Here is a 55,556-nt window from a genome sequence, read left to right on the forward strand (position 1 = left end):
CGGCGACGAGCGCCCCGGCCGCATGCGCCTCCGCCACGAGGCGGCGGATGTCGCAGACGTCGAGACCGGGGTTGGAGGGGGTCTCGATCCACAGCAGCCGGGCCCCGTCCAGTACGGACAGCTGGGCGTCACCGCCGGTCGGCGCGGTGCGGACCTCGACGCCGTACGCCCGCAGCTGCTCGTGCAGCAGGGGCAGGGCCTGGTAGCCGTCGGACGGCAGCACCACGGCGTCGCCGGCCTTCAGCTGGGAGAGGAGGACGGCGGAGATCGCGGCCATGCCGGACGCGAAGACGAGCGTCTCCACGCCCTCCTCCCCCGGTGCCTCGAGCTCGCCGATGGCCCGCTCCAGATGCGTCCAGGTGGGGTTCTCGTCGCGGCCGTAGGTGTACGGGCCGGTCGGCTCGCCCGGCAGGTGGAAGTGGGCCGCGAAGACCGGCCCGGGCAGGGTCGGTTCGTACTTCACGGGCTCGGGCAGTCCCGCCCGTACCGCCCGGGTGCCGTCGCCGAGTTCCTCGTCCGTCACGGTGTCCGTTCCTCCAGTTCCGTGCGTACGGCCGCGAGCAGTCCCTCGCTCGCGGCCTCCACCATCTCCAGGCACTCCTCGAACTCCTCGTGGCCCCCGTAGTAGGGGTCGGGGACGTCGAGTCCGGCCCCGGCGGCCGGGTCGTAGGAGCGCAGGAGCCGTATCCGCGCCGCCTCCTCGGGGGTGCGGGCGAGCCGTCGGAGCTCCCGCAGATGCCCTTCGTCCAGGGCGATGACCAGATCGAGGGCGGGGAACCACGAGGAACGGAACTGCCGCGCGGTGTGCGCGGAGGTGTATCCGTTCTCGTCGAGCACGGCGACCGTGCGCGGGTCGGCTCCGTCGCCCTCGTGCCAGCCTCCGGTGCCCGCGCTGTCGATCACCACCAGCTCGCCGAGGCCGGCCTCCTCCACCCGACGGCGGAAGACGTGCTCGGCCATCGGCGAGCGGCAGATGTTGCCCGTGCAGACGAAGCAGACGCGGTAGGCCATGGTGTCCACTCAGTCGCCGTCGGGGAGCACGACGTTCAGCGCCCACGAGACGACGGAGATGATCAGGCCGCCCAGGACGGCGGTCCAGAAGCCCTCCACGTGGAAGCTGAGGTCGAGCTGATCGGCCAGCCAGGACGTGAGGAGCAGCATCAGGGCGTTGACCACCAGGGTGATCAGGCCGAGGGTCAGGATGAAGAGGGGAAGCGTCAGCAGCTTGACGATCGGCTTCACCAGGAAGTTCACCAGACCGAAGACCAGGGCGACGAGGATGAGCGTCCAGGCCTTCTTGCCGGTGCTGTCACCGGTCAGGGTGATGTCCTGGAGCAGCCAGATGGCGACTCCGAGGGCGCCCGCGTTCGCGAGCGTCTTGACTACGAAATTCTTCATGTGTCTGATCGTGGCAGACATGATCGGGCCAATGGCAGGGGCGAGCAGGCGATGAAGGCATTCCGGCTGGACGAACTGGAGGCGGAGCGCGCCGCGAACAAGGGCGCGTACCTCCAGTTCCTGCGCGAGCGGAACATGTCGGTGGGTCTGTACGCGCTGGACGCCGGGGAGCTCGACCCGCAGCAGCCGCACGGCCAGGACGAGGTGTACTTCGTGGTCAGCGGCCGGGCGGCGATCACGGTCGGGACGGAGACGACCCAGGTGGCGCGCGGCAGCGTGGTCTATGTGCCGGCCGGGGTGGAGCACAAGTTCCACCACATCAGCGAGGACCTCCGGGTCATGGTGGTCTTCTCCCCGCCGGAGGGCTGAGCCGGACCCGGAGAGCCGTGGGGTGGAGGCCCCCTGAGCCCCTAGGGGTCGGATCAGGGGAGAGCGGGGGCCGCAGGGCCCCCATGGGCTTCCTCCCGCCCCTAGCCTGGAGAGTGTTCGGGCGCGGAGTGCGCCGAGCGTTTCTTCGAGAGCGAGGTAGGGACGATGGCCGTACGAGAGATTCTCGCGGGGATGCCCTGGTGGGTGAAGTGGGTCGCCATACCCCTCCTAGCCCTGTTCGTCTTCGGCGGACTGATCACCAGCGTCCTGACCTTCGTGGTCGCCGTGCTCTTCAAGGTGCTGCTCTTCGCGGCCCTCGTCGCCGGACTGATCTACGTCGTACGCAAGTTCAGCTCCTCCGCCAAGTCGCGCGAGGACTGGTAGCACAAGCTACTCATCAGTATGAAGCCGATGGAGGGCATTAGCCCGGGCGAGGGAACGCGCCGGGCTAATCAGGGTATGGGCCCTGGAGCTGCCACTAGAGTGGAATCTCTCCGCCGCGTTGGGGACTACAGGCGTAGACCTCCATACTGACCAGCGGTTTCCCAGGCCCGGCGGCCGCGCGGGGGCGGCCCCCGCGGGCGGGTGCACTGCATCCGTCGTCACGCCTGGGGGTGACCTTTGGCCACGGCTACGCAGACGGCTGCGCCTACCCTGATCGGCTCGGTGCAGCGGGCGCTGAGACTCCTGGAGGCCGTCGCCTCCCATGCGGAGGGTGCCCCGGCCAAGCAGCTCGCCCGTGAGACGGGCCTTCCGCTGCCCACCACGTACCACCTGCTCCGCACCCTGACACACGAGGGCTATCTGCTCCGGGACAAGGGTGTGTTCGTCCTTGGCGACGCCGCCGTCCGACTGGCCGGCGGCGGAGATGTGCAGAATCGTCGCATCAAGATCGAAGACTCCCTGGCCCACTGGCGGGACGAGATCGGTGTACCCATCTACTTCGCCCTCTACCGCGAGGGGGAGATCGAGCTCGTCGCTGTCGCCGACACCTCCAACGCCCCCGCGGTGGAGGAATGGGCCGATTTCCGCGAGACCGCGCACGCCCACGCGATCGGGCAGTGCCTGCTGAGTCAACTCGATCTGAAATCTCGTCAAGACCACCTTGATCGCCACCCGGTGGAAGCCATCACTCCGTACACGGTGCGTAACCAGCGTGTCTTTTTGGAGCGTTTGGGCAGTTTGGACCGAATGGAACCCGTGGTGGAGCGTCAGGAATATGCGCTCGGCACGGTCTGTGCCGCCATTCCCATCACCGCGGGCTCCACGGCGGCCGCCATGGCCATTTCCCTCCCCCTTCACCAGGAAGAACGGTTGCTCCCAGCAGTCGAGCGGCTACGTAACGAGATCGGAAGGCTCTTCGGTTCACTCGCGTTCTCTATCAGTATCTGAAAAATCACTCCTTGTGATCTGCTAGCGCGTACAGCACGATTGCGTCAAGAGGGCCACGGGGGATCATTCCTGGCCGTTTCGGTCACAGCTTTCAGCAGCTGTGTTTACACAACTGCTTCATCTACTGCGGGGTACATGATGCGAGAGTCGGTTCAGGCCGAGGTCCTGATGAGCTTCCTCGTCTCCGAGGAGCTCTCCTTCAAGATCCCGGTCGAACTCCGATATGAGACCCGGGATCCCTACGCGGTGCGGATGACCTTCCACCTTCCCGGAGACGCGCCCGTGACCTGGGCGTTCGGACGGGAACTGCTGCTCGACGGGATCAACCGGCCGAGTGGGGACGGCGATGTGCACATCGCCCCGACGGAGCCGGAGGGACTCTCGGACGTCTCCATCCGGCTCCAGGTGGGCGGCGACCGCGCGCTCTTCCGGGCCAGCGCGCCGCCGCTCGTCGCCTTCCTCGACCGAACGGACAAGCTGGTTCCGCTCGGTCAGGAACGGACACTGGGCGACTTCGAGGACAACCTGGAGGCCGCACTGGGCCGGATTCTGGCCGAAGAGAACGCCGGGCCCGCCTGAGCGGGCCCGCGCTGAGCCGGCCGGCCCGAGCCGCCTCAGCCGAGCCGCCTCAGCCGAGCCGTCCCGCCTGCGCGAGACCGTTCGAGCCGGACCCTCCCCGAGCCGGGCCGGCCCGAGCCCTCAGCACGCACACCTCACTTGGCGCGGCGGCGCCGCCCTCCCCGTACCGCCGCGGGCTTCACGCCGTCGGAAGCCGGCCGGTCGGCGGAGACGACCAGCGCCGCGAGCACCGTGGTGACCGGAACGGACGCCACCAGACCGATCGACCCGACCAGCGTCCGGACGATCTCCTCGGCGACCAGCTCGCTGTTCGCCACCGTCCCCATGCTGCTCTGGGCGATGGAGAAGAGCAGCAGCAGCGGCAGGGCGGCGCCCGCGTAGGCGAGCACCAGGGTGTTCACGACCGAGGCGATGTGGTCGCGGCCGATCCGGATCCCGGCCCGGTACAGACCGCGCGGACCCATCCCCGGATCCGCCTGGTGCAGCTCCCAGACGGCCGATGTCTGGGTCACCGTCACGTCGTCGAGCACACCGAGCGAACCGATGATGATCCCGGCCAGGAGCAGACCGGACATGTCGATCTCCGGATACAGGCCGTGGATCAGACCGGTGTAGTCGTCGGTGTTGCCGCTGAGCGAGGTCCAGCCGATGAAGAGCGAGCCCAGCAGACCGATCAGGAGCAGTGAGATCAGTGTGCCGAGCACGGCGACCGAGGTGCGGGCCGAGAGGCCGTGGCACATGTAGAGCGCGATCAGCATGATCGCGCTCGACCCGACCACCGCCACGACCAGCGGGTTCGACCCCTCCAGGATCGCCGGAAGGATGAAGTACGTCAGCACGAGGAAGCTCACGGCGAGCGCGATGAGCGCCATGACGCCCCGCATCCGACCGACCAGCACGACCGCGACGGCGAAGATGCCCGCGAGCACCGCCAACGGCAGCTTGCGGTTCACATCGGTCACCGAGTACTGCAGGTCGCGCGGGGCGTCGGGGGCGTACGCCACCACCACGCGCTGGCCCTCGTGCAGTTGACGCGGGGCGTCCGGCTGCACGATCTCGACGAACCTCCGCCCCTTGTCCGGGCCGCTGGTGACCTCGATCGTCGCCTTCTCGCACTGTCCCTGCCGGCCGTTGACCGCCTCGCGGCCCTCCGGAGTCGAGGTGTCGCCGGTCGGCGGGACCTGGGCGGCGTTCACGTCCTTGCAGTCGACGTGCTCGACGGAGACGACCTTGCCCTGCTGAGTCTGCCGGTCGAAGCCGACGCCGGTGCGCTCGTGCGCCGGGGCGCCACCCGGCCAGAGGACCACGAGCCCCACGACGACCGCGGTGGCGAAGGGGATCAGGATCGCGGCGATGACTCTGCGCAGATGCCGAGAGACGGGCGTGGCGGGGCCGTGGCTGTGGGAATGGGAGTGCCCGTGGCCATGAGGTTCGGGGGTCTGCTGGGGGGAAGTCACCGACCGATCATCGCAAGAACGGCGGGGGCCCACTGTTCAGCACGCCAAGGATGACGCTAGCGTGGTGGCACCTTTGCACACGCGGGAGCTCGGAGCACCGGGCTGAGAGGGCGCTGATCACCGTACGCACGTACGGGAGGAGGCTGCGCCGACCGCCGAACCTGTTACCGGGTAATGCCGGCGTAGGGAGATCGGTCTCATGACCATTCAGGATGCACGCACGCCTGCCTCCGACCAGAACCAGACCGACGGGCAGGAGCGCACGCCGGGCTGGCACAAGGGGTACGTCCAGGGCTCGCGCCCCGACCTCCGGGTGCCCGTCCGTCAGGTGCACCTCACCAACGGCAAGGACGTCACGCTGTACGACACGTCCGGCCCGTACACCGACCCCGCCATCGACACCGACGTCCGGCGGGGCCTTCCGCCGCTGCGCGAGAACTGGATCATCGCGCGCGGCGACACCGAGGAGTACGCGGGCCGCCCGGTCCGCCCCGAGGACGACGGCATCAAGCACACCTCGCCGCGCGGCGGTGGGCTGAAGAACCTCGACGCCGTCTTCCCCGGCCGCCCCCGTCTGCCGCGCCGTGGCCGCAGCGGCCAGGCCGTGACCCAGCTCGCGTACGCCCGCCGGGGGGAGATCACCCCGGAGATGGAGTACGTGGCGATCCGCGAGAACGTCTCCCCCGAGGTCGTACGGGAGGAGATCGCCGCGGGTCGCGCCGTGCTGCCGGCGAACGTGAACCACCCGGAGATCGAGCCGATGATCATCGGCAAGCGGTTCCTGGTGAAGGTCAACGCCAACATCGGCAACTCCGCCGTCACCTCCTCCATCGAGGAGGAGGTGGAGAAGATGACCTGGGCGACCAAGTGGGGCGCCGACACGGTCATGGACCTCTCCACCGGCCGCAACATCCACACCACCCGCGAGTGGGTGCTGCGCAACTCCCCCGTGCCGATCGGCACCGTGCCGCTCTACCAGGCCCTGGAGAAGGTCGATGGCAAGGCCGAGGAGCTGACCTGGGAGATCTACAAGGACACGGTCATCGAGCAGGCCGAGCAGGGCGTCGACTACATGACGGTGCACGCCGGCGTGCTCCTGCCGTACGTGCCGCTCACCGCGCGCCGCAAGACCGGCATCGTCTCGCGCGGCGGCTCGATCATGGCCGCCTGGTGCCTGGCGCACCACAAGGAGAACTTCCTCTACACGAACTTCGAGGAGCTCTGCGAGATCCTGGCGGCGTACGACGTCACCTACTCGCTCGGCGACGGTCTGCGCCCCGGCTCGATCGCGGACGCCAACGACGAGGCGCAGTTCGCGGAGCTGCGGACGCTCGGCGAGCTGAACACGATCGCCAAGCGGCACAACGTGCAGACGATGATCGAGGGCCCGGGCCACGTCCCGATGCACAAGATCAAGGAGAACATCGACCTCCAGCAGGAGATCTGCGAGGAGGCGCCGTTCTACACCCTCGGTCCGCTGACCACGGACGTCGCCCCGGCGTACGACCACATCACCTCAGGCATCGGCGCGGCGATGATCGCCTGGTGGGGCACGGCGATGCTCTGCTACGTCACGCCCAAGGAGCACCTGGGCCTGCCGAACCGCGACGACGTGAAGACGGGCGTCATCACGTACAAGATCGCGGCCCACGCGGCGGACCTCGCCAAGGGCCACCCGGGCGCGCAGGAGTGGGACGACGCGCTGTCGGACGCGCGCTTCGAGTTCCGCTGGGAGGACCAGTTCAACCTGGCCCTCGACCCGGACACCGCCCGCGAGTTCCACGACGAGACGCTCCCGGCGGAGCCCGCGAAGACGGCGCACTTCTGCTCGATGTGCGGGCCGAAGTTCTGCTCGATGAAGATCTCCCAGGACATCCGCCGCGAGCACGGCGGCACGCAGCAGGAGATCGAGGCCGGCATGGCGGAGAAGTCGGCCGAGTTCGCAGCGAGCGGCAACCGCGTCTACCTGCCGCTGGCCGAGGCGTAACGAGCAGCGCCCCCCTGGATCCGCCGATCCGCCGATCCGCCGATCCGCCGATCCGCCGATCCGCCGATCCGCCGATCCGCCGGACCCGCCGACCCTCAGGGCGTCGGCGGGTCCGGCGGCGGGTCGGTCGCGGCGAGGGCGGCTCGGAGGAAGGGGAGGATGCCGCGTTCCAGGAGGGCGCGGCGCCAGGCTTCGCGGGCGCGGGTGAGTTCGTCGTCTGCGGGGGCGGTTCCGTCCGCCGCGGCCGGTCTGTTGCGCAGGGCGGTCAGGAGGAGGCCGGTGCCCGCGCTGAGCAGCCCGGCGGCGGCGAGGGCGGCGAAGACCAGGCCGGCCGTCAGCAGGGTCTCGCCGAACACGACCGTGGGGGCGAGGGCGTGCAGGACCGCCCCGACCAGCAGGAGGATCGCGGCGGCGGTGCCCGCGAGGACGGGCACCATCACGGTGACGATGGCGACGACTCCGGCGCCCGTGCCGGGGTCCGCCACGGGTATGCGGGTGTCGATGGCCGCGCGGTTCTGCTCGCGGACCTTCACGAAGTGGTCGTACTCGCTCGCCGCGGCGGTGGTGATGAGCGCTGTCGCGTTCAGTGTCATGGCGCGTAGCTGCGCGACCGTGAGCCGCGTTCCGACTCCGTCGAGATCCGGACGTGCGTGGGCGGTGCTCAGTGCGTCGTCGAGGACCCGCTCGTACTCGGCGCGGTCCTCGGTCAGCAGGTGCGGAGCCACGTTCATGTGCATCCCCCGATGCTCCGTAGGCCCGGATCAGCCGTGGGAAACGGTCGGTTGGGCGGAAACGGAGGAGAGCCTGCTACGGATGACCCGATGGTATTGCGGTGACGCCACGGCCTGACAGGGTGTTTCCGGAAATCGACTTCCCCGGATGCGCAGGGTTATGCGTCAGCCGTTCAGGGGGAGTTGGACGACCAGTAGCTTTCCGGCCATGGTCACGCCGCCGTCCATGGCGATCGCGAGACCGTCGGCGTACACGTGCGGTCCGTCGACGACCGGGCCCCCGCCGTCCTCGCCGTCCTCCGTGCCGACCTGGCCGAGGAGGTACGGGATGGGGCTGTGGCCGTGCACGATGCGGCGGCCGCCGTAGGTGGAGAGCAGCTCCTGGACGGCCTGCGGGCCGCCGTCGTCGCGGAACGCGAAGCGTTTGGTGAACTTCCGGAAGAGGTCCCAGACCTCGTCGGCGTCGTTCCGGTTGAGGACCTCGTGGACCGTGTCGTTGACGTCCTCGATGGTCTGGCCGTATTCGAGGTACGCGGTGGTGTCGGAGTGCACGAGGAGGTGGTCGTCCTCGCGGACCACGGCGTCCAGCCGGGACATCCACTGGAGGTGGACGTCCTGGAGCCGGTCCATGTCGTGCTTCTGGCCGCCGTTGAGCAGCCAGGCGGCCTGGAAGGTGGCAGTGCCCGCACCGGAGTTGACGGGCGTGTCGCCGAAGCGCTTGGCGCCGATGAGCAGCAGCTCGTGGTTGCCCATGAGGGCCTTGCAGTAGCCGCCCGCGGCGGCGGCCTCGGCGGAGAGGCGCATGACGAGGTCGATGACGCCGATGCCGTCGGGCCCGCGGTCGGTGAAGTCGCCGAGGAACCAGAGCCGGGCGTTGCCCGCGGACCAGTTGCCGTTCTCGTCGATGAGGCCCTGGGCGCGCAGCGCGGCGATGAGCTCGTCGAGGTAGCCGTGGACGTCGCCGACGACGTAGAGGGGGCCGGGGCCGTCGCCGTTCCCGGGAGCCGGGGCGGGGGCCGGCTGCTCGGGGGTGACCGGGACCTGGACGGTGTCGCCGCGGTTGATGACCGGGAGGTCGCGCTCGGTCGGGGTGTATCCCTCGGGCTCGCCCTCGGGGAAGGCGTTGCCGGGGTGGCCGGTGGCGACGGAGACGATGGAGGAGCCGGTTGTGGAGGTGGTGTACGCCGGGGCGAGGCGGTGACCCAGGTGGAGGGTCGGAGCGGCGGGCATCGGCGCGGGCGCGGGCGGCGCGGTCACGGGCGCGACCGGCGCGGCGGGCGCGGGTGCCTGCGGCGCGGGGGACATGGGCTGGGCCGCGGACGCCACCGGGGCGGCGGGTGCTGCGGGCGCCACGGGTGCGGGCGGCGCCGTCACGGGCGCGGCCGGGGGCGGCTCGATCGGCGAGGCCGTGGCCTGCGGGGTCGGCACCCGGACGGCCTCGACCGGTGAAGGGGCGACCGGCGGCATGTGCGCCGCGGACGCGGGGTGTTCGACAGGGGTCAGGCGTTCGCTGGGGGCGTGCTCCACCGCCGGAGCCGGTGCCGCTTCCTCCGGGGAGAGGGGCTCGGCGGCATGGCCCTGCACGGGCACGCGGGCGTACGGCGGTACGCGGAAGTCACGCAATGTCGCCGTGCGTACCACGGGCTCCTGACCGGCCCCCTGAGTCATCGACCCCTCCACCACCGTCGCGATGCCCTGCACATCGCGGACCGGCCTGGTCGTGGTGGTCCGCGGTGTCGTCCGCCCATCATAGGAATGAGGGTCCTCCTGTGTGACGCACCAGGGGTGGTGAATCCGGGTCCACTCCGGGTTCACCGGTTGTTTCGCCCGAATTGAGAAGGTCCAGTCCAGGGTCGAGGCCGGTACGGTGACCGGTTTCGCCGTCCCTGCCCACGGGCAGGGGCGGGGACGGCGGGTCGGATGACGGCGGGTTCGGGCGCCGCCGCCCGTGGTGTCAGTCCTTCGCGGGTGAGCGCGGCGGGCTGACCGTGGTGCGCGGCGAGCGCCGCTGCGAGGAGGTGCGGACGATGAGTTCGGTCGGTATCACCTGCTCGACCGGTCCGTCGGTGTCGATCCCCTCGATGGCGTCGATGAGGAGCTGGACGACGGCGGTGCCGATGCGGCGGGGTTTGAGGGAGAGGGTCGTGATGGGTGGTTCGGTGGTGGCGTAGACGGTGGATTCGCTGCAGCAGACGATCAGGAGGTCGTCGGGGACGCGCAGTCCGTAGCGGCGGGCGGCGGCGAGGAGGTCGGTTCCGTTGGGGTCGAAGAGGCCGTAGACGGCGTCGGGGCGGTCGGGGCGGGCGAGCAGCCGGTCGGCCGCGACGGCGCCCGCGCACGGGTCGTGCGCCGGGTAGGCCTCGTAGACGGGGTCCTGTCCGACGCGTTCGCACCAGTTGAGGTACGCGGTGGTGGACAGGCGGGTGTAGGTGTCGGTGGTGGTTCCGGTGAGGAGGCCGATGCGGCGGGCGCCGGCGTCGGCGAGGTGGTCGAGCAGGTCGAGGACGGCGGCTTCGTGGTCGTTGTCGACCCAGGCGGTGACCGGGAGGGTGCCGGCGGGGCGTCCGTCGGAGACGACGGGCAGGCCCTGGCGGACCAGTTCGGTGACGACGGGGTCGTGGTCGGAGGGGTCGATGACGACGGTGCCGTCGAGGGCGACGTTGGACCAGACGTCATGGCGGGAGGTGGCGGGGAGGATGACCAGGGCGTAGCCCCGGGCGAGTGCGGCCGAGGTGGCTGCTCTGGCCATCTCCGCGAAGTATGCGAATTCGGTGAAGGTGAAAGGTTCATCCCCGTACGTGGTCACGGTCAGGCCGATGAGTCCCGATTTGCCGGTACGGAGCGTGCGGGCCGCCGCGGATGGGCGGTAGCCCAGCCGGTCGGCGACCTCGCGGACGTGGCGGCGGGTGGCGTCCGGGAGCCGGCCCTTGCCGTTGAGCGCGTCGGAGACAGTCGTGATGGAGACCCCGGCGGCGGCGGCCACGTCCCGGATTCCCGCCCGGCCCTGCCGGCTTCCCCGGGTCTGTGCCCGGCTCACCTGGTGCTTCCCTGCTGCTGTCATGGCGAGCCGATAGTAGGGCGATGAGGGGCGGTCGGGACGGCCGCATATGCGGGCATTGACAGGCACGTTTCTGCATGATCGAACAGGCTCAAGAGGCAGTGAATCGAAGGTAGTTGCAGCTTCTGTCGTGCGATCCGTGACCATCCGGCGGTGTGGGCCTGGCGAGGGGGCGAGGTCTCGAAGAGGTCTCAACTCACCTCTACGGGGGATGCGCGCCACGGCGCCCGCCACCGGCGCCCGCCACCCGATCGCGCGCTCCCCCCTCTCCGGGGGAGGGTCGCCGCGGGACCGGGGCCGTTTCCACAGCGTGTCCCTCCTGTTGTCCACAGCCCATTCGCAGCGGAGGCGAATCCTCTTAAGGTGAGGAGTATTGGCGGTACGGACGGTCGAGGAGGCCACACTGTGAGCGAGACCAGCGGGACGAGCACCGGCAGCCCCAAGCTGCGCGCCGAGCTGGACGGCGTCCCCACCTACAAGCCGGGCAAGCCGGCCGCCACGGGCGGGCCCGTGGCCTTCAAGCTGTCCTCCAACGAGAACCCCTACCCGCCGCTGCCGGGGGTCATGGAGACCACCCTCGCCGCCGCCGCGAACTTCAACCGCTACCCGGACATGGCCTGCACCGGCCTGACGGAGGAGCTGGCGAACCGCTTCGGCGTGCCCGTCTCCCACCTGGCCACCGGCACCGGCTCGGTCGGCGTCGCGCAGTCGCTGCTCCAGGCCACCTCGGGCCCGGGCGACGAGGTGATCTACGCCTGGCGCTCCTTCGAGGCGTACCCGATCATCACGCAGATCAGCGGGGCCACCTCCGTGCAGGTGCCGCTGACCGAGGGCGAGGTGCACGACCTCGACGCGATGGCCGAGGCGATCACCGACCGGACCCGGCTGATCTTCGTCTGCAACCCCAACAACCCCACGGGCACCGCGGTGCGCCGGGCGGAGCTGGAGCGCTTCCTGGACCGGGTGCCCTCCGACGTCCTGGTCGTGATCGACGAGGCGTACCGGGAGTTCGTCCGTGACGCCGAGATCCCGGACGGCATCGAGCTGTACCGCGACCGGCCGAACGTGGCCGTGCTGCGCACCTTCTCCAAGGCGTACGGCCTGGCGGGGCTGCGGGTCGGCTTCGCGGTCGCCCACGAGCCGGTCGCGGCGGCGCTGCGCAAGACGGCGGTGCCGTTCGGCGTGAGCCAGCTGGCGCAGGACGCGGCGGTGGCCTCGCTGCGGGCCGAGGACGAACTGCTCGGTCGGGTCGGCTCGTTGGTGGCCGAGCGAGAGCGGGTCCATGCGGGGCTCGTGGCCCAGGGCTGGACCGTGCCGGACACCCAGGCGAACTTCGTCTGGCTGCGGCTCGGCGAGCGGACCATGGACTTCGCGGCGGAGTGCGAGCGGCACGGCGTGATGGTGCGGCCGTTCGCGGGCGAGGGCGTGCGCGTCACGATCGGTGAGTGCGAGGCGAACGACCTGTTCCTGAAGGCGGCGGAGGGCTTCCGCAAGTAACGCAGGTAGGGCTGATCAGCGAGGTCTGATCGGCCGAGTCCTAGACGAGCTCCACGCGGATCGGGTCGCCGTCCCTGACGGTGGCCAGGATCCGCGGGTCGCCGTCCAGCGCGCCCAGCAGATTGCAGGGGCTCGCGAGCCGGCACTCGTCGCCCCGTGAGATCGGGGTGGGGCCGTAGGGGAGGGCCAGCGCGTCGCCCTCCGTCCAGAAGGCCACGGTGCCGGGCTCGACGACCTGGCGCGCGTCGCCCTCGACCGAGGCCGAGACCGGCGTGTCGAAGTAGACCTCCTCGCCCCAGGTCCGGGCGGTGGAGGAGATCGGGAGGGCTCCCGCGAGCGCCTTGCTCGTGGGGGTCTCCTCAAGTGTGGCCGTGGTGTGTCCGGCCGGCCAGCTGATGCGTATCCGAAGGGTCATGCCCCGGATTCAACAATATGTTGAAGGTCCTGGGAAGAGGTGACCTTCGAGTAGGGGACCCCCACTCTTACGTACGGATTTCGTATGAGCCATAATGCTTGTGAATGTGAACGCGTTCACAAGCGTGTCCTGCTTCCTCCCTGTTTGGGTGGAACCCGCCAGGCAGACTGCCCGCTGTGACCACGTCGAGTAAGGAGAAGACGACGTGAACCTAGCTTTGGCGCCGGAGACACTGGCGCGCTGGCAGTTCGGCATCACCACGGTCTACCACTTCCTGTTCGTACCCCTGACGATCTCGCTTGCCGCGCTCACCGCCGGCATCCAGACCGCCTGGGTCCGTACGGGCAAGGAGAAGTACCTCAGGGCGACCAAGTTCTGGGGCAAGCTCTTCCTGATCAACATCGCCATGGGTGTGGTCACCGGAATCGTGCAGGAGTTCCAGTTCGGCATGAACTGGTCCGACTACTCCCGGTTCGTCGGCGACATCTTCGGTGCCCCGCTCGCCTTCGAGGCGCTCATCGCCTTCTTCTTCGAGTCGACCTTCATCGGTCTGTGGATCTTCGGCTGGGACAAGCTGCCGAAGAAGATCCACCTCGCCTGCATCTGGATGGTGTCGATCGGCACCATCCTCTCCGCGTACTTCATCCTGGCGGCCAACTCCTGGATGCAGCACCCCGTGGGCTACCGGATCAACGAGGAGCGCGGCCGGGCGGAGCTCACCGACTTCTGGCACGTGCTCACCCAGAACACCGCGCTCACCCAGTTCTTCCACACGATCACGGCGGCGTTCCTGGTCGGTGGCGCGTTCATGGTGGGTATCTCCGCGTTCCACCTGGCGCGCAAGAAGCACATCCCGATCATGCGGACCTCGCTGCGGCTCGGCCTGATCACCCTGATCATCGCCGGACTCGGCACCGCCATCAGCGGCGACCTGCTCGGCAAGGTCATGTTCAAGCAGCAGCCGATGAAGATGGCCGCCGCCGAGGCGCTCTGGGACGGTGAGGCGCCCGCACCCTTCTCGGTCTTCGCCTACGGCGACGTCGAGAAGGGCCACAACACGGTCGCCATAGAGATCCCGGGCCTGCTGTCCTTCCTCGCGAACGACGACTTCAGCTCGTACGTCCCGGGCATCAACGACGTGAACAAGGCCGAGCAGGAGAAGTTCGGGCCCGGCGACTACCGGCCCAACATCCCCGTCGCCTACTGGGGCTTCCGCTGGATGATCGGCTTCGGCATGGCCTCGCTGGGCCTCGGCATGCTCGGCCTCTGGCTGACGCGGAAGAAGTTCATGCTGGCACCGGGGATGCGGACCGGTGAGGACGAGGTGCCGAACCTGGTCCTCTTCAAGCGGAAGGCCCTCAGCCCCCGCCTGGGCAACTGGTACTGGATCATCGCCCTCTGGACGATGGCGTTCCCCCTGATCGCCAACTCCTGGGGCTGGATCTTCACCGAGATGGGCCGCCAGCCCTGGGTCGTCTACGGCGTGCTGCGCACCCGTGACGCGGTCTCCCCCGGTGTCTCCCAGGGCGAGGTCCTCACCTCGATGATCGTCTTCACCACCCTCTACGCGATCCTCGCCGTCGTCGAGGTCAAGCTCCTCGTCAAGTACGTCAAGGCCGGACCGCCGGAGCTCACCGAGGACGACCTCAACCCGCCCACCAAGATCGGCGGGGACTCTCGTGACCCCGACCGCCCGATGGCCTTCTCGTACTGAGGCTCAGGAGATCGAGGCATGGAACTCCACGACGTCTGGTTCGTACTCATCGCCGTCCTCTGGATCGGCTACTTCTTCCTCGAAGGCTTCGACTTCGGGGTCGGCATCCTGACCAAGCTGCTCGCCCGGGACCGGGCCGAGAAGCGGGTCCTCATCAACACCATCGGACCCGTCTGGGACGGCAACGAGGTGTGGCTGCTCACCGCCGGCGGAGCGACCTTCGCCGCGTTCCCCGAGTGGTACGCGACGCTGTTCTCCGGCTTCTACCTGCCGCTGCTGATCATCCTGGTCTGCCTGATCGTCCGGGGCGTCGCCTTCGAGTACCGGGCGAAGCGGCCCGAGGAGAACTGGCAGCGCAACTGGGAGCAGGCCATCTTCTGGACCTCGCTGATCCCCGCGTTCCTCTGGGGCGTGGCCTTCGGCAACATCGTCCGGGGCGTGAAGATCGACGGCGACATGGAGTACGTCGGCACCTTCTGGGACCTGCTCAACCCGTACGCGCTCCTCGGCGGTCTGGTCACGCTCACCCTCTTCACCTTCCACGGCGCGGTCTTCGCCTCGCTCAAGACGGTGGGTGACATCCGGGGGCGGGCGCGGGCGCTCGCGCTCAAGCTGGGTCTGGTCACCGCCGCGCTCGCCCTGGGCTTCCTGATCTGGACCCAGGTCGACACGGGAGACAGCTGGAGCCTCGCGGCGATGCTGGTCGCAGTGGTGGCGCTCGTCGGCGCCATCGCCGCCATCAAGGCGGGGCGCGAGGGCTGGTCGTTCGCGCTCTCGGGCGTCACGATCGCGGCGGCGGTGGCGATGCTCTTCCTCGCCCTCTTCCCGGACGTCATGCCCTCTTCGCTCAACCCCGAGTGGAGCCTTACCGTGACGAACGCGTCGTCGAGCCCGTACACGCTCAAGATCATGACCTGGTGCGCGGCGATCGCGACCCCGCTGGTGCTGCTCTACCAGAGCTGGACCTACTGGGTGTTCCGCAAGCGCATCGGTACGCAGCACATCGCCGACGCCCACTAGGGCCGACGCCCGCTAGAGCCGAGGCCCACTAGGGCCGACGCTCGCTCAAGCCGACTCTCACAAGAGGGGCATGTTTCACGTGAAACCGATCGATCCGCGCCTGCTCCGGTATGCCAGGGCCACCCGTGTCTTCCTGCTCGCGGTGGTCGCTCTCGGCCTCGTCGGAGCGGCGCTGGTCATCGCCCAGGCGATGCTCATCGCCGAGATCGTGGTGGGGGCCTTCCAGAAGGCCCTGTCGGTTTCCGAACTGACCACGCCCCTGCTGCTGCTCGCCGGAGTGGCGGTGGCGCGGGGGCTGGTCTCCTGGCTGACCGAGCTCGCCGCCCACCGGGCGAGCGCGGCGGTCAAGTCCGAACTCCGCGGCCGGCTCCTCGGCCGCGCGGCCGCGCTCGGGCCGGGCTGGCTCAGCGGCCAGAAGGCCGGTTCGCTGATCGCCCTCGCCACGCGGGGCGTGGACGCCCTCGACGACTACTTCGCCCGCTATCTGCCGCAGCTGGGGCTCGCGGTGGTCGTGCCGGTGGCGGTGCTGGCCCGGATCGTCACCGAGGACTGGGTCTCGGCGGCGATCATCGTCGTCACGCTGCCGCTCATCCCGGTCTTCATGGTCCTCATCGGCTGGTACACCCAGGCCCGGATGGACCGGCAGTGGAAGCTGCTCTCGCGGCTCTCCGGTCACTTCCTGGACGTGGTGGCCGGCCTTCCCACGCTCAAGATCTTCGGCCGGGCCAAGGCCCAGGCCGAGTCGATCCGCGCGATCACCTCGGAGTACCGCCGGGCGACCATGCGCACCCTGCGGATCGCCTTCATCTCCTCGTTCGCCCTGGAGCTGCTCGCGACCCTGTCGGTCGCGCTCGTCGCCGTGACCATCGGCATGCGGCTCGTCCACGGTGAGCTCGACCTGTACACCGGGCTCGTCATCCTGATCCTGGCGCCCGAGGCGTACCTTCCGCTGCGGCAGGTGGGGGCGCAGTACCACGCGGCGGCCGAGGGGCTCGCGGCGGCGGAGGAGATCTTCGACGTCCTGGAGCAGCCGGTACGGGAGGGCGGCACGACCGCGGTGCCGGAGTCCGTACGGCTTCAGCTCGACGGCGTGACCGTACGCCATGCGGGACGCACCGAGCCCTCGCTCGACGCGGCGACGCTGACGGTCGAGCCCGGCGAGACGGTTGCCTTGGTCGGGCCGAGCGGCGTCGGGAAGTCGACCCTGCTCGACGTCGTGCTCGGGTTCGCGGTGCCGGAGGAGGGCGGTTCGGTACGGGTCGGGGGCGTCGACCTGGGGACGCTGGACCTGGAGGAGTGGCGGGCCCGGATCGCCTGGGTGCCGCAGCGGCCGTACCTCTTCGCGGGAACGGTCGCCGAGAACGTACGGCTCGCCCGGCCGGACGCCTCCGACGAGGCGGTACGGGACGCCCTGCGGGACGCCGGGGCGGACGGGTTCGTCGCGGGGCTGCCGCAGGGGCTCGACACGGTCCTCGGCGAGGACGGCGCGGGGCTCTCGGCGGGGCAGCGGCAACGGCTCGCGCTCGCCCGGGCGTTCCTGGCGGACCGCCCGCTGCTGCTGCTCGACGAGCCGACGGCGGCGCTGGACGGGGCGACGGAGGCGGGGGTGGTGGAGGCGGTGCGGCGGCTTGCCGCGGGGCGCACCGTCTTGTTGGTCGTGCACCGGCCGGCGTTGCTTGCGGTGGCGGATCGCGTGGTGAGCCTCGGCGGCAACATGCCCGCTCCGTTTCACGTGGAACATTCGCCCTCGACGAGCCCGGTCGTGCAGGCGTCCACCGCCGGCTTCGTGGAAGAGGAACCCCTCACGAGCCCTGCCGGACAGGCGCCGGTGGCCTCCTCGTCGGTGCTCGCGCGGGTGCGGGGGATGGCCGGGGAGCTCAAGGGGCGGATGGCGCTCGCGCTGTTGCTCGGGAGTCTGGCGCTCGGGTCGGCCGTGGGGCTCATGGCCGTGTCCGGGTGGCTCATCTCGCGGGCCTCCGAGCAGCCGCCCGTGCTCTATCTGATGGTCGCCGTCACCGCCACGCGCGCCTTCGGCATCGGCCGGGCCGTCTTCCGGTACGCCGAGCGGCTCGTCTCGCACGACGCCGTCCTGCGGATGCTCGCCGACCTGCGGGTCTCCGTCTATCGGCGCCTGGAGCGGATCGCCCCGGCCGGACTGCGCCGCACCCGGCGCGGTGACCTCCTCGCGCGGCTCGTCCAGGACGTCGACGCGCTCCAGGACTACTGGCTGCGCTGGCTGCTCCCGGTGGGCGCCGCGCTCCTCGTGGGTGTCGGTTCCGTCGGGTTCACCGCCTGGCTGCTGCCCGAGGCCGGGGCCGTCCTCGCCGTCGGCCTGCTCGTCGCCGGCGTCCTCGTGCCGGCGGCCGGCGGGGCCCTCGCCCGCCGGGCCGAGCGGCGGCTCGCCCCCGCGCGCGGCGCCCTGGCCACGGCCGTGGCCGATCTGCTGCGCGGCTGCGCCGAACTGACCGTGGCCGGTGCGCTCCGGGACAGGATCGAGCGGGCCCGGGACGCCGACCGCACCCTCACCTCCATCGCCTCCCGGCAGGCCGCCGCCACCGCGCTCGGCGCCGGACTCTCGGCCCTGGTCTGCGGCCTGACGGTCGCGGCGGCCGCGCTCGTCGGCGTCCAGGCCGTACGGGACGGACGGCTCGAAGGGGTGGCCCTCGCGGTGGTCGTCCTGACGCCGCTCGCCGCCTTCGAGGCCGTCACCGGGCTCCCGCTCGCCGTCCAGTACCGGCAGCGGATCAAGCGCAGCGCCGAGCGGGTCTTCGAGGTGCTCGACGCCCCCGTCGCCGTACACGAGCCGGAGACGCCCGCCGCTCCCCCGGCGAGCCCGTTCCCGCTGGAGCTGGCCGGGCTCTCCGCCCGGCACGCCGGGCAGGAGCGGCCCGCGCTCGACGACTTCGCCCTCACCCTGGAGGCCGGGCGGCGGGTCGCGGTCGTCGGCGCCTCCGGTTCCGGCAAGACCACGCTCGCCCAGGTGCTGCTGCGGTTCCTGGACGTGGAGCACGGCATGTACCGGATCGGCGGAGTGCCCGCCTGGGAGCTCGACGGCGACGCGGTCCGCCGCCTCGTCGGCCTCTGCGCCCAGGACGCCCATCTCTTCGACAGCTCCGTCCGCGAGAACCTGCGGCTCGCCAAGGTCGGAGCGGACGACGAGGAGCTGCGCGAGGCGCTGCGCCGGGCCCGGCTGCTCGACTGGGTCGAGGGGCTGCCCGCCGGACTCGACACCCTCGTGGGCGAGCACGGTTCGCAGCTCTCCGGCGGTCAGCGGCAGCGCCTCGCGCTCGCCCGCGCCCTCCTCGCCGACTTCCCGGTCCTCGTCCTCGACGAACCCGCCGAGCACCTGGACCTGGCCACCGCCGACGCGCTCACCGACGACCTGCTCCGGGCCACCGAGGGCCGCACCACCGTCCTCATCACCCACCGGCTGCACGGTCTCGACGCCGTCGACGAGGTGGTGGTCCTCGACGAGGGCCTGACCGTGCAGCGCGGCCCGTACGCCGAACTCGCGGCGGTGGACGGCCCGCTGCGGCGGATGCTGGAGCAGGAGCGGGCGACCGATCTGCTCGCCACGACAGACGGCGGTGGACGGCCGACTTTTCTCGCCAAATAGGACTTACTAGGCTCAAGGCCATGACCGCCGCCGCGTCCGAGTCCTCGGACCCCCTGGAAGCCGCCACTCAGGCCACCCGCAGCCTCCAGGGGCTGTCCACGGAGCTCACGGCCCGCGTGCCGCAGCTCCTGGAGGCCATGCGCTCGGTCGGCACCGGGCTCGAACTCCACTCCACCCTCGACCGGATCTGCGAGACCGCCGCCGAACTCGCCGACGCCCGCTACGCCGCGATCGGCGTCGTCGACGACGAGGGCGACGGCCTCTCCGACTTCGTCACCTTCGGGGTCGGCGAGGACGTGGCCCGCCGGATCGGCCGACGCCCCGACGGCCACGCGGGCCTGCTCGGCGCGCTGATCCGCGACCCGCAGACCATCCGCCTCGCCGATCTGTCCACCGATCCGCGCGCGGCGGGCTTCCCGCCCGGGCACCCGCCGATGCGGACCTTCCTCGGCGTCCCCATCCGGGTCCAGGGCGAGATCTTCGGCAACCTCTACCTCGCCGAGAAGCGCGGCGGGGGCGAGTTCAACGACTACGACGTGCACATGGTCCGGGTCCTCGCCACCGAGGCCGGCATCGCGATCGGCAACGCCCGGCTGTACGAGGCGGCCCGGCAGCGCGAACGCTGGATCGACGGCTCGGTCGCCGTCACCACCGCGCTGCTCTCCGGCGGCGACGCCGACGACGCCCTCACGGTCGTCGCCGAGCAGGCCCGCCGGCTCGCCGAGGCGGACGCCGGGATCGTGCTGCTGCCCGCCGAGGAGGGCGGCCTGGAGATCGTCGCCGTCTCCTCGCCCCGGCCCACGAAGTCGCTGGGCGTGGTGATCCCGCCCGAGAGCGCCGTGGTGAAGGAGCTCCTGGAGGGAGAGGCGGTCTTCGTGACGGACGCCTCGACCGACCCGCGCATGATCAGCCGGCTGACGGCCTCGTACGGACCGAGCATGATGCTGCCGCTCCAGAGCGGCGGACGGGTCCTCGGCGCGCTCGCGACGCCCCGGGTGCGGGGCGCCCGGCAGTTCACGGAGGCGGAGCGGACGCTCGCCACCCAGTTCGCCTCGCAGGCCGCCCTCGCCCTGATGATGGCCGACGCCCAGCGCGACCGGGAGCGCCTCGCCGTCTACGAGGACCGCGACCGGATCGCCCGCGACCTGCACGACCTGGTGATCCAGCGGCTCTTCGCCACCGGGATGATGCTGGAGAGCGCCCAGCGGAAGTCGATCGTGCCCGCCGTGCGCGAGGGCGTGGGCAAGGCCGTGGACGAGCTCGACGTGACGATCCAGGAGATCCGTACGGCGATCTTCGCGCTCCAGCAGGGGCCCGCCGAGGCGCCTTCGGGGCTGCGCACCCGTGTCCTGCGGGAGATCAACATGGCGGCCGTGCCGCTCGGCTTCAAGCCCGCGCACCGCTTCCTCGGCGCGATCGACGCGGCGGTCGGCGAACTCACCGGCAAGAACCTCATCGCCGCCCTGCGCGAGGCGCTCTCCAACGCGTTCCGGCACGCGGCGGCGAGCCGGATCGAGGTGGTCGTCGACGCCGGAGTGACGCTGCCGGACGGCGCCGCCGGGGTGCGTCTCTCGGTCGCCGACGACGGCATCGGCCTCCCGGAGGGCGGGCGGCGCAGCGGCCTGCGCAATCTCGCCCGCCGGGCCGAGTCGCTGGGCGGCGCGAGCTGGTGCGGCCCGGGCCTGGGCGAGGACGGGGGCGGGACGACGGTGGTGTGGGAGGCCCCGCTCTGACGGGTCAGACCTGCTGCGCCAGGGCCTCGGCGACGAGTTGCTCGATGACGACGGCCACCCCGTCGTCGTTGTTGCCGACGGTCCGGCCCGAGGCGGCGGTGATGACGTCGGGGTGGGCGTTGCCCATCGCGTAGGAGCGGCCGGCCCAGCTCAGCATCTCGATGTCGTTCGGCATGTCGCCGAAGGCGACGACCTCCTCGGCCGCGATGCCGCGCTCGGCGCAGCACAGGGCGAGGGTGGAGGCCTTGGAGACGCCGAGCGCGCTGATCTCGATGAGGGCGGTCGGGCTGGACCGGGTGAAGGCGGCCCGGTCGCCCGCGGCCTCCCGCGCGATCGCGAGGAACACGTCGGGGTCGAGCTCGGGGTGCTGGGCGAGCAGCTTGAGCACCGGCGCGGCCGAGCCGGGCTTCTCCTCGAAGAGGAGCTTCTCGGCGGTGGCGACGGTGGCGCCGGGGTCGAGGAAGAAGGGCGGGTACTCCGGCTCGTAGTGGATGCCGGTGGTGAGCTCGACGGCGAAGGACGTCCCCGGGGCGGCGGCGCGCAGCGCGCTGACGACGTCGAGCGCGACCGGCCGCTCCAGCGGGCGGACCTCCAGGAAGGTGCCTCCGGAGTGCAGGTCGACGACGGCGGCGCCGTTGGCGCAGATGGCCATGCCGTGCCCGTGGACGTGGTCGCTGACGACGTCCATCCAGCGGGCGGGGCGGCCGGTGACGAAGAAGACCTCGATCCCGGCCTGCTCGGCCGCCGCGAGGGCGGCGACCGTGCGCTCGGAGACGGACTTGTCGTCACGCAGCAGGGTGCCGTCGAGGTCGGTGGCGATCAGCCGGGCCGCCGGGGCGGAAGGGCGCGGGGAACGGGGAGAGGTCACCGTCCCATTCTTCCGCACCGAACGCACGGGCGTGCGAGGAGCTGCACATATGAGCCCGGGTTCTTGGGTCGAGGCCCTCTCCGGCGGTGTTCTCAGTACGCGACCTCCACGACGGCCCGGTGGGTGCGGCGGTCGTCGACGTGGGTGAGCAGGTAGTGCGCGAGATCGGCGCGGGAGAGGGACTTCGGCCGCTCCAGAGGGGCGTTCTCGGCGGTCCGGTAGGTGCCGGTCAGCGGGCCGTCGGTCAGCATCGGGGGCCGGACCACCGTCCACGCGGTGCCGTCCGCGGCCGGGGAGCGTACGAAGCCCTCCATCCGGGCCATGTCGGCGTAGCCGTGGCGGTAGAGCCGCTGGATCACGTACCGGGTGACGAGCCGCTGCGGCAGCGGCACGTCCGATGTGACCTCCAGGCCGGCGGACGAGAGGCAGAGCAGCCGGCCGACGCCGGAGGCGCGCATGGCCTCGACGATGTTCCGCGTGCCCTCCGAGTAGACGGTCGTGGGGTGCCTGCGGTCGGTGCTGCCGAGGCAGGAGAGGACGGCGTCGTGGCCGGTGACGGCCTGCCGCCAGGACCCGGGGGCGAGGACGTCGCCGGGCAGGACGGTCAGCCGCGCTCCCGGGTCCGTGACCGGGACCCGGGCGGGGTCGCGGGCGACGGCGGTGACCTGGTGGCCGGCGGTGAGGGCCTGGGTCAGGAGCTGGGCGCCCGTACCGCCGGTGACGCCGAAGAGCATCAGTTTCATGAGGCGCGTTCCTCGGTCAGTGCGTGGACGAGGGCGACGGTGACGGCGCGCTGGCCGTCGAGCGTGAGGTGGATCCCGTCGTCCAGGTGCAGTCCGGCCGTGGCGTGCCGGGTGTCGACCGTGCGTTCCGGCTGCCCGAGGAGGAAGTCGGCGACGCCGTCGACGTCCTCGCTCGTCCAGCCGATCCCGGCGCGGCGGAAGTGCGGGTAGGCGTCGGCCCGTTCCTGGTCGACGGAGCTCGGGGTGAGCCAGATCCAGCGGTCCGGGTCGGAGAGTCCGCCGCGGCCGGCGAGTTCCCGCAGGGCGAGGAGGTTGCGCTCGGTCTCCGCCGCGCTGACCAGCCGGGTGCCGGCCGTCCGCGCGCCGCGGCCCAGCCGCTGGGCGTCGTTCGCGCCGAGCATGCACAGGATCCAGTCGGGGCGCAGGAAGGCGAGTGGGGGGAGCTGGGCGAGGGCCTGGGTGGTGGTGGAGCCGGAGACGGCGAGGTTGACGAGTTCGACGCCGTCCGGGAGGAGGTGGCGCAGGATCGAGAACCAGGACAGCCGGTCGGCGGTCGTGCTCTCGCCGAGGGCCACGATCCGCTGCCCCGGCCGGAAGGGGAGCCGGCCGGCCCGCTCGGCGAAGGCGGGGTCCTTGAGCAGTTCGACCGCGGTGTCCCGGGTCCGGTCGTCGAAGTCCCGCAGTAGCGTCCGGTACGCCTCGGGGTCGAGGCCGAAGAGGCCCGCGAGGCGCGTGTCGGGCAGCTCCCCCAAGTAGCGGAGGGTCTTCTCGGGCTGCTGGAAGCGCACGAGCTTGTCCGTGAGGTTCTCGGTCATGTCAGAGCTCCTTGTTCGTGCGGGTGCGGCGGCGGGGCAGCAGGAAGCCGGCGGCGATCAGCCAGCCCAGGCAGGTGAAGCGGGCCAGCGGCAGCAGCAGGGCGGCGCCGTCGAGGAGCAGGGTCAGGGTGGCGAGCTCGGCGATCGCCGCGAGGACCAGGCCGGTCACGGCGAGGGCGCGGGGCAGCAGCCCGGCGAGGAGTCCGGGGACGGCGATCCCGGCCACGAGCAGGCCCAGCGTCACCACGTGGCCCGGGCCGCCGGTGGCGAAGGCCAGGTACTGGAGGGCCCGGACGAGCGACGGGAGGTCGAGTACCTCCGTACGGGACAGGGTCCAGTTCACCAGACCGCAGCAGGCCAGGAATCCGGCGGCGAGGAGGCCGCCGGCCAGGGCGATGGTCGCGCCGGGGGCGCGGACGCCGAGGCGGTGCAGCCGGGCCGAGACCGTGGCGGCGTAGACGGCGAGGGGGATCGAGGCCGCGAACTGGAGGGCGCCCATGATCCGGACGGCGCCGGAGTGGGCGCGGAAGTACGCCACGATCTCGCCGGTCTCGCCGAAGGGCGAGGGGAAGGTGTCGCCGTCGGCGAGCACGGTGCCGAGGACGAGCCCGGCCAGGAACAGGCCGGTGAAGACGACGGCGAGCACGCCGGGCGGTGGTCCTCCCTGGGCTTCCCGGCGTCCTCGGGGGGCCTCGGTCGGGCGGGTCGGCCGGGGGTCGGTCCAGCTCTCTGCAGACACGGGCCTATCCGTTCTCTCAGGAGAATAGTTCACAATGGAGAATCATTCTTGTGGCGTACGATAACCCCGTGAGCAGTGACCGGCAACCAGTGGAAGATCCCGGAGCGGCGGCGGTCCCGCCCCCGCGCGGCGGAGCGTTCCTGCTCGCCCAGCTCGGGGCGCACGCGGCGGGACGCTTCGGAGAGCGCGTCGGCGAGCTCGGCCTCGCCCCGCCGGACGTCGGCCTGCTGCGGATGATCGCCACGGAGCCGGGGCGGAGTCAGCGCTCGCTCGCCGCCGACCTCGGCGTCGTCCCGAGCCGGGTCGTCGCGCTCATCGACAACCTGGAGAAGAAGGGGTTCGTCGAACGGCGCCGCAGCGCCGAGGACCGTCGCCACCACGAGCTGTACGTCTCCGAGGACGGGCGCCGCGCACTCGGACGCGTCCGCGAGGTCGCCGCGCTGCACGAGGACGACCTGTTCGCGGCGCTCGACGAGGAGGACCGGGTGCGGCTGACGGCGCTCCTCGGGCGGATCGCCGAACAGCAGGGCCTCACCCCGGGCGTCCATCCGGGCTACCGGAACCTGCAGAAGCGCCCGGGCTGAGCGAGCGGCAGGGCTGAGCGAGCGCGAGCGCCTCGGCCGAGCGAGGGTCGGGGCTGAGCGAGCGGGAACGGTCCGTCACGAATTGGCCGTAAACACCCGTTCGTTTTCGGCGTGACGGGGAAGACCCCTGGGAGCTGACGGCGTCTCCAGGGAGGGCGGGGCATGGTCGCGGGCCGGCGAAGCGAGGAGTGCGACTCCTGCGGTGCGCCGTACGGAACGTGGGTCGGGAGCCTCCGCATGGCCCTGTGCGCGGAGTGCGAGCGGGCCGGAGCGGCGCATCCGGTACGGGAGCCGGTGCTGGTGGGGGACGTCCTGGCCGGTCTGGCCGACATCGTGGCACTGCCGGCGGCCCGCGCCCTCAGCGCCGTACCGGACGTGTCGAGTGCCGTGCCCCAGCAACGGGCGCCGTCCCCCGCCGCCTGTGACCGGGGCGGGCGACGGGCGGAGTGGCATCGCACGGCCTGATCCGCCCCGGTGCGGGGCGGGTCGGTGAAGGTCAGCCCAGCTGGGCGAGTGCCTCGGTGGCGATGTTCTCGAAGACCGTCGGGTCGGTGGCGAAGAGGGAGTCCGCGATCGGCCAGTGGATCACGATCTCGGTGAAGCCGAGCTCGCGGTGGCGCCCGGCGAAGTCGACGAACGCGTCCACGGACTCCAGCGGGCCGTTCCGGTCCGGGGTGAACCCGGTCAGCAGGATCTTGTCCAGCTCGGCGACGTCACGCCCGGACTCGGCGCACGCCTTGGCGAGCTTCTCGACCTGGCCGCGCAGCGCCGCCACCGACTGCTCGGGGGTCCCCTCCTCGTACAGCTTCGGGTCGCCGGTCGTCACCCACGCCTGCCCGTACTTCGCGGCCAGCCTCAGCCCGCGCGGCCCGGTCGCCGCCACCGCGAACGGCAGCCGCGGGCGCTGGACGCAGCCGGGGATGTTCCGCACCTCGTCGGCCGAGTAGAACGCGCCCTGCTCCGACACCACGTCCTCGGTGAGCAGCCGGTCGAGCAGCGCCACGAACTCGCCGAACCGGTCGGCCCGCTCCTTCGGCGTCCACGCCTCCTGCCCGAGCGCGGTGGCGTCGAAGCCGTTGCCACCCGCGCCGATGCCGAGGGTGACCCGCCCGCCGGAGACGTCGTCCAGCGAGATGAGCTCCTTGGCCAGCGTCACCGGGTGCCGGAAGTTCGGCGAGGTCACGAGGGTGCCGAGACGGAGCCGCTCGGTGGCCGTCGCGGCAGCGGTGAGCGTGGGCAGCGCGCCGAACCACGGGCGGTCGCGGAAGGTCCGCCAGGACAGGTGGTCGTAGGTGTACGCCGTGTGGAACCCCAGCTCCTCGGCGTGCCGCCACTTCTCGCGGCCCCCCTCGTGCCAGCGGTCGACGGGCAGGATCACGGTGCTCAGACGCAGGCTCATGACCCCGAGCCTACGGTGGTCAGCGGACGCGGGCGCTCATCCAGGGGGTGAGGGTGGCACCCGTGACCAGTTCCTTGTACGTCTCGTCGCCGGGCGTCGGGACGATCAGCCACCAGCCGGGCGGGAAGAACCGGCCCTTCACATGGGCGAGGCCGCCGTGGACGGAGCGGACGAAGGCGGGGACGGCGTCGCGCGGCACGTCCGCGAACTCGATGCCGTCGACGGTGATCAGGGCGTCGTCCTCGGGGAAGACCTGGACGGTGACGGCGGGGGAGCCGCCGAGTTCGACATGGGCCTCGTGGGGCAGGGAGCCGTCCGGGTCCAGGACGGTGAACGCGCCGGCGGAGGTGCGCCGGGACGTCCGGTCGGCGCCGATGTCGTCGGTCACCGTCATCTCCAGGGCGAACTCCCGGGCGACCTCGCGGATCGCGATGACGGCGGCTTCCGTGCTGGGCAGGTGAGGGTGGGCCATGAGCCGATCATGCCCCAGATCTGCCCGGATTCGGATCTGTCTCAGGACGGGAAGCGGAGGAACTCCGGCGGGACGGCGTCCGTCAGCCAGACCCCGTTGGCGCTGACGTGGAAGACGTGCCCGGCCCGCCGCATGGCTCCGGCGTCGACGCTCAGCACGACGGGCCGCCCCCGGCGCGCCCCGACGCGGGTCGCCGTCTCCCGGTCGGGGGAGAGGTGGACGTGGTGGCGGGCCATGGGCCGCAGCCCCTCCGCCCGGATCGCGGGGAGCCGGGCCGCGACCGTACCGTGGTAGAGGTACGCGGGCGGTTCGGCGGCCGGCAGGCCCAGGTCGACCGTGACGGTGTGGCCCTGGCTCGCGCGGATGCGGGTGCCCTCGATCGCGAAGCGTTTCTTGTCGTTGGTCGCGACGACGTGGTCGAGCTCCTCGCGGGTGATCGGGAAGCCGTGCTCCGCGGCGGCCCTGAGCAGGACGTCGATCTCGGTCCAGCCGTGCGCGTCGAGGACGAGTCCGATGCGCTCGGGCTGATGGCGCAGGTGCTTGGAGAGGTACTTCGACACCTTCACTGTGCGTGCTTGGTTCATTCCGTCAGGATGCCGGAGCGTGAAACTCCTCACCATCGAATTCGAGCGGGCAGGTTTGATCCACAACCAAAGCCGTTTATCCACAGGCGAGTTGATGATTCTGTGGACAACAGGGCCGCACTTTCAGGGTGATTGGGTAAGTTCATTCCCTATGCGATGACTTGAGGCAAGAGCATCCAATGCCCTTTTGCTCACCTCTCGTTCGGTGGCCGCGGCGATGAAGGCCTCGACGCCCTCCGCGCCAACCAGGTTCTGCACGGCCCGTATCGTCCCGGCGGGCAGCGACACCGCTCGGGGCTGATCGTCCTTCACGGCGGGCCCATCGGGCGACAGGTGGATCTGGAGGTGACGGGTCGCCAGCAGGCGCATGGCGCGGGCCAGTTCGGCGTCCACCGTCTGCTGGGCGAGCGGCCTGAGCCGCCGCACCATCGTCGCCGCCTCGGTCGCGTCCGCGTCCGTCGGCGGCCGGTGCTCCAGATAGCGCGCGAAGACGTGCTCGGTCGTGAACTCCAGGAAACGGGACGCGATGTGCTCGACCTGATCGCGAAGTTCCCTCAGATGCCCCGTGATTGCCGACAGCGGCACCCCGGCCGCGTACAACTCGGCCGCCACCGCGAGCTCTTGCGGACTGGGTACGAGGTACTCCTCGGTCTCCCGGCCCGGCAGTCGTTCCAGTACGCCGAGCTCGACGGCCTCCCGGATGGCGTCCTCGTCCGGCGTGCCGCCGAAGCGGGCGTCCAGCTCCGCCCGGGAGATCCGGTCCGCCTCCTCGTCCGTCCAGGGGCCGTTGACCTCCGCGACCAGGCCCAGCACGCCGCCGAGCCCCCGGCCGGTGTCCCAGGCCTCCAGGAGCTCCTTGATCGAGGCCAGGGTGTAGCCCCGGTCGAGGAGATCGGCGATCTGGTGGAGCCGCGCGAGATGCGCGTCCCCGTACACGTTCGACCTGCCCCGCCGCTCCGGGCGGGGCAACAGACCTCGGTCCTGGTAGGCGCGGATCGTCCGGACCGTGGCCCCGCTGTGATGGGCGAGATCCTCGATCCGGTACTCCGGCTGTGCTGACTGCTCGGACAAACCCGCTCCCACCGACCGCATCCTCCACCCCGCAGCCGCGGGGCCCCTCCTGGAAGGGATCGTACGACCGCAGGTCCCGGCCTGCTCCCCGCGATCCGGGCCCGGCCCCGGGCCCGGCCCGGCACCGGCCCGGGGTGGGGCCGGGGCCGCGAACCGTCCCGCGCCACGCCCCCTACGCCGGCGGCTGCCAGCGGGCCAGCGCCCGCAGGGCTCCCGGGCTGAGCCGGGACAGGAAGTGGGCGCCCCGGGCCTCAGGGGTCACCGGCACGACCGCCCGGTCGTGCAGCACCGCCCCCAGGATCGCGTCCGCGACCTTCTCCGGCGGGTAGTTCCGCAGCCCGTACAGCCGGGAGGCCTTCTGCTGCCGCCGCTTCTCCTCCGCCGCGTCCGTGACCCCGGCGAACCGCGCGGTCGCCGTGATGTTGGTGTTCACGATGCCGGGGCATATCGCCGACACCCCGATGCCCTGGTCGGCCAGTTCGGCACGCAGACACTCGCTGAGCATCAGCACCGCCGCCTTCGACGTGCTGTACGCGGGCAGCGCCCGGGAGGGCTGGAAGGCCGCCGCCGAGGCGGTGTTGACGATGTGGCCGCCCTGGCCGCGCGCGGTCATCTGCGCGCCGAAGAAGCGGCAGCCGTGGATGACGCCCCACAGGTTGACGTCCAGGACCCGCTTCCACTCCTCGGCCGAGGTCTCGAAGAAGGAGCCCGTGAGCCCGATGCCCGCGTTGTTGACCAGGACGTCGACGACGCCGTACTCGCTCGCCACCTTCGCGGCCAGCTTCTCCATCGCCTGCTCGTCGGCGACGTCCACCGTCTCGCCCCATGCCTCCGGGGAGCCGATCAGACGCGCCATCTCGGCCGTGCGGGCCGCCCCCTCGGCGTCCCGGTCCACGGCCACCACCCGGGCGCCGGCCTCCGCGAACGCGAAGGCGGTGGCCCGGCCGATGCCGCTGGCCGCCCCGGTGACCAGGACGAGCTGGCCGCCGAACCGCTCCGCGTACTGCGGCTTCACACCGCTCTTCGCCGTCGTCGACGCCACGGGCTGACGAAGACCTGCTGCCCTGGTCGCCGCGTCCTCGTTCGCCCGGACGAACTCGGTGATCCAGGCGGACAGCTGGTCCGGCCGGGTGCGCGGCACCCAGTGCTTGGCGGGCAGGGTGCGCCGGGTCAGGTCCGGCACCCAGGTGGCCAGGTCGTCGTAGAGCCGCTCGGAGAGGAAGGCGTCACCGGTCGGCGTGATCAGCTGCACGGGCGCGTGGGCGTACGCGTCGGGCCGCGGCCTGCCGAGCCGGGCCCGGACGTTGTCCCGGTAGAGCCAGGCGCCGTGGGCCGCGTCGTTCGGCAGCGAGGGCGTCGGGTAGTCGCCGGCCGGCACCTTCTCGATCCGCTCCAGGACCTTCGGCCAGCGCTTGCCGAGCGGGCCGCGCCAGGCGAGCTCCGGCAGCACGGGCGTGTGCAGCATGTACACGTACCAGGACTTGGCGCCCTGGCCGAGGAGCTGTCCGACCCGGCGCGGGGTGGGCCGGGCCATCCGCTGCTTGATCCAGTGCCCGAAGTGGTCCAGCGAGGGCCCCGACATGGAGGTGAAGGAGGCGATCCGGCCCTCGGTGCGGGCCACGGTCACGAACTCCCAGGACTGGACCGAGCCCCAGTCGTGCCCGACGACGTGCACCGGCCCGTCCGGGCTGACCGCGTCGGCGACCGCGAGGAAGTCGTCCGTCAGCTTCTCCAGGGTGAAGCCGCCGCGCAGCGGGGCCGGCGCCGTCGAGCGGCCGTGGCCCCGGACGTCGTACAGCACGACGTGGAAGTCCTCGGCCAGCCGGGTCGCGACCTCCGACCACACCTCCTTGGAGTCCGGGTACCCGTGCACCAGGAGGACGGTCGGCCGGTCCGTCTCGCCGAGCTCGGCGACGCACAGCTCGATCCCGCCCGTCCGGACCCAGCGCTCCCGCGCTCCGTTGAGCCCCGCCATCAGACCGCCCCTTCGTTCCAGCGCCGCACGTGCGGCAGATCGTCGTCCAGCCAGAAAGCGCTCTGCTCGGGGTCCCGGGAGTCGGTGACGACCAGGATCTCCTCGAACTTCGCGCCCGTCCCCCGGAATCCGAGGTGCGGTTCGACCGCCCACAGCCCCGGCTTGGGCGGGTGGTCGGAGAACTTGTACGGCGACCAGAGCGGCGACCAGCCGTCCCGGTGGCCGTGCACGGCGTCGCTCGCGAGGCCCTTGAGCGACTGGGTGCCGAAGCCGAAGAGCGTCGGCGACCAGCGGCGCTCCTTCACCCGGTCGATCTTGTGGGCGATGACGCCGAAGGGATAGGCCCGGTGCCGGTTCGCGTACCCCTGGCGGACCATGAGCCGGTCCACGTCCTCGTATATCTCGCGCAGGGTGCGGCGCTCGCGGACCTCGCGCAGGATCAGCTCGCGGTGCGCCTCCAGGTCGGCGAGCAGCTTGTCGTGCAGGGGGTTGAGGCCCAGGCAGCCGCTGTAGCCGATGTCGGCCGTGTAGCCCTTGTAGACCGGTGCCATGTCGAGGATGAACGGCATCCCCGCCTCCAGACGCCGGTTCGTCGGGAAGAACTGCAGCGGAATCTTGAAGTCCACGAAGGCGGTGCGGTCCCCGAACCAGGCGAACGGCCGGTGGAACCAGTCCCGCACCCCCCGCTCGTACAGCCACTCCCGCTGCATCCGGGCGGCCTCGCGCTCGGTCACGCCCGGCTTGAGCTGGGCCGCGACGGCTTCCGCGCACTCGTAGGAGAGCCGCTGTACTTCCCTGAACCCCCGCAGCTCCGCGGAGAGTTCGCCTGTCACTGCTGAGGCCATGCCACCCGCCGTCCCGTGTGAGCGCCCGGCTGCGCTACGCGTTCGTAACTTGACACCGATGAATGTGACAATGCCCGGCGGCTGCGTCAAGGGGTCGGACGGCGACCCTGTGGAAAAGTCCGTACGACCGCCGCGGGAAAGACTTTCGTCTCGACGCCCTTACGGGCTTGTACTCCTGAAGTGGGAGAAGGATCGAGCCGTTGGGCTGACGACTGCTGTGGCGCACACCACTACCGTCGAAGCGTGACTGTGATCGCCACCGAAAGCCTCAGCAAGCGGTTCCCCCGGGTGACCGCTCTCGACCGGCTCTCCCTGGACATCGGGCCCGGTGTGACCGGACTGGTGGGTGCCAACGGAGCCGGCAAGTCCACGATGATCAAAATCCTGCTCGGGCTCTCCCCCGCCACGGAGGGCAGCGCCCAGGTCCTGGGCCTCGACGTCCGGACCCACGGCCCGGAGATCCGCGAGCGCGTCGGATACATGCCCGAGCACGACTGCCTCCCGCCCGACGTCTCGGCCACCGAGTTCGTCGTCCACATGGCGCGGATGTCCGGGCTGCCCGCGACCGCCGCCCGCGAGCGGACCGCCGACACCCTGCGCCACGTCGGCCTGTACGAGGAGCGCTACCGCCCGATCGGCGGCTACTCGACGGGCATGAAGCAGCGGGTGAAGCTGGCCCAGGCGCTGGTCCACGACCCGAAGCTGGTCCTCCTCGACGAGCCGACCAACGGCCTCGACCCGGTCGGCCGGGACGAGATGCTCGGACTGATCCGCCGGGTCTGGACCGACTTCGGCATCTCCGTCCTCGTCACCTCGCACCTCCTGGGCGAGCTGGAGCGCACCTGCGACCACGTCGTCGTCATCGACGGCGGCCGGCTGCTCCGCTCCAGCTCCACCAGCGACTTCACCCGGACCACCACGACCCTCGCCGTCGAGGTCACCGACTCCGACGCGCACCCCGACGGCACGCGTGCGCTCCGCGACGCGCTGGCCGCCGCCGGTGTGACGATCCACCCGGGCGTGGAGGACGGCCTGCCGGGCGCCGGCCACATCCTGCTCCTGGAGACGGCCGGCGAGGAGACGTACGACCTGGTGCGGGACACCGTCGCCGGTCTCGGCCTCGGTCTCGTCCGCATGGAACAGCGCCGTCACCACATCGCCGAGGTCTTCAAGGCGACGGACCAGGAGGAGGTGGCGGCTCGATGAGCACCCAGACCCCCGACACCACCCAGATCCACAACATCGGCTACCGGTCCTACGACGGCCCGCGCCTCGGCCGGGCGTACGCGCGCAGGTCGCTGTTCTCGCAGTCGCTGCGCGGCGCGTACGGCCTGGGCCGCAGCGCCAAGTCCAAGGTGCTGCCGATGCTGCTCTTCGCGGTGATGTGCGTCCCGGCGCTCATCATCGTCGCCATCTCGGTGTACACCAAGGCCGACAAGCTGTTCATGGAGTACACCCAGTACGCGATCTACCTCCAGCTCGTCATCGCCGTCTTCCTGGCCTCCCAGGCCCCGCAGTCGGTCTCCCGCGACCTGAGGTTCCGGACGGTCCCGCTGTACTTCTCGCGGCCGATCGAGCGCGTGGACTACGTGCTCGCCAAGTTCGGCGCGATGGCCTCGGCGCTGTTCGTCCTCACCGCCGCCCCGCTGCTGATCCTGTGGATCGGCTCGATGCTGGCCAAGATGGACTTCGCCGAGCAGGCCAAGCTGTTCGGCCAGGGCATCGTCTCCGTCGCGATCCTGTCGGTGCTCTTCGGCGGCATCGGCCTGGTCATGGCCGCGCTCACCCCGCGCCGCGGCTTCGGAGTCGCCGCCGTGATCGCCGTCCTCACCATCTCGTACGGAGCGGTCTCCACCCTCCAGGGCATCTCCTACGCCACCGAGAACACCGGCTCCATCGTCTGGCTCGGCCTGTTCTCCCCCCTCACCCTCGTCATCGGCCTGCAGAACGCCTTCCTCGGCGCTCCCGCCTCCTTCCCCGGCGAGATGCACGTCGGGGCCGGGGTGGGCGTGGTCTACCTGCTGGTCGTCCTCGGCCTCGTAGCCGCCTGCTACGGCATCCTGATGCGCCGCTACCGAAAGGTCGGACTGTGAGCACCTTGCACATCGACCACGTCTCCCGCTGGTTCGGAAACGTCGTAGCGGTCAACGACGTCACGATGTCGATCAGCCCCGGCGTCACCGGTCTCCTCGGCCCCAACGGCGCCGGAAAGTCCACCCTCATCAACATGATGGGCGGCTTCCTCGACCCCTCCACCGGCAGCGTGACCCTCGACGGCCAGCCCGTCTGGCGCAACGAGTCGGTCTACCGCTCCATCGGCGTCGTCCCCGAGCGGGAGGCGATGTACGACTTCCTCACCGGCCGCGAGTTCGTCGTGGCCAACGCCGAGCTCCAGGGCCTCGGCGCGGCGGAGGCCCAGCGGGCGCTCGCGACCGTCGAGATGGAGTACGCGCAGGACCGGAAGATCTCCACGTACAGCAAGGGCATGCGGCAGCGCGTGAAGATGGCCTCGGCCCTCGTCCACGAGCCGTCCGTGCTGCTGCTCGACGAGCCGTTCAACGGCATGGACCCGCGCCAGCGCATGCAGCTCATGGAGCTGCTGCGGCGGATGGGCGCGGACGGGCGCACGGTCCTCTTCTCCTCGCACATCCTGGAGGAGGTCGAGCAGCTCGCCTCCCACATCGAGGTGATCGTGGCCGGACGGCACGCCGCCTCCGGCGACTTCCGGCGGATCCGCCGCCTGATGACCGACCGGCCGCACCGCTATGTGATCCGCTCCAGCGACGACCGGGCGCTCGCCGCCGCGCTGATCGCCGATCCGTCCACGGCCGGCATCGAGGTCGACGCGGTGGACGGCGGACTGCGGATCCAGGCCGTCGACTTCGGACGGTTCACCGAGCTGCTGCCGAAGGTCGCGCGGGAGCGGGGCATCCGTCTCCTCACGGTCTCGCCCTCGGACGAGTCCCTCGAATCCGTCTTCTCGTATCTCGTCGCGGCCTGAAAGGAGCACGACCCCGATGTACGACCCCACTGTCGCCCGGCTCACCTACCGGGCCCTCCTCGGCCGCCGGCGGGCGGCGATCCTCTTCCTGCTGCCCGCCCTGCTCGTGCTCATCGCCGCGGCCGTCCGCGTGCTCAACGGTGCGGACGACCAGGTCGCGGCCGATCTCCTCGGCGGCTTCGCGCTCGCCACGATGGTCCCGCTGATCGGTGTCATCGCCGGCACGGGCGCGATCGGCCCGGAGATCGACGACGGCTCCATCGTCTATCTGCTCTCCAAGCCGGTGAAGCGGTCGACGATCATCACGACCAAGCTGATCGTGGCCATCGCCGTCACCATGGTCTTCTCGGCCGTCCCGACGCTGATCGCCGGCTTCATCCTCAACGGCAACGGCCAGCAGGTGGCCGTCGCCTACACGGTGGCCGCGCTCGTCGCCTCCATCGCCTACAGCGCCCTGTTCCTGCTGCTCGGCACCGTCAGCCGGCACGCCGTGGTGATCGGCCTGGTCTACGCCCTGGTGTGGGAGGCCCTCTTCGGCTCCCTGATCGCCGGCGCCCGGACCCTGAGCGTCCAGCAGTGGGCGCTGGCCCTGGCGGAGAAGGTCACCGGCGACGGCCTGGTCACCTCCGAGGTCGGGCTGCCGACCGCGGTGACGCTCCTGGTGGCGGTCACGGTCGCGGCGACCTGGTTCGCCGCCCAGAAGCTGAGCAGACTGACCCTGGCCGGCGAGGAGTAGGACGACAGAGACGAAGCGGTACGGCTCCGAGGGGCGTCGCCCGGAACCGGGAGGCCCACCCCGAGCCGTACCGCCCCCGCCCTCGTCTCCCGGACTCTCGTCTCCCGGGCCCTCGTCTCAGACCGTCCGGGCCCGGGCCGCGAGGAGCCCGACGGCGAGGGCCGTCGCGCAGACGCCGAGGACGCCGCAGATCGGCAGGGTCCAGGAGCCGGTGGCCTGGTGGAGGGCGCCGGCCGCCAGCGGCCCCGCGGCGGCCATCAGATAGCCGACCGTCTGGGCCATCCCGGACAGCCGGGCCGCCGTCACCGCGTCCCCGGAGCGCAGCACGATCAGGGTCAGGGCGAGGCCGAGGGCGCCTCCCTGGCCGACGCCGAGGACCGCCGACCAGAGCCAGGCGCCCTCCACGGGGGCCACCATCAGACCGGCGTAGCCGGCCGCGACGAGCGTCGTGACCAGCACGATCAGCGGGCGCTGGCTGCGCATCCGGCCGCTGAGCAGCGGCACGGCGAAGGCACCGGCGACCTGGATCAGGTTGTTGAAGGCGAAGACCATGCCGGCCGTGGAGCGGCTCATCCCGTGGTCGGTGAAGATCGTCGGCATCCAGGCGATCAGCACGTACGACCAGAGCGACTGCAGGCCCATGAAGAGGGTGACCTGCCAGGCGAGCGGCGAGCGCCAGACGCTCACCGGGCGGGCGCCGCCGGCCGGGACGGCCCGTACCTCGTGTCCCGTACGACCACGGGCGATCAGCACCTGGGGGAGCCAGGCGAGGGCCGCGACCGCGGCGAGCAGCGACCAGAAGCCGAGGGAGGCCTCCCAGCCGCCGCCCAGGGCGTTCTCCAGGGGGACCGCGACCGCCGCGGCGACCGTCGCGCCGGCGACCATCGCGCCCGTGTAGACCGAGGTCATCGACGCGGCCCGGTCCGGGAAGTCACGCTTGATCAGGCCCGGCATCAGCACGTTGAGCAGGGCGATCGCGGTGCCGACGAGGACCCCGCCGGCGTACAGCGCGTACACGGAGGGCAGTACGCGCGCGAGGATGCCGATTCCGAGCAGCAGGAGCGCCGCGAACAGCACGCGCTCGGCGCCGAAGCGGCGGACGAGCCAGGGCGCCACCAGGGCGCCCAGGCCGAGGAACAGCACCGGCACCGAGGTGACGAGCGAACTCGCGGTCGCCGAGAGGCCGAAGGCGGCGGATATCTCGCCGACCAGCGGCGCCACGCTCGCGAGCGCGACCCGCATGTTGAGCGAGGCGAGGACGATGCCGACGAGGAGCACCGCCGGGTGCGCGAGCAGGGCGCGCCGGGCCGCCGCCCCCTCGGCCGAGGGCCGTACCCCGGCCTCGGCGTCGACGAGTACGCGGTTCTCCTCCTCGGTCCTCATCGGTTCTGCTCCGTCAGCGCCGCGACCGTCTCCATGGGGACCCGCAGCAGTTCGCGGGCCTGCCGCTCCGCGGCCTCCGGGTCGCCGGCCTCGACGGCCGCAACCAGGGCCTCGTGGGCGTCGATGTCGACCGGGGGCATCTCCCGGTCGCCGAGGGCCTCCACCAGGACCTCGTGCACCTGCGTGGAGAAGAAGCGGTACACCTCGACGAAGGCGGTGTTGTGGGTGGCGCCGACGACGGCGAGGTGGAAGGCGAGGTCCGCGTCCGCGTCCCGGTCGCCCTCCTCCCGCAGGGTGGTCAGGGCGGCCCGCAGCCGCAGCAGGTCGTGGGTGTCGCGCCGGGCGGCCGCGAGCCGGGCGGCCTCCGCCTCCAGGGCGACCCGCAGTTCGAGGACGTCGGCCGCGCCCGCGTGCCGGACGCCGTGGAGCACGGCGGCCGGGTCGGCGGTCGACCGGACGAAGGTGCCGTTGCCCTGACGGGACTCCAGGAGGCCGGCGTGGACGAGGACCCGGACCGCCTCGCGGACGGTGTTCCGGCCCACGCCGAGCTGCTGCGCGAGCTCGTGCTCGGTCGGGATGCGGTCGCCGACCGCCCACTCCCCTTCGGTGAGCTGCGTGCGCAGCTGTTCCACCACGGAGTCCACCAGCGAGGTCCGCCCCGCCGCCTTGAGTGCCATGGAAATCCTCTATTCGCCCGGTTGCCCAGTCATCCTACAAGTGACCTCCCTCGCGCCCCCGGCCGGCCCGCAGCGACCGGACTACTGTGGGCTCGTACGTGTGCCGAACACCCTCACCACCCTCGGGAGTCAGTCATGTCAGACCGCTTCGACGTCGTCGTACTCGGAGCTGGCCCCGGCGGCTACGTCGCCGCCATCCGCGCCGCCCAGCTGGGCAAGCGGGTCGCGGTCGTCGAGGAGAAGTACTGGGGCGGTGTCTGCCTGAACGTCGGCTGCATCCCCACCAAGGCGCTGCTGCGCAACGCCGAGCTCGCCCACATCTTCAACCACGAGGCGAAGACCTTCGGCATCAAGGTCGACGGCACCGTCTCCTTCGACTACGGCGAGGCCTTCCGCCGCAGCCGCTCGGTCGCGGACGGCCGCGTCAAGGGCGTCCACTTCCTCATGAAGAAGAACGGGATCACCGAGTTCAACGGCCGGGGCACCTTCCTCGACGCGAACACCCTCCAGGTGGCCAAGGCCGACGGCACGTCGGAGACGATCACCTTCGACAACTGCATCATCGCGACCGGTGCCTCCCCGCGCCTGCTCCCGGGCACGGCCCTCAGCGACCGCGTCGTCTCGTACGAGCAGCAGATCCTCGCCGAGGACGCCCCGAAGTCGATCGTCATCGCCGGCGCCGGCGCCATCGGCATCGAGTTCGCGTACGTGCTGAACAACTACGGCACCAAGGTCACGATCGTCGAGTTCCTCGACCGGGTCGCCCCGCTGGAGGACGAGGAGGTGTCGAAGGAGCTGGCGAAGCAGTACCGCAAGCTCGGCATCGACGTCCTGACCTCCACGCGCGTCGAGGCCATCGACGAGTCCGGCCCGCAGGTCCGCGTCACCGTCACCGGCAAGGACGGCGTCCAGAAGGTCCTGGAGGCCGACAAGGTCCTCCAGGCCATCGGCTTCGCCCCGAACGTCTCCGGCTACGGCCTGGAGAACACCGGCGTCGCCCTGACCGAGCGCGGCGCGATCGACGTCGACGGCCGCTGCCGCACCTCCGTGCCGCACATCTACGCCATCGGTGACGTCACCGCGAAGCTGATGCTCGCGCACACCGCCGAGGCCATGGGCGTCATCGCGGCCGAGACCATCGGGGACGCCGAGACGATGGAGCTCGACTACCCGATGATCCCCCGCGCGACCTACTGCCAGCCGCAGATCGCCAGCTTCGGCTGGACCGAGGCGCAGGCCCGCGAGAAGGGCTACGACGTCAAGGTCGCCAAGTTCCCGTTCGTCGCGAACGGCAAGGCGCACGGCCTCGGCGACGCCACCGGTTTCGTCAAGATCGTCGCCGACGCGAAGTACGGCGAGATCATCGGCGCCCACCTGATCGGCCCCGACGTCACCGAGCTGCTGCCCGAGCTGACGCTGGCCCAGCAGTGGGACCTCACGGTCCACGAGGTCGCCCGGAACGTGCACGCGCACCCGACCCTGGGCGAGGCCGTGAAGGAAGCGATCCACGGTATTGCGGGACACATGATCAATTTCTGAGGTTTCTCCCGGCTTCGGGTGATAGGCACTGAAAGGTGCCGAGCAGAACCTCTCCGGGTGAAACCCCTCCGGGCGAAACCCCACCGGGTGGCGAACCGTCCCGGCCGATCAGGTCGTGGGTGTGTTCGTCACCCGGTACGCATGTGTGGCTGGCGGTCATCGCGATCACCAGCCTCGTCATCGCGCTCGTCCCCCACGGCCTGGAGACCTATCTCCTCCACCGCAACAGCAGCAATCTCCACCAGCTCGCCCACCACCCCATGCGGGCCCTGCTCGGCAGCGCGTTCTGGATCGAGAACCCGGCCGACCTCCTCCTGTACGCGGTGCTCTTCGAGGTCTTCCACGCCCCCGTGGAACGCTGGCTCGGCACCCCGAAATGGCTCTTCACCGTCGCCACCGCCCACATCGCGGCCACGCTCATCAGCCAGCAGGTGGTCCTCGTGGCGATCCGGCTCCACGACGTGCCGCGCAGCATGGCCCATGTCGTCGACATCGGGGTCAGCTACGGCCTCGCCGCCTCCGCCGGGATCCTGACCTACCGGCTCCCGAACCCCTGGCGCTGGCTCTACCTCCCCGCGGTCCTGGCGTTCTTCCTCGTCCCGCTCGCCACCGACCGCACCTACACCGACCTCGGCCACGCGATCTCGCTGGCGATCGGTCTGGCCTGCTACCCGCTGACGCGCGGAAAACCGGTCGCCCCCGAACGGGCGCCCGGCGCACACTAGTTGCACGGGGGACACGGGGGATCTCCCGGGTGCGGCCGCTTCGAGCGCGCGGACCCTCGGTCCGCGCGGGCCGCGAACCCACGAAGGCCCGCTCCCTCCGGGGAGCGGGCCTTCGCGCAGAACTCGGCAGCTCAGCCTGCCAGCAGGCGCTCCAGGACGACCGCGATGCCGTCCTCCTCGTTCGAGGCCGTCACCTCGTCCGCCACCGCCCGCAGCTCCTCGTGCGCGTTGCCCATGGCCACGCCGTGCGCCGCCCAGCCGAACATCGGGATGTCGTTGGGCATGTCGCCGAAGGCGATCGTCTCCGCGGCCTTCACGCCGAGCCGGCGCGCCGCGAGCGACAGACCGGTCGCCTTGCTCAGACCGAGCGGAAGGATCTCCACGATGCCCGGGCCCGCCATGACGACGTCCACGAGTCCGCCGACCGTCTCCCGCGCGACCCGGGTCAGCTCGTCGTCGCTCAGCGTCGGGTGCTGGACGTACAGCTTGGTCAGCGGCGCCGACCACAGCTCCGCCGGGTCCTCGTACGCCACGTACGGCAGGGGCCCTTCGTGGGCCTTGTAGCCCGGACCCATCAGGACCTCGCCGTCCAGACCGTCGCGGCTGGCGGCCAGCGCCAGCGGGCCCACCTCCGCCTCGATCTTGGAGAGGGCGAGCCCCGCGAGCTGCCGGTCCAGGGTCAGCGAGGTCAGCAGCCGGTGCTCACCGGCGTGGTAGACCTGCGCGCCCTGCCCGCACACCGCGATCCCCTGGTAGCCGAGGTCGTCGAGGATGTGCCGGGTCCAGGGCACCGCCCGGCCGGTGACCACGATGTGCGCGGCACCCGCCGCCGTCACGGCGGCGAGCGCGTCCCGCGTGCGGTCCGAGACGGACTCGTCGGCCCGCAGCAGCGTGCCGTCGAGGTCCGTCGCGACCAGGCGGTAGGGGAAGGGGCTCACTTGGCGATCGGCTCCAGGACCTCACGGCCGCCGAGGTACGGGCGGAGGATCTCGGGCACGCGCACCGAACCGTCGGCCAGCTGGTGGTTCTCGAGGATCGCCACGATCGTGCGCGGGACGGCGCACAGCGTGCCGTTCAGGGTGGCCAGCGGCTGCACCGTCTTCTTGCCGCCCTGCTCGTCGCGCATGCGGACGGAGAGCCGACGGGCCTGGAAGCTGTCGCAGTTCGACGCGGAGGTCAGCTCGCGGTACTTGCCCTGCGTCGGGATCCACGCCTCGCAGTCGAACTTGCGGGAGGCGGAGGCGCCGAGGTCACCGGTGGCGACGTCGATGACCTGGAACGGCAGCTCCAGGGAGGTCAGCCACTGCTTCTCCCAGTCCAGGAGCCGCTTGTGCTCGTTCTCCGCGTCCTCGGGCGCGACGTACGAGAACATCTCGACCTTGTCGAACTGGTGGACGCGGAAGATGCCCCGGGTGTCCTTGCCGTACGTGCCGGCCTCGCGGCGGAAGCAGGGCGAGAAGCCCGCGTACCGCAGCGGCAGCTTGTCGGCCTCGATGATCTCGTCCATGTGGTACGCGGCGAGGGGCACCTCGGACGTGCCGACGAGGTAGTAGTCGTCCTTCTCCAGGTGGTACACGTTCTCCGCGGCCTGGCCGAGGAAGCCGGTGCCCTCCATGGCGCGCGGACGGACCAGCGCCGGGGTCAGCATCGGGATGAAGCCGGCCTCGGTGGCCTGGGCGATCGCGGCGTTGACCAGGGCGAGCTCAAGGAGCGCGCCGACACCGGTCAGGTAGTAGAAGCGCGAGCCGGAGACCTTGGCGCCCCGCTCGACGTCGATGGCGCCGAGGGCCTCGCCCAGCTCCAGATGGTCCTTGGGCTCGAAGCCCTCGGCCGCGAAGTCGCGGATGGTGCCGTGCGTCTCCAGGACGACGAAGTCCTCCTCGCCGCCGACCGGGACGTCCGTGTGGACGATGTTCCCGAGCTGGAGCAGCAGCGCGCGGGCCGTCTCGTTAGCCTCGTTCTGCTCGGCCTCGGCGGCCTTGACGTCGGTCTTGAGCTGCTCGGCCTTCTGCAGGAGCTCGGCGCGCTCCTCGGGGGAGGCCTTGGGGATCAGCTTGCCGAGCGCCCTCTGCTCGGATCGGAGCTCGTCGAAGCGGACGCCGGACGACCTGCGCCGCTCATCGGCGGAGAGCAGGGCGTCGACGAGCGCGACGTCCTCTCCACGGGCGCGCTGGGAGGCGCGAACACGGTCGGGGTCCTCACGGAGCAGGCGAAGGTCAATCACCCCACCAGGCTACCGGTGCGCGTTCGCGTGCCCCCACCGGATAAGGGTGCGCGTGTTGATTCGCCCGAATTGAGACGCGAGGAAATGTGGACGGCCGGCCGCCGGCATTCACTTATCCACAGGCTGTGCGGAAGATCTGTGGACTACCGAGAAGATCACGGGGATTTCCCTCATCGTCCCTGAGAATTCCGTGATCAAACACCATTGACGCACTCATTTGGGTGGGAATTGCTCGCTCCAACGAGTGGGTCCGCAGAGGGCCGCTGACGAGGGCGTCCGTGGCGCTCTGTGGATGGCGCACGCAGTGGCGGGGGGTGAGTGGGGTGATTTGTCGACCTTGTCTCGGCGTGGTGTCGACTTGTCCCCAGGTCTCACGGGATCCTGTGGATAACCTCTGTGGGTAACCGAAAAGTATGCAGGTAGGACTAGTGGTTCGTACCTGTGGACGAACGCTCCCGGGGCCGGGAGCGTTCGGTCACCATCGGATCAGGCCCGACCGTCCTGGGCCCTCGCCAGCCAGTCGGAGGCCTCCATGAACTCCACGTCCGAAGTGCCGCGCCGCAGCGCCCGTACGTCCTCGACCGCGACGCCCGCCCGCGGGTACGAGCCGAGGAACCGCACGTTGGGGCAGATCCGCTTGAGACCCATCAGCGCCTCGCCCACCCGCCGGTCCGCGATGTGGCCCTCGGCGTCCACGGCGAAGCAGTAGTTCCCGATCCCCGCCCCCGTGGGCCGGGACTGGATCAGCATCAGGTTCACCCCGCGCACCGCGAATTCCTGGAGCAGTTCGAGGAGGGCACCCGGATGATCGTCACCCAGCCACAGCACCACCGAGGTCTTGTCCGCGCCCGTCGGGGCCGCCGGCCGGGCCGGCCGGCCCACGAGCACGAACCGGGTCTCGGCGTTCTCCGCGTCGTGGATCTCGGTGACCAGCGCTTCGAGGCCGTACGTCGCCGCAGCGAACTCCCCCGCGAAGGCGGCGTCGAAGCGGCCCTCCTGCACGAGCCGGGCCCCGTCCGCGTTGGAGGCGGCCGACTCCCACACCGCCTCGGGCAGGTGGGCCCGCAGCCAGTTCCGGACCTGCGGCTGGGCCACCGGATGGCCCGTGACCGTCTTGATCTCCGAGAGCTTGGTCCCGGGGCGGACGAGCAGCGCGAAGGCGATCGGGAGGAGCACCTCGCGGTAGATCATCAGCGGCTCGCCGGAGGCCAGTTCGTCCAGGGTCGCGGTCACCCCGCCCTCGACCGAGTTCTCGATCGGTACGAGCGCGGCGGCGGCCTCCCCGTTCCGTACGGCGTCGAGGGCGGCCGGGACCGAGACCATGGGCACGAGTTCCCGCGTCGCGGCCTCGGGCAGCGTGCGCAGCGCCGCTTCGGTGAAGGTGCCTTCAGGGCCGAGATAGGTGTACCGGGTGGCGGACATACCGTCACCCTAATGGTCGCCGCGGGAGCGAGCCGCCGTCCGAGCGAGGGCTCTCACTCCTCGGACGGGGGCGCGCTCCGGCCGGGCCGGTCAGGCCTCCAGGAGGCGCTGGCCCACGTACTCGCCCTCGGCGGGACCGCCCGGGACCGCGAAGAGCCCGCTCGCCTCGTGGCGGATGAACGCGGACAGCGCGTCGCCCCGGTCGAGCTTGCGCTGCACCGGGACGAAGCCCCTGAGCGGGTCCGCCTGCCAGCAGACGAAGAGCAGACCCGCGTCCGGGGTCCCGTCCGGGCCGATCCCGTCGTGGAAGGAGAACGGCCTGCGCAGCATCGCCGCCCCGCCGTTCTGTTCGGGGGCGGAGATCCGGGAGTGGGCGTTGTCCGGGATCACCGTCTTCCCGTCCGGACCGATCTTGTTCAGGTCGAGCTCGGTGGTCTCGGAGCCGCCGGTGAGCGGGGCCCCGTCGGACTTCCGGCGCCCGATCACCTTCTCCTGCCGGTCCAGCGGCAGCTTCTCCCAGTCGTCGAGCAGCATCCGGATCCGGCGCACCACCGCGTACGAGCCGCCGGCCATCCAGTCCTGCGCGCCGCCGGCCCCGGCCGGGACGAAGATCCGCCGGTCGAAGTCGGGGTCGGTGGGCTTCGGGTTGCCCGTGCCGTCGACCTGGCCCATCAGATTGCGGGCGGTCATCGGCTGCGCGGTGGCACCGGCCGAGCGGTTGAAGCCGTTCATCTGCCAGCGCACCCGGGCCGCGTCCCCGGCGTCCTTCTGGACGGCGCGGAGCGCGTGGAAGGCGACGAGCGCGTCGTCGGCACCGATCTGCACCCAGAGATCGCCCTCCGAGCGCCGGGGGTCCAGGGCGTCGGAGGAGAACGCGGGCAGCGGGTCGAGACCGGCGGGTCGGCGCGAGGTCAGTCCGGTGCGGTCGAAGAAGGTGCGGCCGAAGCCGAAGGTGACCGTGAGGGAGGAGGGACCCGCGTCGAGCGCGACACCGGTGTCCTCGGCCGGGGCCCTGCCCGCCATCAGCACCTTCGCCGTGGCCGACCAGCGGCGCAGCAGGGCGGTGGCCTCCTTGCGGCCGGCGCCGGGGGCGAGGTCGAAGGCGATCAGATGACCGCGGGACTGAAGGGGGGTGGTGATGCCCGCCTGATGTTTCCCGTGAAACATCACCGCGGTCGAGCCGACGGTGGTCAGCGCCGGGGCGCCGCCGGCTCCGGTACCGGCGGTGTCGTCGCCGGACAGGGCCGCGGAGATCCCGGCGCCGCCGGCCGCGCCGACGACGAGGCCGGCGGCTCCGGCCGCGCCGACGGTGCCGAGCAGGCGCCGGCGGGAGAGCTCAAGGTTGTCGCTGTCGGTCACTGGGCTCAGCCGATCTTCACGTTCTTGTCGATGGTGGTCTGGTCGATCTCGGAGGTACGGACGGTCACCTGGATCTTCCATTCGCCCGGCATGGGGATCTGGACGCCGCTCGCGCTCCAGTGTCCGGTCTGGATCCGGTCGGGGGCGACGGGCAGCGGGCCCACGTCCTTCGCCTCCAGGGTGAGGGCGATCTTGATCTCGGGGACGTCCAGCGGCTTGCCGTTGGGGCGCTCGACGAAGATGTGGAGCGCGTTGGCGCCGGTGCGTCCGGGGTCGAAGGTGAGACGGACGACGCCCTTGCCGTCGACGCCGCCGGTGTCGAAGGGCAGCCGGATGTCGACGGGCCGGTCGGGCACGGCGGCCGGGCCGGAGGCGGAGGTGGCACGGCCGGCCTCCTCCTCGGTGCGGCCGGGCTCGGTCGAGGTGAGCACGGTGGTGACGGCGAGGAGGACGACGGCGACGGCGGCCTCGGTCAGCACCGAGCGGCGCAGACCGGCCCGCTCGGGGTCGGCGTCCCGCTCCCGCTTGCGCCGGGCGGTGGCGACGGCGGCCCGCTGCCGGGCGAGCTGCGCGGCCCGCTCGGGGTCGACGGCTTCGGCGGGTTCTTCGGAGCCCTGCGCGGCCTCGGCGTCCTGCGCGGTCTCCTGCGCGGCCTCGTCCGCGCCCTCCTCCGGGTCTCCGTCCGCTTCCGGGTTTCCGTCCGCTTCCGGTGTCGCCTGGTCGGCCAGGCGTCGGGTCCAGCGGCGGGAGATCCAGGCGATGCCGATGAGGACCGCCATGAGACCGATCTTGACCAGGAGCAGCTGGCCGTACCGGGTGCCGGTCAGCGCGGACCAGGAGCCGACCTGGCGCCAGGACTGGTAGAGCCCGGTGGCCGCGAGGACGGCCACGGAGCCGAAGGCCACCTTGGAGAAGCGCTCGACCGCGGAGCGCTCGACGGACGGCGCCCGGTAGAGGGCGACGAGCAGCACGGTGAGGCCGCCGAGCCAGGCGGCGACGGCGAGAAGGTGCAGGATGTCGACGGGCATGGCGATGCCGGGCTGGAGACCGGTCGAGGCGTGCTCGGCCAGGGCCCAGGTGCCGGCGATGCCGGCGGCGACGACGGTGCCGCCGAGACCGAGTCCGAAGGCGAGGTCCTTCTTCTCCTTCGGGTCGGTGCGGCGGGCGTAGGCGCCGAAGAGGACGGCCACGAAGAGCGCGGCCGCGCCGAGCAGCAGCAGCCGGGAGGTGAGCGCGGCGCCGGTCTTCGTCTCCAGGACGGCCTTCAGGCCGGCCAGGTCGAAGGCGTCGGAGAGCTTCCCGGAGCCGGTGTACGGGCTGCGCAGGAGCAGCATCGCCAGGGTGGCGCCGGTGAGGGTCAGCCAGCCGCGGACGACGGTCTGCTGGACGGGGCGGACGCTCGCGCCGCGCGGCCAGCAGGCCAGGACGAAGGCGCCGCCGCCGACGAGGACGGCGAATCCGGCGTACGAGAGGTAGCGGGCGATGCCGTAGAGGGCGCCGACGAGGCCGCCCCCGGGCGCCCGGTCGGGCAGGGCGACGGAGGTCTGGGAGGGAGCGCCGATGGAGAAGGTGAACGCACCGGCGACGGGGTGGCTGTCGGACGAGACGGCCTGCCAGGCCACGGTGTACGTGCCGTCGGGCAGTCCGGCGCGGAGCCCCACCCCGTACCGGACGACGGAGCCGCTGCACAGGTCGCGTATCTCGCCGGTGTCGGCCCGGCGGCCCGCCGGGTCGAGGACCCGGATGGCGTCGGCGCTCATGGCGACCTGTTCGGAGAAGGTCAGGTTGACCTCCTTGGGGGCGGTGGCGACCACCGCCCCGTCCTTCGGGTCGCTGCCGGTGAGCGCCGCGTGCGCGGAGGCGGGGGCGGCGCCGGCGAGCAGCGTGCCGAGGAGCGCGGCCGCGAGGATCAGCAGCCGTGCCAGGGCGTTGCCGAGGCGCGGGGCGGTGGTTGTCATCTGTGTGTCACTCCGTCAACGAGCTCAGTGCTGCTGCGGGTTGTGGTTGGGGGCTTCGACGGGAAGGTCGACCTTGATGGGGTCGGACTTCTCGAAGTGGAGCTCGACGGCGACCTTCTCGCCCTGCTTCGGCTTCGACTTCAGTGCCATGAACATGATGTGGCTGCCGCCGCGTTCGAGCTTCAGCTCCCCGTTCGCGGGGATGTCGAAGGACGTCACCTGCTGCATCTTCTGGTTCTTCGTCTCGTGCAGGGTGATGTCGTCCGAGAGCGAGCTGCTGACGGAGGTCAGTTTGTCCGCGCTGCCGCTGTCGTTCTTGATGGTGAGGAAGCCGCCGGCCATGTCCATCACCGGCTGGGGCATGAACGCGCCGCTGACCTGCAGATCGGGCTTGCTCCCGGAGGACGAGCACCCGGTCAGTGCGAGAGCGGCGGCGAGCGCCACGGCGGCGGACAGGGCGGTGGTGCGGCGGGTCACGGGTTCTCCCCCTTGATGATCTTCGGCAGGTCCTTGGCGTAGTCGTCGACGCTCGCGTCCTCGCCGTACAGGACGTAGCCCTGGTCGGTGGTGGGCGAGAAGGCGATCACCTGGGCGCCGTGCATGGAGACGACGTTGCCGTCCTTGTCCTTGGTCGCCGGGTCGATGCCGATGCCGATCTGCCGGGCGCCCGCCTGGATGGCGGAGAAGTCGCCGGTGAGGCCGGTGAAGGAGGGGTCGCCGGCGGCGGGCAGCCACTTGGCGAGCTCGGCGGAGGTGTCCCGCTCGGGGTCGGTGGTGACGAAGACGACCTGGAGCTTGTCCTGGTCGGCCTTGGGGAGCTGCTTCTTGGCGATGGCGATGTTGCTCATCGTCAGGGGGCAGACGTCGGGGCAGTGCGTGTAGCCGAAGTAGATGAGGGTCGGCTTGCCCTTGGTGCGCTCCCGCAGGTCGTACTTCTGGCCCTTGGTGTCGGTGAGGACGAGCGCGGGCTTGGTGAACGGCCGGTCGAGGACGGTGGCGGCCTTGGTGGAATCGGTGCCGCCGGACACCTCGGCGACGGCCGAGGAGCCCGAGGGCTTGTCGTCGTTGCCACCGAGGCCGACGGCGGCGGTGACGCCGATCGCGGCGACGATCGCGACGGCCGCGATGACCAGCGGCGTGCGCCGCCCGGGACGGTCCGTTGCCGTCCCGGGCGTCTTCTGCTCAGACATGGTGCTTCTTCCGGGTTTCGGGTGGGGGTCCGGCCGTCAGGCCGAGCGGCGGCGGCCGGCGAGGACGCCGAAGGCGATACCGGCGACACCGATGAGGATGCCGACGACACCGAGGACGCGCGCCGTGGTGTCGGTGGACGAGGAGGAGGCGGTCTCCTCGTGGTCGGCCGTCTCGTGGTCGTGACCGGCCTTCTCGTCCGTCCCCGCCGAGGCCGACGCGGACGGGGCGGCGCCGCCGCCGTGGTGGTCGGCGGAGGCGGCGGAGAGCTTCAGGACGGGGGCCGGGTTCTCGGGCTCCTCGGCGCCCTCCTTCTGCTCCTCGATCCAGCGCACGACCTCCTTGTTGTCGTACGTCTGGATCGCCTTGAGGACCAGTTCGTCGGTGTCCTCCGGCAGCTGGCCGAGGGAGAGCGGGAACTGCTGGAACTGGCCGGGGCCGATCTTCGAGCCGTCGGCGGTCCAGGTGACCTTGGAGACGGCCTCGTTGATCTTCTTGCCGTGCAGCTCCAGCGGCTTGCTGAGCTTGCTCTTGGTCACCTCGGCCTTCCAGCCGGGGAGGGGCTGCGGCATGACGGAGGCCAGCGGGTGGTCGAGCGGGAAGTTGACCTCGAGCTTCACGGTGGAGGCGTTGTCGCGCTCGTTCGGCACCTTGATGTTGACGGTCGCGTAGCCGCCCTTGGCCGCCTCGCCCTGCGGCTGCACGCTGACGTGCGCGAAGGCGGTGCCGGACAGCAGCACCACGGAGGAGAGGGCGATGCCGCCGGCGAGGGCGGCGCGGGTGACGGAGACACGGGACATGCTCATGGCAGAAGACACTCCAGCTCGAAAGATCACAGAGAGGTGAGGGCGTCGGCGCGCCGGGGGACCGGAGTCCCGCACAGGCGTACGGACAGGCGCGGCCCACTCCCGTCGAGCGGTGAGCGGTCCGCGTCAGGCTGCGAGAACGCAGTCGGCGGCCGGGGGGCCGCGCCTGATCACCGTGTGCTGAAGGGCCTCGGCCACCGGCGGCGGCGAGGAGTCGGAGGTCGTACGGAGGGTCCGCCGCGGTCCTGTGCGCGGCGCCGCCGGCAGTCCGGCGAGCAGGGCCCGTACGAGACGGAGCGCGGCCCGCAGGGAGCGCACGAGGGCGCATTCGGCGAGCTCCGTGGCGCCCTGCTCGGAGAGCTCCACGAGCCGGCCGAGGGCGCGGTCGCCGCGGCGCAGCAGCCAGCCCGTGGCCAGCGCGGCCAGGAGGTGGCCGAGGAGCATGGGCAGACCCGGCACCAGCTCACCGGCGGGCGCGGTCGCCATCGCGGCCGTGTGGCCCATGTGGGCGTGCGCGGCGGCGGCCGGGTCGACTCCGGCGTCGGTGAGGATCCGGGTGGCGTCGGTGGGGCTGAGGGACGCCGTCCCCGCTCCGCAGACCAGCCGGGCGGCCATCCGGACGAGGGCGTCGTCGGCCTGGCCGCTCAGGGCGAGCTGCCGCTGGCCGAGCCCGAAGAGGACGTGCAGGCCGAGCTGCCCGCCGGCGAGGGCGCCGACGACGAAGCCGAGGGACCGCTCCCGGCCGGTGAAGAGCACCGTGATGCCGAAGACGCCGAGGAAACCGGCGACGACGGTCCACAGGGCGATGCCCGCGCAGGCGGCGAGGGCGTGGCCCAGCGCGGACAGCACGACGCAGACCGCGGTGAACACCGCGGCCCTCAGCAGCCGTGGAGCGAGCGCGGGGGCAGTCATGGCGGGCCCATCATCGCACCACGCACCGCACCGCCATGAGGCAGGTCCGGAAGGTCACCCTTGGGCCTCTTCGCGGTGACATACACCGACGCGGCCGCACGGTCATCCGCCGAACGAGCGCTCTTGACGCCTCCCGGTGCTTACGGACCGTCCGCTCCGGCAATAGGTATCGGTATGTCGAGCCGCTGCCGGGAGGCTGGAGCATGAGCATCTGGTGGTCACTCCATCTGCGGCGCGAGGCCGCGAGCGTGCCGCTCGCACGGAGGCTTCTGCTGGGCACGATGGAGACGGCGGGTGTCGATCCCGACGTGTCGTACGAGTTGTCGGTCGCGCTGACCGAGGCGTGTGCCAACGCCGTCGAGCACGGCGGCGCGCACGGCCCCCGCGAACAGGGCGGGGCGTACCGGGTGACGGCGTACCTGGACGGCGAGACCTGCCGCATCGAGGTCGCCGATTCGGGTCCGGGCTTCCCGGGAAGCGCCGTCCCGGCCGTCCCGTCCGACGAGGCCGAGCACGGCCGGGGGCTGCGGCTGATCGAGGAGCTGGCCGATCACGTGCAGTTCGGGAACCGCTCGGGCCGGGGCGGGGCCGTGGTCAGCTTCGACAAGATCCTGAAGTGGCGGGACAGCCCCTCGCTCCTCATGGCGTGACGTACGGGTGTGACGTACGGGTGTGACGTACGGGAGTCACGTACGGGGAAGGGCCCCCGCCGGTCGGTCGGCGGGGGCCCTTCGTCTCCAAACTACGCGGGCGTCAGCCCTTCAGCGCGGCCATCCACGCCTCGACCTCTTCGGCGCGCCGTGGCAGCGCGTCCGAGAGGTTCCGGTTGCCGTCCTCCGTGACGAGGATGTCGTCCTCGATCCGGACGCCGATGCCGCGGTACTCCTCCGGCACGGTCAGGTCGTCGGCCTGGAAGTAGAGACCGGGCTCGACGGTCAGGCACATGCCCGGCTCCAGGGTGGTGTCCACGTACTTCTCGGTGCGCGCGGCGGCGCAGTCGTGGACGTCCATGCCGAGCATGTGGCCGGTGCCGTGCAGGGTCCAGCGGCGCTGGAGGCCGAGCTCAAGGACGCGCTCGACCGGGCCCTCGACGAGGCCCCACTCGACGAGCTTCTCGGCGAGGACGCGCTGGGCGGCGTCGTGGAAGTCGCGGTAGGCGGCACCGGGCTTCACCGCGGCGATGCCGGCCTCCTGCGCCTCGTACACGGCGTCGTAGATCTTGCGCTGGATCTCGGTGTACCGGCCGTTGATCGGCAGGGTGCGCGTGATGTCGGCGGTGTAGAGCTCGGTGGTCTCCACGCCGGCGTCGAGCAGCAGCAGGTCGCCGGAGCGGACCGGGCCGTCGTTGCGGACCCAGTGCAGGGTGCAGGCGTGCGGGCCGGCGGCGGCGATGGAGCCGTAGCCGATGTCGTTGCCCTCGACGCGGGCGCGCAGGAAGAACGTGCCCTCGATGTAGCGCTCGCTGGTGGCCTCGGCCTTGTCGAGGACCTTGACGACGTCCTCGAAGCCGCGGGCGGTGGAGGCGCAGGCCTTCTCCAGCTCGGCGATCTCGAAGTCGTCCTTCACGAGGCGGGCCTCGGAGAGGAAGATCCGCAGTTCCTCGTCGCGCTCGGCGGTGACCTTGTCGGTCAGCGCGGCCTCGATGCCGGCGTCGTGGCCGCGGACGGCGCGGACGGGGCCGGTGGCCTCCTTGAGGGCGTCGGCGAGCTCGCGCACGTCCTTGGCCGGGACGCCGAGGAGCCGCTCGGCCTCGGTGAGGGAGTGGCGGCGGCCGACCCACAGCTCGCCCTGGCCGTCGAGCCAGAACTCGCCGTTCTCGCGGTTGGAGCGCGGCAGCAGGTAGATCGTGGCCTCGTGGCCGTCGGCGGTGGGCTCAAGGACGAGGACGCCGTCCTGGGTCTGGTCGCCGGTGAGGTACGCGTACTCGGTGGAGGCGCGGAAGGCGTACTCGGTGTCGTTCGACCGGGTCTTCAGGTTCCCCGCGGGGATCACCAGGCGCTCGCCCGGGAAGCGGGCGGAGAGCGCGGCGCGGCGGGCGGCGGTCCTGTCGGCCTGCGCGATCGGCGCGAGGTCGTGCAGTTCGGTGTCGGCCCAGCCGGACTTCATGTTCTCGGCGAGCTCGTCGGACACGCCCGGGTAGAGGCCGTTCTTCCGCTGCTTGATCGCCTGCTCTTCGGTCTCGGTCTCTTCCGGGGTCTCCGGGGTGAGCTCCTCGGCCACGGGTCTGCCTCCTCTTGGTACGACACTGAACCCCCACCATCGTACGGTCGTGCGGAAGGGGGCCCAGGGCCGGAAGACCCATTACCGGAGTGTCACATTCCGGTCACTCGAAGCGTGCTCACTCGAAGCGTGCTCACCCGCGGCCCGGTCGGTCGCGGCCCGCTCACTCGAAGCGCGCCGCCAGCAGGACCACGTCCTCGCCGTCCACGGCCGGGTCCAGGCCCTCGGGGAGCAGGGTCCGCAGGACGTGGTCGGCGACCGCGCCCGGGTCGCCCCGGTCGGCCTTCGGCACGCTCGCGGCGGCCGCGTGGAGCCGCGCGAAGGCCCGGTCCATGGCGTCGCCGGTACGGCGCAGCAGCCCGTCCGTGTAGAGAAGCACCGTTTCTCCGGGTGCCGGGGACAGCTCGACGCTCGGCGCCTCCCAGCAGGAGAGCATCCCGAGCGGGGCCGAGAGCGAGGTCTCGACGAACTCGGTGCGGCGGTCGCCGACGACCAGCGGCGGGGCGTGCCCGGCACCGGCGAGGACGATCCGGCGCTGTGCCGGTTCCGCGTACGCGAAGAGGGCGGTCGCCGAGCGGGCGGGTTCGGTGAGCCGGAGCAGGAGCTCCAGGTCGGAGAGGACGGCGACGGGGTCCTCGCCCTCCATCACCGCGTACGCCCGCAGGGAGGCGCGCAGCCGCCCCATGGCGGCGAGCGCGCTGGGGCCGGTGCCGGAGACGGAGCCGACGGACAGGCCGAGGGCGCCGTCGGGCAGCGGCAGCGCGTCGTACCAGTCGCCGCCGCCCATCGGGCCGGTGCGGTGACGGGCGGCGAGCTGGACGCCGGGGACGCGGGGGAGGCGGCTGGGGAGCAGTTCCTCGGCGACGGTGGTGACCTGGACGCGGGCGCGCTCGACCTGGAGGAGCCGGGCGAGCTGCTCGGTGGCGGAGCGGCCGTAGAGCCCGATGAGGTGGCGCTGCCGGTCGGTGGGTTCGGCGGGCTCGTCGTAGAGCCAGACGACCGCGCCGAGCCGGCCGGCCTCCTCGGTGGCGAGCGGGAGGGCGTAGCTGGCGGCGTAGCCGAGGCGGGCGGCGACCTCGCGGTGGCGCGGGTCGAGGCCCTCCTCCGTCCGGACGTCGCGGATGGCGATCGGATCGGGGACGCGCTCCGGGTGCCCGGGATCGGGCAGGCCGTCGAGGAGGCGGCCGTAGCTGGTGGCACCGCGCGGGACGGTCTCGATGGTGCCGAGGTCGGAGTGGGCGAGGCCGAGGCCGATGGTGCTGGCGGGGCCGTGGCCGTCGGCCGGTTCGAGGACGGCCATGCCGCGACGGGCGCCGACGAGGGCGGCGCCGGCGCCGAGCACCTCGCGGAGGGCCTCGTCGAGGGAGGCGGTCCTGATGAGGCGCTCGGTGAGTTCGTGGAGGGTGGTGAGGTCGGAGACCCAGGAGGCGAGCCGGTCCTGGATCAGGGCTCCGGGTGGGAGGGCCGTGTCGGCGGGACCCGCGGCCGCCGGGACCCCGGGGAGGGGCGCCGTAGTGTGCGGGGGCCCCGGAACAGTGGAATCGATTCCAGCCACTTTCGGCAGGTGTGGGGCGCTCATGTCAGTCGGCTTTCCGACCGGTGCGTTTGACGCCATAGCATCGCAAACCCCCATGTCATCCTGAGCCGCTCGATGCATCCACATGTACACGCACAAGAGGAACGATGTCCAGCATTGTCCCCACGGGACTTGTGGTGTCCGTGAGCTTGCGCGCAAGGGTTGAAGTACGCGGGAACTTGGCTGAAAATTGCCCCCGGTGTGCACCTTTTGCGGTCGACTGGCGTCGTTTGAAAGCGCGTCATTCCAAGCGTGCTGGGTACGTAATCGGTGACAGGCAGGGGCAGTTGACACCGCCCCGGAACGTGACGCGGAACCCCGGCGTCTTTCCCGCCGCAGGCCGCAACCCGCCACCGAGTGGCGGGGAACGTGTTCTGACCCGCTCCGGCTCTGACCTGGCTCCACCCGGCTCCCCCGGGATCCAACCGGCACCGGCCCGGTCCGCACCGCCCCTCGGTGGTCCGGCACCCCGCCGACCCGGCACGCGCTGATACGCACGGTGAAGAGATCTGCACATGGTGTGATGTGGATTCGGCGTTCAACGGAAAGGAACGAGCGCTCATGCGCGAGATCCTCGGAAGGCGACGCAGGCTCCGGTTCCGGCGCAAGGAGAGGACCGCCCGGCTCGACGCGGCGGTCGCCTTCGCGGTCGAGTGGAACTGGCCCGTCCTGCCGGGCGCGAGCCTGAGAACGACGACCCGTACGGCGGCGGGCGGGGGCCTGAGGCCGGCGACCCGTACCGGCGCGGGGGCGGCCACGGGCGCCGCCTGCTCCTGTCCCGACCCCGACTGCGTGGTGCCCGGCGCGCACCCCTACGACCCCGGACTGCTCGCGGCCACCACGGACGAGCGCATGATCCGCTGGTGGTGGACCCGGCGCCCGGACGCCCCGGTGGTCCTCGCCACGGGCGGCCGCGCGCCCTGCGCGGTCAGCCTCCCCGCGGTGGCGGGGGCGCGGGCCCTCGCCGCGCTCGACGCGACGGGGATGCGGCTCGGCCCCGTGGTGGCGACGCCGACCCGGTGGTCGATCCTCGTGGCCCCGTACAGCCTCGAACGGCTCGGCGAGCTGCTGTACGCGAAGGACAGCGTGCCCAGCTCGCTCCGGTTCCACGGCGAGGGCGGCTACCTGCTCCTCCCGCCCTCGGTCGCGGGCACCGGACAGGTCCGCTGGGAGCGGGCCCCGCTCGCCGGCTCGGCCCGGCCGTGGCTGCCCGACGTCGAGGCGGTGGTCGACGCCCTGGTCGAGGCGAGCACGAGCGCGCCGGGCGGCGGAAGCCGACTGGCGTACTGAGCCGGGACCGCACGCGTTCACCCGAACGGGTGTGTCCTGGTCCGACTTGCACGGGAAACGGGCGCGCGGCCGACCGGGCGCCCGGATCCCGCCGCTATGTTCACCCCACCGTCCAAGATCTCAGGAGCAGGTGGTGGGTCCCATGAGCCCGGTGAACCTCCGCGTGGTCGGACTCGGGACCGCCGTCACGGTCGCCGTCCTGCTGCCCCTCGTCGCCACGGCACGGCCGACGGGCGATCCCGTACGGCCGGCCGGCGCGAGCGCCGGGGGCGACGCGAAGCCGGGGGACCTGCTGAGGGGGCTCGGCCTGGGACCCCGTACACCGATGTCCACCGCCCCCGCAACCGCTCCCGTGGTCCCGGCGGCTCCCGCGGCTCCCGAGCGCGTCACGCATTGTGGGCCGGAACTCGCCTCTCCCGAGGGGGCCGAGGCGCAGACCTGTGTCCTGGGCGAAGGCCCCGACGTCTGGGCGCGCACGTACTACCGGAACGCCACCGGCCGCCGGCTCGACGCGTTTCTGACCCTCATGGGCCCCGGCGGACGGACCGTGCAAGTGGACTGCCCGGTCCCGGCGCAGGACGAACCGGGAACCTGTGAAACACCGAGGGAGCGCGCTCGGGGCGCGGTCACGGCCTATACGGCGGTCGCGGAATTCGCCGGATCCGGCGAGGGCGGCAGTACTCCGCTGCTGCTCCGCGCGGGAAGCAACACGGCGGACGGCGAAGGAAGTTGAACGTCGCATGCCCCGGCCCTGCCGGGAGCGGACATGGAAAGGCCCGGTCGCTGGCGACGGGGGATGCACCAGCGACCGGGCTTCAAGAACGGTAACAAGAGATCTGCTGTTCGCAAATTCGATCTCGGTTATTCGGACAGGGATTTGTCCGTCCGAAGACCCGCCTTGTGGCGGAAGTCACCGACTGGTCGGTCTGTCAGTCACCGATACCACCTGGGGTATCAGCTGAGAGTCACCTGACGGTTGGTGAGACCGCCGCGCGCCCGGCGCTCCTCCGCCGTCAGCGGGGCGTCCGAGGCGAGCGCCTCGGCCAGCCGCTCGGCGAACTCGGCCGCCGGCTTCTCGCAGTCCTCGGCCGTCATCGACGTCGGCAGGTCCCACACCGGCACCATCAGGCCGTGGGCCCGGAAGGAGCCGACCAGCCGCGTGTCCGCGCCGAGCGAGGTGCCCTCGCCGGCCTGGAGACGGGCGAGCGCGTCGAGGAGCTTCTCCTCCGCGTGGGGCATGACCCAGCGCAGGTGGTTCTTGTCCGGGGTCTCGCACCAGTACGCCGAGTCGACGCCCGTCAGCTTCACGGTCGGGATCGCGGCCGCGTTGGCCCGCTCCAGGGAGGCGGCGACCTCCGGGTCCGCGCCGTCCGTGGACTGCGGGATCCAGAACTCGAAGCCCGAGTGGACCTCCGGCACGAACGGGGAGTCCGCGTCGAGGAGCTCCTGGAGGCGGGGGCCCTCGGCCGGCACGCGGCG

Annotated in this window: 53 protein-coding genes and 1 riboswitch (2 of these 54 cut by a window edge); of the genes, 21 read left to right on the top strand and 32 right to left on the bottom strand. The window is 71.5% G+C overall.

Translation table 11 applies throughout. The features are described 5' to 3' along the window. The 3 genes in view from AB5J54_RS20345 to AB5J54_RS20355 are tightly spaced (at most 9 nt apart) and all read right to left on the bottom strand, a layout consistent with a single transcriptional unit that may run on beyond the window. Window positions 1-523, bottom strand: partial view of a cystathionine gamma-lyase gene (locus AB5J54_RS20345; RefSeq protein ID WP_369145336.1) — the beginning only. Its footprint begins 617 nt before the window's first position; the window shows 523 of its 1,140 coding nt (coding positions 1-523); the start codon lies at window positions 521-523; its stop codon lies off the left edge, out of view. Continuing rightward, window positions 520-1,011: a low molecular weight protein-tyrosine-phosphatase gene (locus tag AB5J54_RS20350; protein WP_369145337.1), complete on the bottom strand. Its 492-nt coding sequence runs from the start codon at window positions 1,009-1,011 to the stop codon at window positions 520-522. The genes AB5J54_RS20345 and AB5J54_RS20350 overlap by 4 nt, the downstream gene beginning before the upstream one ends. A gap of 9 nt (window positions 1,012-1,020) precedes the next feature. After that, window positions 1,021-1,398 (bottom strand): phage holin family protein, encoded by a 378-nt coding sequence (locus AB5J54_RS20355; RefSeq protein WP_369145338.1) that lies wholly within the window; start codon window positions 1,396-1,398, stop codon window positions 1,021-1,023. A gap of 51 nt (window positions 1,399-1,449) precedes the next feature. Between AB5J54_RS20355 and AB5J54_RS20360 the strand changes: the two genes are divergently transcribed. The 4 genes from AB5J54_RS20360 (at window position 1,450) to AB5J54_RS20375 (ending at window position 3,738) form a co-directional block, all read left to right on the top strand. Continuing rightward, window positions 1,450-1,767, top strand: a complete 318-nt coding sequence (locus tag AB5J54_RS20360; protein WP_369145339.1) for a cupin domain-containing protein — start codon at window positions 1,450-1,452, stop codon at window positions 1,765-1,767. A gap of 165 nt (window positions 1,768-1,932) precedes the next feature. Next, entirely contained in the window at window positions 1,933-2,151 is a 219-nt protein-coding gene (locus AB5J54_RS20365) for a DUF5326 family protein (protein WP_369145340.1), read from the top strand. A 237-nt stretch (window positions 2,152-2,388) separates the two neighbouring features. Next, window positions 2,389-3,159, top strand: coding sequence for an IclR family transcriptional regulator (locus tag AB5J54_RS20370; protein ID WP_369145341.1), 771 nt, complete (start codon window positions 2,389-2,391; stop codon window positions 3,157-3,159). Window positions 3,160-3,297: 138 nt separating this feature from the next. Beyond that, a complete protein-coding gene (locus AB5J54_RS20375) occupies window positions 3,298-3,738 on the top strand; it encodes an SsgA family sporulation/cell division regulator (protein WP_329856313.1) in 441 nt (146 codons plus the stop codon). Window positions 3,739-3,872: 134 nt separating this feature from the next. Here the strand turns inward: AB5J54_RS20375 and AB5J54_RS20380 are convergent, their stop codons facing one another. Next, window positions 3,873-5,195, bottom strand: coding sequence for a YibE/F family protein (locus AB5J54_RS20380; RefSeq protein WP_369145342.1), 1,323 nt, complete (start codon window positions 5,193-5,195; stop codon window positions 3,873-3,875). A gap of 71 nt (window positions 5,196-5,266) precedes the next feature. Beyond that, a riboswitch (TPP riboswitch) is annotated at window positions 5,267-5,401 on the top strand. Here AB5J54_RS20380 and thiC point away from each other — a divergent pair. Beyond that, window positions 5,395-7,182 carry a phosphomethylpyrimidine synthase ThiC gene (gene thiC, locus AB5J54_RS20385; protein WP_369145343.1) on the top strand — a complete coding sequence of 596 codons (1,788 nt, stop codon included), beginning with the start codon at window positions 5,395-5,397 and terminating at the stop codon, window positions 7,180-7,182. (Overlaps the previous riboswitch by 7 nt.) Before the next feature lie 95 nt (window positions 7,183-7,277). Here thiC and AB5J54_RS20390 read toward each other — a convergent pair whose 3' ends face one another. The 3 genes from AB5J54_RS20390 to AB5J54_RS20400 all read right to left on the bottom strand — a co-directional run bounded on the left by AB5J54_RS20390 (window position 7,278) and on the right by AB5J54_RS20400 (window position 10,974). Then, complete coding sequence (locus AB5J54_RS20390; RefSeq protein ID WP_369145344.1) at window positions 7,278-7,919, bottom strand: hypothetical protein; 642 nt, start codon at window positions 7,917-7,919, stop codon at window positions 7,278-7,280. Between the two features lie 159 nt (window positions 7,920-8,078). Further along, on the bottom strand, window positions 8,079-9,218 hold the full coding sequence (locus AB5J54_RS20395; protein WP_369149408.1) for a metallophosphoesterase: 1,140 nt from the start codon (window positions 9,216-9,218) through the stop codon (window positions 8,079-8,081). Window positions 9,219-9,867: 649 nt separating this feature from the next. Next, entirely contained in the window at window positions 9,868-10,974 is a 1,107-nt protein-coding gene (locus tag AB5J54_RS20400; RefSeq protein WP_369145345.1) for a LacI family DNA-binding transcriptional regulator, read from the bottom strand. A 402-nt stretch (window positions 10,975-11,376) separates the two neighbouring features. On the opposite strand from AB5J54_RS20400, the gene hisC reads away from it, so the two are divergent. Then, the gene (hisC, locus tag AB5J54_RS20405; RefSeq protein WP_369145346.1) at window positions 11,377-12,468 is read left to right on the top strand and encodes a histidinol-phosphate transaminase; all 1,092 of its coding nucleotides are present in this window, start codon (window positions 11,377-11,379) and stop codon (window positions 12,466-12,468) included. 40 nt (window positions 12,469-12,508) lie between these two features. Here hisC and AB5J54_RS20410 read toward each other — a convergent pair whose 3' ends face one another. Continuing rightward, the gene (locus AB5J54_RS20410; protein ID WP_369145347.1) at window positions 12,509-12,883 is read right to left on the bottom strand and encodes a cyclophilin-like fold protein; all 375 of its coding nucleotides are present in this window, start codon (window positions 12,881-12,883) and stop codon (window positions 12,509-12,511) included. Between the two features lie 205 nt (window positions 12,884-13,088). On the opposite strand from AB5J54_RS20410, the gene AB5J54_RS20415 reads away from it, so the two are divergent. From AB5J54_RS20415 to AB5J54_RS20430, 4 genes are all read left to right on the top strand, one after another. Next, window positions 13,089-14,597 carry a cytochrome ubiquinol oxidase subunit I gene (locus tag AB5J54_RS20415; RefSeq protein ID WP_369145348.1) on the top strand — a complete coding sequence of 503 codons (1,509 nt, stop codon included), beginning with the start codon at window positions 13,089-13,091 and terminating at the stop codon, window positions 14,595-14,597. Between the two features lie 18 nt (window positions 14,598-14,615). Beyond that, window positions 14,616-15,617 carry a cytochrome d ubiquinol oxidase subunit II gene (gene cydB / locus AB5J54_RS20420; protein WP_369145349.1) on the top strand — a complete coding sequence of 334 codons (1,002 nt, stop codon included), beginning with the start codon at window positions 14,616-14,618 and terminating at the stop codon, window positions 15,615-15,617. A gap of 79 nt (window positions 15,618-15,696) precedes the next feature. After that, window positions 15,697-19,233, top strand: a complete 3,537-nt coding sequence (gene cydD / locus AB5J54_RS20425) for a thiol reductant ABC exporter subunit CydD (protein ID WP_369145350.1) — start codon at window positions 15,697-15,699, stop codon at window positions 19,231-19,233. A gap of 20 nt (window positions 19,234-19,253) precedes the next feature. Beyond that, a complete protein-coding gene (locus tag AB5J54_RS20430) occupies window positions 19,254-20,966 on the top strand; it encodes a GAF domain-containing protein (RefSeq protein ID WP_369145351.1) in 1,713 nt (570 codons plus the stop codon). Window positions 20,967-20,970: 4 nt separating this feature from the next. Here the strand turns inward: AB5J54_RS20430 and AB5J54_RS20435 are convergent, their stop codons facing one another. The 4 genes from AB5J54_RS20435 to AB5J54_RS20450 all read right to left on the bottom strand — a co-directional run bounded on the left by AB5J54_RS20435 (window position 20,971) and on the right by AB5J54_RS20450 (window position 24,131). After that, window positions 20,971-21,834 carry a Cof-type HAD-IIB family hydrolase gene (locus AB5J54_RS20435; RefSeq protein ID WP_369145352.1) on the bottom strand — a complete coding sequence of 288 codons (864 nt, stop codon included), beginning with the start codon at window positions 21,832-21,834 and terminating at the stop codon, window positions 20,971-20,973. A 92-nt stretch (window positions 21,835-21,926) separates the two neighbouring features. Further along, window positions 21,927-22,577: an NAD(P)-dependent oxidoreductase gene (locus tag AB5J54_RS20440; RefSeq protein WP_369145353.1), complete on the bottom strand. Its 651-nt coding sequence runs from the start codon at window positions 22,575-22,577 to the stop codon at window positions 21,927-21,929. Continuing rightward, window positions 22,574-23,392, bottom strand: a complete 819-nt coding sequence (locus tag AB5J54_RS20445; protein WP_369145354.1) for an SGNH/GDSL hydrolase family protein — start codon at window positions 23,390-23,392, stop codon at window positions 22,574-22,576. The genes AB5J54_RS20440 and AB5J54_RS20445 overlap by 4 nt, the downstream gene beginning before the upstream one ends. A 1-nt stretch (window position 23,393) precedes the next feature. Then, window positions 23,394-24,131 carry a hypothetical protein gene (locus AB5J54_RS20450; protein WP_369145355.1) on the bottom strand — a complete coding sequence of 246 codons (738 nt, stop codon included), beginning with the start codon at window positions 24,129-24,131 and terminating at the stop codon, window positions 23,394-23,396. A 68-nt stretch (window positions 24,132-24,199) separates the two neighbouring features. On the opposite strand from AB5J54_RS20450, the gene AB5J54_RS20455 reads away from it, so the two are divergent. Together AB5J54_RS20455 and AB5J54_RS20460 are read left to right on the top strand one after the other, a co-directional pair. After that, window positions 24,200-24,715 (top strand): MarR family winged helix-turn-helix transcriptional regulator, encoded by a 516-nt coding sequence (locus tag AB5J54_RS20455; protein WP_369145356.1) that lies wholly within the window; start codon window positions 24,200-24,202, stop codon window positions 24,713-24,715. Between the two features lie 237 nt (window positions 24,716-24,952). Continuing rightward, on the top strand, window positions 24,953-25,180 hold the full coding sequence (locus tag AB5J54_RS20460) for a hypothetical protein (protein ID WP_369145357.1): 228 nt from the start codon (window positions 24,953-24,955) through the stop codon (window positions 25,178-25,180). A 31-nt stretch (window positions 25,181-25,211) separates the two neighbouring features. Here the strand turns inward: AB5J54_RS20460 and AB5J54_RS20465 are convergent, their stop codons facing one another. The 6 genes from AB5J54_RS20465 to AB5J54_RS20490 all read right to left on the bottom strand — a co-directional run bounded on the left by AB5J54_RS20465 (window position 25,212) and on the right by AB5J54_RS20490 (window position 31,061). After that, window positions 25,212-26,114 (bottom strand): LLM class flavin-dependent oxidoreductase, encoded by a 903-nt coding sequence (locus AB5J54_RS20465; protein ID WP_369145358.1) that lies wholly within the window; start codon window positions 26,112-26,114, stop codon window positions 25,212-25,214. Window positions 26,115-26,133: 19 nt separating this feature from the next. After that, window positions 26,134-26,586: a hypothetical protein gene (locus AB5J54_RS20470; RefSeq protein ID WP_369145359.1), complete on the bottom strand. Its 453-nt coding sequence runs from the start codon at window positions 26,584-26,586 to the stop codon at window positions 26,134-26,136. A gap of 41 nt (window positions 26,587-26,627) precedes the next feature. Continuing rightward, window positions 26,628-27,170: an RNA 2'-phosphotransferase gene (locus AB5J54_RS20475; protein ID WP_369145360.1), complete on the bottom strand. Its 543-nt coding sequence runs from the start codon at window positions 27,168-27,170 to the stop codon at window positions 26,628-26,630. Window positions 27,171-27,293: 123 nt separating this feature from the next. Then, on the bottom strand, window positions 27,294-28,262 hold the full coding sequence (locus AB5J54_RS20480; RefSeq protein ID WP_369145361.1) for a MerR family transcriptional regulator: 969 nt from the start codon (window positions 28,260-28,262) through the stop codon (window positions 27,294-27,296). A gap of 151 nt (window positions 28,263-28,413) precedes the next feature. Next, on the bottom strand, window positions 28,414-30,216 hold the full coding sequence (locus AB5J54_RS20485) for an SDR family oxidoreductase (RefSeq protein WP_369145362.1): 1,803 nt from the start codon (window positions 30,214-30,216) through the stop codon (window positions 28,414-28,416). Further along, the gene (locus AB5J54_RS20490) at window positions 30,216-31,061 is read right to left on the bottom strand and encodes a M24 family metallopeptidase (protein ID WP_369145363.1); all 846 of its coding nucleotides are present in this window, start codon (window positions 31,059-31,061) and stop codon (window positions 30,216-30,218) included. The genes AB5J54_RS20485 and AB5J54_RS20490 overlap by 1 nt, the downstream gene beginning before the upstream one ends. Before the next feature lie 249 nt (window positions 31,062-31,310). On the opposite strand from AB5J54_RS20490, the gene AB5J54_RS20495 reads away from it, so the two are divergent. The 4 genes from AB5J54_RS20495 to AB5J54_RS20510 are packed head-to-tail and all read left to right on the top strand — an operon-like array spanning window position 31,311 to window position 34,798. Continuing rightward, entirely contained in the window at window positions 31,311-32,267 is a 957-nt protein-coding gene (locus AB5J54_RS20495; RefSeq protein WP_369149409.1) for an ABC transporter ATP-binding protein, read from the top strand. Beyond that, window positions 32,264-33,154 carry an ABC transporter permease gene (locus tag AB5J54_RS20500; protein WP_369145364.1) on the top strand — a complete coding sequence of 297 codons (891 nt, stop codon included), beginning with the start codon at window positions 32,264-32,266 and terminating at the stop codon, window positions 33,152-33,154. The genes AB5J54_RS20495 and AB5J54_RS20500 overlap by 4 nt, the downstream gene beginning before the upstream one ends. After that, window positions 33,151-34,062 carry an ABC transporter ATP-binding protein gene (locus tag AB5J54_RS20505; protein ID WP_369145365.1) on the top strand — a complete coding sequence of 304 codons (912 nt, stop codon included), beginning with the start codon at window positions 33,151-33,153 and terminating at the stop codon, window positions 34,060-34,062. Before AB5J54_RS20500 ends, AB5J54_RS20505 begins: the two co-directional genes overlap by 4 nt. 16 nt (window positions 34,063-34,078) lie before the next feature. Continuing rightward, window positions 34,079-34,798, top strand: coding sequence for an ABC transporter permease (locus AB5J54_RS20510; protein ID WP_369145366.1), 720 nt, complete (start codon window positions 34,079-34,081; stop codon window positions 34,796-34,798). 117 nt (window positions 34,799-34,915) lie between these two features. Here AB5J54_RS20510 and AB5J54_RS20515 read toward each other — a convergent pair whose 3' ends face one another. Together AB5J54_RS20515 and AB5J54_RS20520 are read right to left on the bottom strand one after the other, a co-directional pair. Then, window positions 34,916-36,181, bottom strand: a complete 1,266-nt coding sequence (locus tag AB5J54_RS20515; RefSeq protein ID WP_369145367.1) for a CynX/NimT family MFS transporter — start codon at window positions 36,179-36,181, stop codon at window positions 34,916-34,918. Further along, window positions 36,178-36,858, bottom strand: a complete 681-nt coding sequence (locus tag AB5J54_RS20520; RefSeq protein ID WP_369145368.1) for a FadR/GntR family transcriptional regulator — start codon at window positions 36,856-36,858, stop codon at window positions 36,178-36,180. The genes AB5J54_RS20515 and AB5J54_RS20520 overlap by 4 nt, the downstream gene beginning before the upstream one ends. 135 nt (window positions 36,859-36,993) lie before the next feature. Here AB5J54_RS20520 and lpdA point away from each other — a divergent pair, with 135 nt between their 5' ends. Together lpdA and AB5J54_RS20530 are read left to right on the top strand one after the other, a co-directional pair. Next, entirely contained in the window at window positions 36,994-38,397 is a 1,404-nt protein-coding gene (gene lpdA / locus AB5J54_RS20525; RefSeq protein WP_365225593.1) for a dihydrolipoyl dehydrogenase, read from the top strand. 107 nt (window positions 38,398-38,504) lie between these two features. Next, the gene (locus AB5J54_RS20530; protein ID WP_369149410.1) at window positions 38,505-39,122 is read left to right on the top strand and encodes a rhomboid-like protein; all 618 of its coding nucleotides are present in this window, start codon (window positions 38,505-38,507) and stop codon (window positions 39,120-39,122) included. A gap of 131 nt (window positions 39,123-39,253) precedes the next feature. Here AB5J54_RS20530 and AB5J54_RS20535 read toward each other — a convergent pair whose 3' ends face one another. The 9 genes from AB5J54_RS20535 to AB5J54_RS20575 form a co-directional block, all read right to left on the bottom strand. Further along, window positions 39,254-40,060 (bottom strand): HAD family hydrolase, encoded by an 807-nt coding sequence (locus AB5J54_RS20535; RefSeq protein ID WP_369145369.1) that lies wholly within the window; start codon window positions 40,058-40,060, stop codon window positions 39,254-39,256. After that, window positions 40,057-41,346 carry a serine--tRNA ligase gene (gene serS, locus AB5J54_RS20540; protein ID WP_369145370.1) on the bottom strand — a complete coding sequence of 430 codons (1,290 nt, stop codon included), beginning with the start codon at window positions 41,344-41,346 and terminating at the stop codon, window positions 40,057-40,059. Before serS ends, AB5J54_RS20535 begins: the two co-directional genes overlap by 4 nt. Before the next feature lie 486 nt (window positions 41,347-41,832). Further along, window positions 41,833-42,768 carry a prephenate dehydratase gene (gene pheA, locus AB5J54_RS20545; RefSeq protein ID WP_369145371.1) on the bottom strand — a complete coding sequence of 312 codons (936 nt, stop codon included), beginning with the start codon at window positions 42,766-42,768 and terminating at the stop codon, window positions 41,833-41,835. Window positions 42,769-42,858: 90 nt separating this feature from the next. Then, complete coding sequence (efeB, locus tag AB5J54_RS20550; RefSeq protein WP_369145372.1) at window positions 42,859-44,127, bottom strand: iron uptake transporter deferrochelatase/peroxidase subunit; 1,269 nt, start codon at window positions 44,125-44,127, stop codon at window positions 42,859-42,861. A gap of 5 nt (window positions 44,128-44,132) precedes the next feature. Then, complete coding sequence (locus tag AB5J54_RS20555; protein WP_369145373.1) at window positions 44,133-46,085, bottom strand: copper resistance protein CopC; 1,953 nt, start codon at window positions 46,083-46,085, stop codon at window positions 44,133-44,135. Window positions 46,086-46,109: 24 nt separating this feature from the next. Beyond that, the gene (locus AB5J54_RS20560) at window positions 46,110-46,562 is read right to left on the bottom strand and encodes a copper chaperone PCu(A)C (RefSeq protein WP_369145374.1); all 453 of its coding nucleotides are present in this window, start codon (window positions 46,560-46,562) and stop codon (window positions 46,110-46,112) included. Then, window positions 46,559-47,275 (bottom strand): SCO family protein, encoded by a 717-nt coding sequence (locus AB5J54_RS20565; RefSeq protein ID WP_369145375.1) that lies wholly within the window; start codon window positions 47,273-47,275, stop codon window positions 46,559-46,561. Before AB5J54_RS20565 ends, AB5J54_RS20560 begins: the two co-directional genes overlap by 4 nt. 36 nt (window positions 47,276-47,311) lie before the next feature. Beyond that, window positions 47,312-48,079, bottom strand: coding sequence for a YcnI family protein (locus AB5J54_RS20570; protein WP_369145376.1), 768 nt, complete (start codon window positions 48,077-48,079; stop codon window positions 47,312-47,314). Between the two features lie 126 nt (window positions 48,080-48,205). Continuing rightward, complete coding sequence (locus AB5J54_RS20575) at window positions 48,206-48,991, bottom strand: hypothetical protein (protein WP_369145377.1); 786 nt, start codon at window positions 48,989-48,991, stop codon at window positions 48,206-48,208. Window positions 48,992-49,194: 203 nt separating this feature from the next. On the opposite strand from AB5J54_RS20575, the gene AB5J54_RS20580 reads away from it, so the two are divergent. Beyond that, a complete protein-coding gene (locus AB5J54_RS20580; protein ID WP_369145378.1) occupies window positions 49,195-49,641 on the top strand; it encodes an ATP-binding protein in 447 nt (148 codons plus the stop codon). A gap of 103 nt (window positions 49,642-49,744) precedes the next feature. Here the strand turns inward: AB5J54_RS20580 and AB5J54_RS20585 are convergent, their stop codons facing one another. Both AB5J54_RS20585 and AB5J54_RS20590 read right to left on the bottom strand, forming a co-directional pair. After that, window positions 49,745-51,211, bottom strand: a complete 1,467-nt coding sequence (locus tag AB5J54_RS20585; RefSeq protein ID WP_369145379.1) for an aminopeptidase P family protein — start codon at window positions 51,209-51,211, stop codon at window positions 49,745-49,747. Window positions 51,212-51,374: 163 nt separating this feature from the next. Continuing rightward, window positions 51,375-52,766, bottom strand: coding sequence for a PP2C family protein-serine/threonine phosphatase (locus AB5J54_RS20590; protein WP_369145380.1), 1,392 nt, complete (start codon window positions 52,764-52,766; stop codon window positions 51,375-51,377). A gap of 582 nt (window positions 52,767-53,348) precedes the next feature. Here AB5J54_RS20590 and AB5J54_RS20595 point away from each other — a divergent pair. Beyond that, window positions 53,349-54,077 (top strand): bifunctional DNA primase/polymerase, encoded by a 729-nt coding sequence (locus AB5J54_RS20595; RefSeq protein ID WP_369145381.1) that lies wholly within the window; start codon window positions 53,349-53,351, stop codon window positions 54,075-54,077. Between the two features lie 142 nt (window positions 54,078-54,219). Continuing rightward, entirely contained in the window at window positions 54,220-54,810 is a 591-nt protein-coding gene (locus tag AB5J54_RS20600; RefSeq protein ID WP_369145382.1) for a hypothetical protein, read from the top strand. A gap of 221 nt (window positions 54,811-55,031) precedes the next feature. On the opposite strand, the gene AB5J54_RS20605 is transcribed toward AB5J54_RS20600, so the two are convergent. Further along, window positions 55,032-55,556: the 3' portion of a DUF5926 family protein gene (locus tag AB5J54_RS20605; RefSeq protein WP_369145383.1), read on the bottom strand. The gene runs 453 nt beyond the window's last position; the window shows 525 of its 978 coding nt (coding positions 454-978); its start codon lies beyond the right edge, outside the window; its stop codon occupies window positions 55,032-55,034.

The sequence above is a fragment of the Streptomyces sp. R44 genome, from assembly GCF_041053105.1.
GTDB lineage: Bacteria > Actinomycetota > Actinomycetes > Streptomycetales > Streptomycetaceae > Streptomyces.

What these genes read in the sequence shown, in the direction of transcription:
- AB5J54_RS20350 (WP_369145337.1), bottom strand. Translation starts at nt 1,011, where the DNA reads ATGGCCTACCGCGTCTGCTTCGTCTGCACGGGCAACATCTGCCGCTCG.
- AB5J54_RS20355 (WP_369145338.1), bottom strand. Translation starts at nt 1,398, where the DNA reads ATGAAGAATTTCGTAGTCAAGACGCTCGCGAACGCGGGCGCCCTCGGA.
- AB5J54_RS20360 (WP_369145339.1), top strand. Translation starts at nt 1,450, where the DNA reads ATGAAGGCATTCCGGCTGGACGAACTGGAGGCGGAGCGCGCCGCGAAC.
- AB5J54_RS20365 (WP_369145340.1), top strand. Translation starts at nt 1,933, where the DNA reads ATGGCCGTACGAGAGATTCTCGCGGGGATGCCCTGGTGGGTGAAGTGG.
- AB5J54_RS20375 (WP_329856313.1), top strand. Translation starts at nt 3,298, where the DNA reads ATGCGAGAGTCGGTTCAGGCCGAGGTCCTGATGAGCTTCCTCGTCTCC.
- thiC (WP_369145343.1), top strand. Translation starts at nt 5,395, where the DNA reads ATGACCATTCAGGATGCACGCACGCCTGCCTCCGACCAGAACCAGACC.
- AB5J54_RS20390 (WP_369145344.1), bottom strand. Translation starts at nt 7,919, where the DNA reads ATGCACATGAACGTGGCTCCGCACCTGCTGACCGAGGACCGCGCCGAG.
- AB5J54_RS20395 (WP_369149408.1), bottom strand. Translation starts at nt 9,218, where the DNA reads ATGTCCCCCGCGCCGCAGGCACCCGCGCCCGCCGCGCCGGTCGCGCCC.
- AB5J54_RS20400 (WP_369145345.1), bottom strand. Translation starts at nt 10,974, where the DNA reads ATGACAGCAGCAGGGAAGCACCAGGTGAGCCGGGCACAGACCCGGGGA.
- AB5J54_RS20410 (WP_369145347.1), bottom strand. Translation starts at nt 12,883, where the DNA reads ATGACCCTTCGGATACGCATCAGCTGGCCGGCCGGACACACCACGGCC.
- cydB (WP_369145349.1), top strand. Translation starts at nt 14,616, where the DNA reads ATGGAACTCCACGACGTCTGGTTCGTACTCATCGCCGTCCTCTGGATC.
- AB5J54_RS20430 (WP_369145351.1), top strand. Translation starts at nt 19,254, where the DNA reads ATGACCGCCGCCGCGTCCGAGTCCTCGGACCCCCTGGAAGCCGCCACT.
- AB5J54_RS20440 (WP_369145353.1), bottom strand. Translation starts at nt 22,577, where the DNA reads ATGAAACTGATGCTCTTCGGCGTCACCGGCGGTACGGGCGCCCAGCTC.
- AB5J54_RS20445 (WP_369145354.1), bottom strand. Translation starts at nt 23,392, where the DNA reads ATGACCGAGAACCTCACGGACAAGCTCGTGCGCTTCCAGCAGCCCGAG.
- AB5J54_RS20460 (WP_369145357.1), top strand. Translation starts at nt 24,953, where the DNA reads ATGGCCCTGTGCGCGGAGTGCGAGCGGGCCGGAGCGGCGCATCCGGTA.
- AB5J54_RS20465 (WP_369145358.1), bottom strand. Translation starts at nt 26,114, where the DNA reads ATGAGCCTGCGTCTGAGCACCGTGATCCTGCCCGTCGACCGCTGGCAC.
- AB5J54_RS20470 (WP_369145359.1), bottom strand. Translation starts at nt 26,586, where the DNA reads ATGGCCCACCCTCACCTGCCCAGCACGGAAGCCGCCGTCATCGCGATC.
- AB5J54_RS20475 (WP_369145360.1), bottom strand. Translation starts at nt 27,170, where the DNA reads ATGAACCAAGCACGCACAGTGAAGGTGTCGAAGTACCTCTCCAAGCAC.
- AB5J54_RS20480 (WP_369145361.1), bottom strand. Translation starts at nt 28,262, where the DNA reads ATGCGGTCGGTGGGAGCGGGTTTGTCCGAGCAGTCAGCACAGCCGGAG.
- AB5J54_RS20485 (WP_369145362.1), bottom strand. Translation starts at nt 30,216, where the DNA reads ATGGCGGGGCTCAACGGAGCGCGGGAGCGCTGGGTCCGGACGGGCGGG.
- AB5J54_RS20490 (WP_369145363.1), bottom strand. Translation starts at nt 31,061, where the DNA reads ATGGCCTCAGCAGTGACAGGCGAACTCTCCGCGGAGCTGCGGGGGTTC.
- AB5J54_RS20500 (WP_369145364.1), top strand. Translation starts at nt 32,264, where the DNA reads ATGAGCACCCAGACCCCCGACACCACCCAGATCCACAACATCGGCTAC.
- AB5J54_RS20510 (WP_369145366.1), top strand. Translation starts at nt 34,079, where the DNA reads ATGTACGACCCCACTGTCGCCCGGCTCACCTACCGGGCCCTCCTCGGC.
- AB5J54_RS20515 (WP_369145367.1), bottom strand. Translation starts at nt 36,181, where the DNA reads ATGAGGACCGAGGAGGAGAACCGCGTACTCGTCGACGCCGAGGCCGGG.
- AB5J54_RS20520 (WP_369145368.1), bottom strand. Translation starts at nt 36,858, where the DNA reads ATGGCACTCAAGGCGGCGGGGCGGACCTCGCTGGTGGACTCCGTGGTG.
- lpdA (WP_365225593.1), top strand. Translation starts at nt 36,994, where the DNA reads ATGTCAGACCGCTTCGACGTCGTCGTACTCGGAGCTGGCCCCGGCGGC.
- pheA (WP_369145371.1), bottom strand. Translation starts at nt 42,768, where the DNA reads ATGTCCGCCACCCGGTACACCTATCTCGGCCCTGAAGGCACCTTCACC.
- AB5J54_RS20555 (WP_369145373.1), bottom strand. Translation starts at nt 46,085, where the DNA reads ATGACAACCACCGCCCCGCGCCTCGGCAACGCCCTGGCACGGCTGCTG.
- AB5J54_RS20565 (WP_369145375.1), bottom strand. Translation starts at nt 47,275, where the DNA reads ATGTCTGAGCAGAAGACGCCCGGGACGGCAACGGACCGTCCCGGGCGG.
- AB5J54_RS20570 (WP_369145376.1), bottom strand. Translation starts at nt 48,079, where the DNA reads ATGAGCATGTCCCGTGTCTCCGTCACCCGCGCCGCCCTCGCCGGCGGC.
- AB5J54_RS20575 (WP_369145377.1), bottom strand. Translation starts at nt 48,991, where the DNA reads ATGACTGCCCCCGCGCTCGCTCCACGGCTGCTGAGGGCCGCGGTGTTC.
- AB5J54_RS20580 (WP_369145378.1), top strand. Translation starts at nt 49,195, where the DNA reads ATGAGCATCTGGTGGTCACTCCATCTGCGGCGCGAGGCCGCGAGCGTG.
- AB5J54_RS20595 (WP_369145381.1), top strand. Translation starts at nt 53,349, where the DNA reads ATGCGCGAGATCCTCGGAAGGCGACGCAGGCTCCGGTTCCGGCGCAAG.
- AB5J54_RS20600 (WP_369145382.1), top strand. Translation starts at nt 54,220, where the DNA reads ATGAGCCCGGTGAACCTCCGCGTGGTCGGACTCGGGACCGCCGTCACG.